Source organism: Aeromonas sp. S18(2024) (assembly GCF_041402525.1).
Lineage (GTDB): Bacteria > Pseudomonadota > Gammaproteobacteria > Enterobacterales > Aeromonadaceae > Aeromonas > Aeromonas enteropelogenes.
In genome coordinates this window covers 55887-112434 of sequence record NZ_JBGLQV010000014.1, presented here as the reverse complement: position 1 = coordinate 112434, position 56548 = coordinate 55887, and the positions used below count along the sequence as shown (strand labels likewise).

The 56548-nt window shown below is 61.4% G+C and carries 53 protein-coding genes and 2 tRNA genes (2 of these 55 only partly in view); 31 read left to right on the top strand and 24 right to left on the bottom strand.

What is annotated here, in order from left to right; genetic code table 11:
* Both topA and ACB034_RS19090 read left to right on the top strand, forming a co-directional pair.
* A protein-coding gene (gene topA, locus ACB034_RS19095; RefSeq protein WP_061475589.1) for a type I DNA topoisomerase crosses the window boundary here: on the top strand, window positions 1–299 show its final stretch. 2323 nt of this gene lie to the left of the window's left edge; only the last 299 of its 2622 coding nucleotides appear in the window; its start codon lies beyond the left edge, outside the window; its stop codon occupies window positions 297–299.
* 97 nt (window positions 300–396) lie between these two features.
* Entirely contained in the window at window positions 397–561 is a 165-nt protein-coding gene (locus ACB034_RS19090; protein WP_167335334.1) for a hypothetical protein, read from the top strand.
* 18 nt (window positions 562–579) lie between these two features.
* Here ACB034_RS19090 and ACB034_RS19085 read toward each other — a convergent pair whose 3' ends face one another.
* From ACB034_RS19085 to ACB034_RS19035, 11 genes are all read right to left on the bottom strand, one after another.
* Window positions 580–933 carry an MGMT family protein gene (locus ACB034_RS19085; RefSeq protein ID WP_342012792.1) on the bottom strand — a complete coding sequence of 118 codons (354 nt, stop codon included), beginning with the start codon at window positions 931–933 and terminating at the stop codon, window positions 580–582.
* Window positions 934–998: 65 nt separating this feature from the next.
* Window positions 999–2552 carry a methyl-accepting chemotaxis protein gene (locus tag ACB034_RS19080; protein WP_371173503.1) on the bottom strand — a complete coding sequence of 518 codons (1554 nt, stop codon included), beginning with the start codon at window positions 2550–2552 and terminating at the stop codon, window positions 999–1001.
* A gap of 209 nt (window positions 2553–2761) precedes the next feature.
* Window positions 2762–4627, bottom strand: a complete 1866-nt coding sequence (locus ACB034_RS19075; protein ID WP_371173502.1) for a beta-N-acetylhexosaminidase — start codon at window positions 4625–4627, stop codon at window positions 2762–2764.
* A complete protein-coding gene (locus ACB034_RS19070) occupies window positions 4612–5484 on the bottom strand; it encodes a BadF/BadG/BcrA/BcrD ATPase family protein (RefSeq protein ID WP_371173501.1) in 873 nt (290 codons plus the stop codon). The genes ACB034_RS19075 and ACB034_RS19070 overlap by 16 nt, the downstream gene beginning before the upstream one ends.
* A complete protein-coding gene (locus ACB034_RS19065; protein ID WP_371173500.1) occupies window positions 5477–7192 on the bottom strand; it encodes a glycoside hydrolase family 9 protein in 1716 nt (571 codons plus the stop codon). Before ACB034_RS19065 ends, ACB034_RS19070 begins: the two co-directional genes overlap by 8 nt.
* Window positions 7193–7298: 106 nt before the next feature.
* Window positions 7299–8291, bottom strand: coding sequence for an ABC transporter ATP-binding protein (locus ACB034_RS19060; protein ID WP_371173499.1), 993 nt, complete (start codon window positions 8289–8291; stop codon window positions 7299–7301).
* 11 nt (window positions 8292–8302) lie between these two features.
* Entirely contained in the window at window positions 8303–9322 is a 1020-nt protein-coding gene (locus tag ACB034_RS19055; RefSeq protein WP_338611919.1) for an ABC transporter ATP-binding protein, read from the bottom strand.
* Window positions 9319–10239, bottom strand: coding sequence for an ABC transporter permease (locus ACB034_RS19050; protein ID WP_042024782.1), 921 nt, complete (start codon window positions 10237–10239; stop codon window positions 9319–9321). Before ACB034_RS19050 ends, ACB034_RS19055 begins: the two co-directional genes overlap by 4 nt.
* A 1-nt stretch (window position 10240) precedes the next feature.
* Window positions 10241–11224 (bottom strand): ABC transporter permease, encoded by a 984-nt coding sequence (locus ACB034_RS19045; protein ID WP_371173498.1) that lies wholly within the window; start codon window positions 11222–11224, stop codon window positions 10241–10243.
* Window positions 11225–11342: 118 nt separating this feature from the next.
* Window positions 11343–13028 (bottom strand): ABC transporter substrate-binding protein, encoded by a 1686-nt coding sequence (locus ACB034_RS19040; protein ID WP_042072207.1) that lies wholly within the window; start codon window positions 13026–13028, stop codon window positions 11343–11345.
* A gap of 415 nt (window positions 13029–13443) precedes the next feature.
* Window positions 13444–16875, bottom strand: a complete 3432-nt coding sequence (locus ACB034_RS19035) for an ATP-binding protein (RefSeq protein ID WP_371173497.1) — start codon at window positions 16873–16875, stop codon at window positions 13444–13446.
* A gap of 249 nt (window positions 16876–17124) precedes the next feature.
* Between ACB034_RS19035 and ACB034_RS19030 the strand changes: the two genes are divergently transcribed.
* Together ACB034_RS19030 and ACB034_RS19025 are read left to right on the top strand one after the other, a co-directional pair.
* Window positions 17125–17200: transfer RNA gene (locus tag ACB034_RS19030), tRNA-Gly, on the top strand.
* 57 nt (window positions 17201–17257) lie between these two features.
* Window positions 17258–17331, top strand: a tRNA-Cys gene (locus ACB034_RS19025).
* 52 nt (window positions 17332–17383) lie between these two features.
* Here ACB034_RS19025 and ACB034_RS19020 read toward each other — a convergent pair.
* Complete coding sequence (locus tag ACB034_RS19020) at window positions 17384–17677, bottom strand: hypothetical protein (protein WP_026457176.1); 294 nt, start codon at window positions 17675–17677, stop codon at window positions 17384–17386.
* Between the two features lie 213 nt (window positions 17678–17890).
* Here ACB034_RS19020 and ACB034_RS19015 point away from each other — a divergent pair, with 213 nt between their 5' ends.
* The 10 genes from ACB034_RS19015 (at window position 17891) to ACB034_RS18970 (ending at window position 24966) form a co-directional block, all read left to right on the top strand.
* On the top strand, window positions 17891–18091 hold the full coding sequence (locus ACB034_RS19015) for a YbfA family protein (protein WP_124238236.1): 201 nt from the start codon (window positions 17891–17893) through the stop codon (window positions 18089–18091).
* Window positions 18092–18313: 222 nt separating this feature from the next.
* Entirely contained in the window at window positions 18314–18646 is a 333-nt protein-coding gene (locus ACB034_RS19010; protein WP_371173496.1) for a DUF6506 family protein, read from the top strand.
* Between the two features lie 18 nt (window positions 18647–18664).
* Window positions 18665–19477 carry a helix-turn-helix domain-containing protein gene (locus tag ACB034_RS19005; RefSeq protein ID WP_371173495.1) on the top strand — a complete coding sequence of 271 codons (813 nt, stop codon included), beginning with the start codon at window positions 18665–18667 and terminating at the stop codon, window positions 19475–19477.
* A gap of 374 nt (window positions 19478–19851) precedes the next feature.
* Window positions 19852–20115, top strand: a complete 264-nt coding sequence (locus ACB034_RS19000; protein ID WP_026457179.1) for a DUF2282 domain-containing protein — start codon at window positions 19852–19854, stop codon at window positions 20113–20115.
* A 64-nt stretch (window positions 20116–20179) separates the two neighbouring features.
* Window positions 20180–21028: a DUF692 domain-containing protein gene (locus ACB034_RS18995; protein ID WP_371173494.1), complete on the top strand. Its 849-nt coding sequence runs from the start codon at window positions 20180–20182 to the stop codon at window positions 21026–21028.
* Window positions 21021–21773, top strand: a complete 753-nt coding sequence (locus ACB034_RS18990) for a putative DNA-binding domain-containing protein (RefSeq protein WP_371173493.1) — start codon at window positions 21021–21023, stop codon at window positions 21771–21773. The genes ACB034_RS18995 and ACB034_RS18990 overlap by 8 nt, the downstream gene beginning before the upstream one ends.
* Window positions 21770–22213, top strand: coding sequence for a DoxX family protein (locus ACB034_RS18985; RefSeq protein WP_061475584.1), 444 nt, complete (start codon window positions 21770–21772; stop codon window positions 22211–22213). Before ACB034_RS18990 ends, ACB034_RS18985 begins: the two co-directional genes overlap by 4 nt.
* Window positions 22214–22319: 106 nt before the next feature.
* Window positions 22320–22787: a GNAT family N-acetyltransferase gene (locus ACB034_RS18980; RefSeq protein ID WP_371173492.1), complete on the top strand. Its 468-nt coding sequence runs from the start codon at window positions 22320–22322 to the stop codon at window positions 22785–22787.
* A 177-nt stretch (window positions 22788–22964) separates the two neighbouring features.
* Window positions 22965–24260, top strand: coding sequence for a methyl-accepting chemotaxis protein (locus tag ACB034_RS18975; protein WP_371173491.1), 1296 nt, complete (start codon window positions 22965–22967; stop codon window positions 24258–24260).
* 151 nt (window positions 24261–24411) lie between these two features.
* Complete coding sequence (locus tag ACB034_RS18970; protein WP_371173490.1) at window positions 24412–24966, top strand: DUF3332 domain-containing protein; 555 nt, start codon at window positions 24412–24414, stop codon at window positions 24964–24966.
* A 76-nt stretch (window positions 24967–25042) separates the two neighbouring features.
* Here ACB034_RS18970 and ACB034_RS18965 read toward each other — a convergent pair whose 3' ends face one another.
* The 6 genes from ACB034_RS18965 to ACB034_RS18940 form a co-directional block, all read right to left on the bottom strand.
* A complete protein-coding gene (locus ACB034_RS18965; protein WP_371173489.1) occupies window positions 25043–26101 on the bottom strand; it encodes an FUSC family protein in 1059 nt (352 codons plus the stop codon).
* A 64-nt stretch (window positions 26102–26165) separates the two neighbouring features.
* Complete coding sequence (locus tag ACB034_RS18960; protein ID WP_371173488.1) at window positions 26166–27911, bottom strand: bifunctional molybdopterin-guanine dinucleotide biosynthesis adaptor protein MobB/molybdopterin molybdotransferase MoeA; 1746 nt, start codon at window positions 27909–27911, stop codon at window positions 26166–26168.
* Window positions 27908–28552, bottom strand: coding sequence for a molybdenum cofactor guanylyltransferase MobA (gene mobA / locus ACB034_RS18955; protein WP_026458233.1), 645 nt, complete (start codon window positions 28550–28552; stop codon window positions 27908–27910). The genes ACB034_RS18960 and mobA overlap by 4 nt, the downstream gene beginning before the upstream one ends.
* Window positions 28524–29219, bottom strand: coding sequence for an energy-coupling factor ABC transporter ATP-binding protein (locus ACB034_RS18950; RefSeq protein ID WP_026458232.1), 696 nt, complete (start codon window positions 29217–29219; stop codon window positions 28524–28526). The genes mobA and ACB034_RS18950 overlap by 29 nt, the downstream gene beginning before the upstream one ends.
* Before the next feature lie 43 nt (window positions 29220–29262).
* Window positions 29263–29964, bottom strand: coding sequence for an ABC transporter permease (locus tag ACB034_RS18945; RefSeq protein ID WP_042024799.1), 702 nt, complete (start codon window positions 29962–29964; stop codon window positions 29263–29265).
* A gap of 55 nt (window positions 29965–30019) precedes the next feature.
* Window positions 30020–30850: a substrate-binding domain-containing protein gene (locus ACB034_RS18940; protein ID WP_026457780.1), complete on the bottom strand. Its 831-nt coding sequence runs from the start codon at window positions 30848–30850 to the stop codon at window positions 30020–30022.
* A gap of 251 nt (window positions 30851–31101) precedes the next feature.
* On the opposite strand from ACB034_RS18940, the gene ACB034_RS18935 reads away from it, so the two are divergent.
* Both ACB034_RS18935 and ACB034_RS18930 read left to right on the top strand, forming a co-directional pair.
* Window positions 31102–32460: a sigma-54 dependent transcriptional regulator gene (locus ACB034_RS18935; protein WP_026457779.1), complete on the top strand. Its 1359-nt coding sequence runs from the start codon at window positions 31102–31104 to the stop codon at window positions 32458–32460.
* A 25-nt stretch (window positions 32461–32485) separates the two neighbouring features.
* The gene (locus ACB034_RS18930) at window positions 32486–34639 is read left to right on the top strand and encodes a cache domain-containing protein (protein ID WP_371173487.1); all 2154 of its coding nucleotides are present in this window, start codon (window positions 32486–32488) and stop codon (window positions 34637–34639) included.
* Between the two features lie 89 nt (window positions 34640–34728).
* On the opposite strand, the gene ACB034_RS18925 is transcribed toward ACB034_RS18930, so the two are convergent.
* Entirely contained in the window at window positions 34729–35595 is an 867-nt protein-coding gene (locus ACB034_RS18925) for a helix-turn-helix transcriptional regulator (RefSeq protein WP_026458090.1), read from the bottom strand.
* A 76-nt stretch (window positions 35596–35671) separates the two neighbouring features.
* The gene (locus ACB034_RS18920) at window positions 35672–36529 is read right to left on the bottom strand and encodes a formate dehydrogenase accessory sulfurtransferase FdhD (protein ID WP_216992807.1); all 858 of its coding nucleotides are present in this window, start codon (window positions 36527–36529) and stop codon (window positions 35672–35674) included.
* Between the two features lie 260 nt (window positions 36530–36789).
* Here ACB034_RS18920 and ACB034_RS18915 point away from each other — a divergent pair, with 260 nt between their 5' ends.
* The 11 genes from ACB034_RS18915 to ACB034_RS18865 all read left to right on the top strand — a co-directional run bounded on the left by ACB034_RS18915 (window position 36790) and on the right by ACB034_RS18865 (window position 48816).
* A complete protein-coding gene (locus ACB034_RS18915; protein ID WP_225633105.1) occupies window positions 36790–37128 on the top strand; it encodes a hypothetical protein in 339 nt (112 codons plus the stop codon).
* A gap of 48 nt (window positions 37129–37176) precedes the next feature.
* A complete protein-coding gene (locus tag ACB034_RS18910) occupies window positions 37177–38028 on the top strand; it encodes a hypothetical protein (RefSeq protein ID WP_042072185.1) in 852 nt (283 codons plus the stop codon).
* 432 nt (window positions 38029–38460) lie between these two features.
* On the top strand, window positions 38461–39015 hold the full coding sequence (locus ACB034_RS18905; protein WP_371173486.1) for a DUF3305 domain-containing protein: 555 nt from the start codon (window positions 38461–38463) through the stop codon (window positions 39013–39015).
* Window positions 39008–39574, top strand: a complete 567-nt coding sequence (locus ACB034_RS18900) for a DUF3306 domain-containing protein (protein ID WP_371173485.1) — start codon at window positions 39008–39010, stop codon at window positions 39572–39574. Before ACB034_RS18905 ends, ACB034_RS18900 begins: the two co-directional genes overlap by 8 nt.
* Before the next feature lie 103 nt (window positions 39575–39677).
* Window positions 39678–41399, top strand: coding sequence for a 4Fe-4S binding protein (locus ACB034_RS18895; protein WP_338611937.1), 1722 nt, complete (start codon window positions 39678–39680; stop codon window positions 41397–41399).
* Between the two features lie 8 nt (window positions 41400–41407).
* Window positions 41408–42040 carry a molecular chaperone gene (locus tag ACB034_RS18890; protein WP_124240481.1) on the top strand — a complete coding sequence of 211 codons (633 nt, stop codon included), beginning with the start codon at window positions 41408–41410 and terminating at the stop codon, window positions 42038–42040.
* Between the two features lie 77 nt (window positions 42041–42117).
* On the top strand, window positions 42118–42321 hold the full coding sequence (locus ACB034_RS18885) for a transcriptional initiation protein Tat (RefSeq protein ID WP_026457913.1): 204 nt from the start codon (window positions 42118–42120) through the stop codon (window positions 42319–42321).
* A gap of 23 nt (window positions 42322–42344) precedes the next feature.
* Window positions 42345–45224, top strand: coding sequence for a formate dehydrogenase subunit alpha (locus ACB034_RS18880; RefSeq protein ID WP_371173484.1), 2880 nt, complete (start codon window positions 42345–42347; stop codon window positions 45222–45224).
* 4 nt (window positions 45225–45228) lie between these two features.
* Complete coding sequence (gene fdh3B, locus ACB034_RS18875; protein ID WP_026457829.1) at window positions 45229–45888, top strand: formate dehydrogenase FDH3 subunit beta; 660 nt, start codon at window positions 45229–45231, stop codon at window positions 45886–45888.
* Window positions 45885–46856 (top strand): formate dehydrogenase subunit gamma, encoded by a 972-nt coding sequence (locus tag ACB034_RS18870; protein WP_371173483.1) that lies wholly within the window; start codon window positions 45885–45887, stop codon window positions 46854–46856. The genes fdh3B and ACB034_RS18870 overlap by 4 nt, the downstream gene beginning before the upstream one ends.
* A gap of 244 nt (window positions 46857–47100) precedes the next feature.
* Window positions 47101–48816, top strand: a complete 1716-nt coding sequence (locus tag ACB034_RS18865) for an NAD-dependent malic enzyme (RefSeq protein ID WP_042024810.1) — start codon at window positions 47101–47103, stop codon at window positions 48814–48816.
* Between the two features lie 77 nt (window positions 48817–48893).
* Here ACB034_RS18865 and ACB034_RS18860 read toward each other — a convergent pair whose 3' ends face one another.
* Together ACB034_RS18860 and ACB034_RS18855 are read right to left on the bottom strand one after the other, a co-directional pair.
* Window positions 48894–49235, bottom strand: a complete 342-nt coding sequence (locus tag ACB034_RS18860) for an RT0821/Lpp0805 family surface protein (RefSeq protein WP_224211293.1) — start codon at window positions 49233–49235, stop codon at window positions 48894–48896.
* A complete protein-coding gene (locus ACB034_RS18855; RefSeq protein WP_371173482.1) occupies window positions 49232–50437 on the bottom strand; it encodes a hypothetical protein in 1206 nt (401 codons plus the stop codon). The genes ACB034_RS18860 and ACB034_RS18855 overlap by 4 nt, the downstream gene beginning before the upstream one ends.
* A gap of 305 nt (window positions 50438–50742) precedes the next feature.
* Between ACB034_RS18855 and ACB034_RS18850 the strand changes: the two genes are divergently transcribed.
* The gene (locus ACB034_RS18850; RefSeq protein WP_061475577.1) at window positions 50743–51981 is read left to right on the top strand and encodes a uracil-xanthine permease family protein; all 1239 of its coding nucleotides are present in this window, start codon (window positions 50743–50745) and stop codon (window positions 51979–51981) included.
* 116 nt (window positions 51982–52097) lie between these two features.
* Here ACB034_RS18850 and ACB034_RS18845 read toward each other — a convergent pair whose 3' ends face one another.
* Window positions 52098–52544 carry a GNAT family N-acetyltransferase gene (locus tag ACB034_RS18845; RefSeq protein WP_371173481.1) on the bottom strand — a complete coding sequence of 149 codons (447 nt, stop codon included), beginning with the start codon at window positions 52542–52544 and terminating at the stop codon, window positions 52098–52100.
* A 150-nt stretch (window positions 52545–52694) separates the two neighbouring features.
* Between ACB034_RS18845 and ACB034_RS18840 the strand changes: the two genes are divergently transcribed.
* A complete protein-coding gene (locus tag ACB034_RS18840; RefSeq protein ID WP_042024815.1) occupies window positions 52695–53195 on the top strand; it encodes an SRPBCC domain-containing protein in 501 nt (166 codons plus the stop codon).
* A gap of 196 nt (window positions 53196–53391) precedes the next feature.
* Here the strand turns inward: ACB034_RS18840 and glk are convergent, their stop codons facing one another.
* The gene (gene glk, locus ACB034_RS18835) at window positions 53392–54432 is read right to left on the bottom strand and encodes a glucokinase (RefSeq protein WP_371173480.1); all 1041 of its coding nucleotides are present in this window, start codon (window positions 54430–54432) and stop codon (window positions 53392–53394) included.
* Window positions 54433–54709: 277 nt separating this feature from the next.
* On the opposite strand from glk, the gene ACB034_RS18830 reads away from it, so the two are divergent.
* Window positions 54710–55567, top strand: a complete 858-nt coding sequence (locus ACB034_RS18830) for a MurR/RpiR family transcriptional regulator (protein WP_040096037.1) — start codon at window positions 54710–54712, stop codon at window positions 55565–55567.
* Between the two features lie 162 nt (window positions 55568–55729).
* Window positions 55730–56548 carry the 5' portion of a pyruvate kinase gene (pyk, locus tag ACB034_RS18825; RefSeq protein WP_026456067.1) on the top strand. 621 nt of this gene lie beyond the right edge of the window, so the window shows 819 of its 1440 coding nt (coding positions 1–819); it begins with the start codon at window positions 55730–55732; the stop codon falls past the right edge of the window.

Here is a 56548-nt window from a genome sequence, read left to right as displayed (position 1 = left end):
TGCGTGACGGGGCGGCTGGTCTGTTCCTGGCGGCCAGCAATTTCCCCAAATCCCGCGAAACCCGCGCGCCCTTGGTGGAAGAGCTCAAGCGCTTCAAGGATCGCATCTCGGCCAAGCACAAGTACCTGGCTGAAGCACCGCAGACCGACCCAGACGGCAACCCCGCCATCGTGCGCTTCAGTCGCAAGACCAAGGAGCAATACGTGATGAGCGAGGTCAACGGCAAGGCAACTGGCTGGACCGCCCACTACGACAACGGCACCTGGCAACAGAGCTTGCCAAAAGCGAAGAAAGCCTGATGAGCAAGAGGCCCCGATACGGGGCCTCTTTGTTTATTGGAGGCGATATACTGAGAGCCGGCTGCAAGGAGTGCAGCGTTGGAACATGGAGGTTGTGATGGAGATTAGCGAGATCCGTCCGGGCATGAATTATCTGACCCGGGAAGGGACGGCCTATGTGCTGGAAGTGGATAGGCAGAGCCTGCTGGTGCTGGTGCAGCGCGAGGATGAAACCATTCCGGTGCAAGTGCGCAGCGATGCCATCCTGGCCCTGCTGGAGTAGCGTCGCCCCGTCGTCTCGTCAAAACGGTAACAGAAAGAGCAGCTCGGCGAGATCGGGCTGCCACTGCCACTCCCGCATCCTGATTCGCCCGCCTATCACCACGACGCCCTCCTCTTGCAGGCGCCCGGTCTGCTCTGCAAATCCGTTCGAACCTTTTGGCAGCGAAATGGTGCCGCCGGCCCCTATCACCCTGTGCCAGGGCAACACCTTGTCGGTTTCCCGCAGCACCTTGCCCACCAACCTGGCGCGCCCTGGCAGGCCGGCCAGATCGGCGACCTGACCGTAGCTCGCCACCTTTCCCGGCGGGATCAGGGCGATGATGGCCTCGATACGGGCGACCTTGTTGATGGGCAGAGGGGCGGTGATGGACATGGTGTCAGGTTCCCAAAAAGCAGAAGCGCCATTGTGGCGCTTCTGCTGCTTGCCTGACAAGCCGCTCAACCAAAGGTCTGGCTGATCCGCTTGAGCTGCTTGGCCCGTTCCAGCAGTTGCTGGCTCGACGCGTCCACGCACTGGATCTGCTCGCTGTTGGCCCGGGAGTACTGGGAGATCTGGTTGATGCTGCGGCTGATATCTTCCGCCACCGCCTGCTGCTGCTCGGCGGCGGCGGCGATCTGGGCCGAAAACTCCGATACCTGCTCAATTTCATCGAGCACATCGTGCAGGCTGCTGGAGCCCTGGCGGGTCATTTCGGCACAGCGCCGGGTCTGTTCCAGATTGCTCTGCATCATGACTTTCCACTGTCCCAGGGTTTGCTGGATCTGGGTGATGCTGCCCTGGATCTGCTCGGTCGCCTTGTGAGTGCGGGTCGAGAGGGTGCGTACCTCGTCGGCAACCACCGCAAACCCGCGCCCCTGCTCGCCGGCGCGTGCCGCCTCGATGGCGGCGTTGAGGGCCAGCAGATTGGTCTGATCGGCGATGCCCTGGATCTCCACCATCACGGTACCGATCCGCTCAGACTCGCTGGCCAGCTCCACGGCGGAGTGGAAGGCCTGCTCGGCCTGGCGGGTGAGCTGCTCTATCTGCTGTTCGGTCTGGCCGAGCTGTCGATCGGTATCCATGCAGTGGTTGCGGGCCTCGCTCACCTGCTGATTGGTATCCTGGATATTGCGGGCGATCTCCTGGGCTGTGCTGGCCATCTCGGTCATGGCGGTGGCCATCTGCTGGGTCTGGGCATCCTGCTCCGTGATGTCGTGATAGGCCTGGTGGGAAGCCTGTTGCAGGTTGGTTGCCAGGGTCTGCAGCGGATGGGTGGCATCATTGACCCGCCCCAGCACGGTCCGGATGCGGGCCTGCCACATCTTGAGGTGGAAGTCGGCTATGGCGCCGGGTTTGTCCCCCGAGTAGATGAGCCGGGTCAGGCTGTCATATTCGTGCTCCAGCTGATGCAGGTAGCGGGGCAGGGCGAACAGCTCGCGCCAGTAGGCGACGGAGAGCAGCAGCAGGGGCAACAACATCCATAAAGCACCCAGCCAGCCATGCCAGTGGACGGCCGCCGCCAGGATGGCCAGCAGCAGGGCGGGCACCAGCAGATGACGCACCCTGGTCAGCGAGACGTTCAATCTGGCATGACCCTGCTCGCTTCTGAGCAGGTTGCGATAGGTGAGGGTGGCAATCTCCTTGTGACGGGGGTCCGGCCGGGTGCGTACCGACTGGTAGCCGCAGATCTGGTCGCCCTCATAGATGGGAGTGACATAGGCATCGACCCAGTAGTAGCGGCCATCCTTGCAGCGATTTTTCACCATGCCGCGCCAGGGTTTGCCCTCCTTGAGACGCAGCCACAGATCGGCAAACGCGACCTTGGGCATATCGGGATGACGCACCATATTGTGGTTCTGGCCCAGCAACTCTTCGCTGCTGTAGCCGGCGATCTCGCAAAAAGCGGGGTTGGCGTAGGTGATCACGCCGCGAAGATCGGTCGTGGAGACGAGCTGCACATCGGCAGGAACGTCCACTTCGCTATCCACAGTGTGGACCTCTCGGTGAGTCATGATCATGCACCCCTTTTGTTATTGATAATGAAGTTTTTTAAGTGTGGCATATCCGACCCGGAGTGCTTCTTTTCCATATGAAGGGTAGGGTGGTTTCGTTGGGCGCCGAATTTTGTCAGGATATGGTGAGAAAAGGTAGAGGAAAGTTGTATTTTTGTTGGTGGTTTATAAAAAAAGGCGGCCAGCAGGCCGCCCAAAAAGAGACAACATTACCTCTGTGGCATCCGGTAGCGCACCTGCTGCTGGTCGAGGATCTGCAACTGTCCCGGCAGACGGGCAGCGAAATGATCCCATGCCTTGTGGGCCGGATTGCTCCAGGCCACTTCGGCAGTCGCCAGCATGCGCGGAAACAGCATGTAGTCGAGACGATCACGGGAGGTGATCAATTCTGACCACAGGGGGCTCAATACCCCGAGGATGTTATCGTTGGCATGGAAATCTGCCGGAGCCGGGTCGCATGCGTAGACCTGCTCCAGATTAAGGGTGCCCGCCCAGTAGAGGCCGGGTTCGTGAATGTCCTGGTTCCAGGCCATGTCCAGATAGAGAGACTGGGCCGGGGCCATCACCACCGGATAGCCCGCCGCCGCGGCATCGAGCCCCGCCTGGAAGCTGGTCCAGGCGCAGATCCCCGCCTCCCGGCTCACCTTGTCGCCATGCAGTATCTCCTCCCAACCCAGCATCTGCTTGCCCTTGCCGGCCAGATAGCGCTGGCAGTGGCGCAGCAGATGGCCCTGCAGCTCGCGGCACTCCTGGTATCCCTGTTGCGCCATCAGTTGCTGGCAGGCCGGGCTGTCGGTCCAGACGCCGGTCGGTACCTCGTCCCCGCCCATGTGTACCTGGGATCCCGGGAACAGTTCGCACACCTCGTCGATCACCGTCTCCAGGAACTGGTAGGTGCCCGGCAGCGCCGGGTTGAGCACGTTGTCGTCGAAATGCTGTACCGACAAGTAGCGGGAGCGATCCTCTTCCTCAGTCAGCAACTCGGGCAGTGCCTTGATGGCCGCATGGCAATGACCCGGAATGTCGATCTCCGGGATGATGGTGATGCCGAGCCCGGCGCCGTAGGCCACCAGTTCGCGCACCTCGCTCTGGGTGTAGTAGCCACCGTAAGGTTCGGGGCCGCCGCTCAGCTGGGGATCCACCGCCAGCCCATGGCCCCGCCAGGCTCCTTGCTCGGTGAGCGCCGGGAAGGCCTTGATTTCGAGGCGCCACCCCTCGTCATCGGTCAGATGCCAGTGGAAGCGGTTGAACTTGTAAAGGCTCATCAGCTTGAGCAGACGCTTGATGGTCGCGGTGCTGTGAAAGTGGCGGGCGCAGTCGAGAAAGATGCCGCGAAAGCCAAAGCGGGGGGCATCCTCCAGCTTGACGCAGGGCAGGCTCTCGCCGTGTTGCAGGTACCACTGGGCCAGGCTGACCAGACCGTGGCGCCAGCCCGCCTCGCCCGCTGCACTGATCACTATCTCCTCTGGCGTGATGGCCAGGTGATAGGCCTCGGGCGCAAGAGGGGCCTCGATGAGGCGGATCCCGGCATCGTGATCCTGATCCAGGGCCAGCCCGGTGAGCTCGTTGAAGTGGGCCAGCAGGGCGCTCAGGTTGCCCGGTCCACTGACGTGGGCACGCTCCGCCAGCCTGAAATTTCCCTCCAGCAGGGCGAGCTGGGCCGGTTGCGGTACTATGCCGCACAGGGGCTCCACCGGTGGCAGGTCGGGTTCACTGACGGCGGGGGCATCCAGCGCAATATCCTGCCCGGCCAGGGTGACGGGTTGCAGGCTGGCACCCGTGGCGGCCTCCGGCAGGCTCAGGAAAAATCCCTGCGGCATGTCGGAGAGCCGCTTGATGGGGGTATTGCGGCAGCAAAAAGTCAGCTCGCTGTTGCTACCTTGGGGCGCCAGCACCTTGTAACTGCCGCTCTGGCGCTCAAGCCGGCCCCCCTGTACCGACGCGGGGTCGATGTGACGTGCCAGGCAGAAGTGGAGCTTCCACTGGGCGTCCGGCAAGTGAGACAGATTGAACCGGAACCAGACATCTTCGCCATCACGTCGGACGACCTGGGTGTGGATCAGGGGTGTAGACATGGATATTCCTCCGATTGGGCAAACAGGATGGCGCCGTCAAGGGCATCGGCCTTGGGGGTCGCAAGGTTGAAACGGGCGAGGCGGGGGGCGAGACGCATGCCGATGCCACCAAGCAGGGCGATCCGGTGCGCGCCAAGCTGCTGCATGCCATCCAGCAGCTGCGCCAGCTGGGTACAGGTTTCGTCAAGCAGCTGGCAGGCGAGCTCGTCGCCATCGCTTGCGGCATCGAATACCCAGGGGGCGAAGTGGCCATATTCGGCCGGGATGGCGCGAGCCGCCCAGCGCACCACCTGGGCCTGATCCCGCTTGAAGTGATCCATCAGTCGCACCGCCAGGGTGCTGGGGGGCAGGATACCGTCGTGGCAGAGCAAGGATTGCTGGAGGGCGCGCAGCCCCAGCCAGGCGCCGCTGCCTAAGTCAGAAATGGGAAAACCCCGCCCCGAACAGGTGCGGATCTGCCTGCCCTGATAAATGAGGCCGGCCGAGCCGGTACCGGCGATGAGGATGGCCCCCTCCTGGCCGCCGAAGGCACCGAGACAGGCACCGAAGGCATCGGAAGTCAGCTTGACGCTGGCAAAGGGAAAGGGCATGGCCAGCATGGCGTGATAGCAATCCGCCAGCTCGGCGGAGGCGAGCGCGAGGCCTACTCCCATCTGCTGTTCACACTCGGGGCCAAGTCCGGCCGTCTGCCGGGCGCTGGCGATGGCTGCCAGCACGTTGGCGTGGGCATGCAGGATGCCGAGCTCCAGATTGGAGCCGGCGGCCCGTCCCTCGCCCAGGAGTTTGCCCGTCCGGTTGCGAATACGGGCGCGGGTGTGGGTGCCACCGCCATCTACCCCGACCCAGAACTCAATCATGGTGACCTCCCAGCGCGCTTTGCCAGCTGATGGCCAGGGCAAACCAGGCGGCGTGGGGGATCCACTGCTCGCCCCAGCGCCAGTTTTGATCGAGCCGCTCCTTGTACTCTTGCGGAATAAAGGCGACATCAGCCTCGTCATCGAAGCCGGCGGTGATGCCGTTGCAGATCCCGCCCTGCGCATTGGGGTAGCCGGCGGTGTAGCTCGGGTTGTTGATGCCGTGGCCCGCCAGCATGCAGGCATTGAAGGGGTTTTGCCCCAGGATCCAGTCGAGCTGGTGCTGACCGAAATTGAGCAGGAGCTTGCGCTGGCGAGGCAACTGGGTGGCGGCGGCAAAGGCCATGGTGGCAAGAGAGGCCAGTCGGGCGTTCTCCCCCTGCCACCAGTAACCGGATTCGTTGTGGTGGGGCATAAAGAAGCTGATACGCGGTGGCTCGCCAACCCCTTTCACATACTGGCGAGCGAGAGAGAAGGGGTTACCCGCCCGGGCGCACAGCGCCAGCTCGGCGGCCAGCGCCTGCTCGATCACGCTCTGCACCGTGGCCTTGCGCTCCCGATCCGGCTCTACCCCCAAATATTCAAGCAGCGCCAGCACCGGCAGGCCCGCTTCGGCGGCGTGGTAGTAGGGGCGCGAGCCATCCTCGTTGGCGGACCAGTAGTGGCCGAGCTCCGGGTGGCTGTGCTGGCGGGCGCACAGCTTGCCGGCCCGATCCCGCGCCTCGCCGAGCCACTCGGGCCCCAGCGTTTTGGTCAGCTCGACCGCCGCCAGCAGGGCGCAGTAGTCGTCGATGATGTTCTCGCAGCCATCGTCCAGATAGGCGTGGTTGTGCTCGCGCAGGTGCAGGTAGCCGCGCCGCGCCGCCTCGGCATAGCCGCTTGCATCGATATCGCCGCTGATGCTCTCGCGCGCGGCCCGGGCCAGTGCGGCGATGGCCATGCCCCCGCCCTGACGAAAGCCCGCCTGCCAGTCGGCGGATTTGATCCCCTGCTGGGTGGCGTAGGCACACAGTTCCCGCTGCTCGGGATCCTTGCTCCACTTGTCGAACAGGGTCATGTAGAAAAAGCCGCTCTCATCCTGCATGCGGCAGAGGAAATCGGCACCGTGCAGCGCTTCGTCATTGAGTCGCTTGCACAGGTTGATGCCGTCGATGTCGCGACGTGTCGCCAGCAGCTCGCGGCACTTGAGCAGGGCCCACACCACCATGGGGGTCTGCTGGGGATTGAGGTAGTTTGCGTAGGAGAGGTGGCTCAGATACTTGCTCATGTCACCGCTGGCGTCGAACCAGCCGCCGTGCACATCCCGGCACTGGTCAGTGCCAAACAGGCGGGCGTTGCGGTCGGCCCGATCGAAGGTGCCGCTGGCGCGCTGTCCCTTGAAATAGTGAATGACATCGGAGAGGCAGCGGCTCGCCAGCAGGTCGGGGCCGATGGCAAAGCGGGCGGAGCGCACTATGCCCTGAGCGGTGATCGCCTCCAGCCGGTAGTGGCCGGGCTCCTTGCAGGGGGAGAAATCGGCTTTCCAGTAGGTCCGCCCCTGCCACCCATCCACCCGACCGGCCGGTTGCAACGGTGTTTCAAACAGCGTCTGGCCATCATCGAGGCGCTGCAGCCGGACATAGCCGCCAAGATCGTGGGGAGAGCTGGTTTGCAGCAGGGCGATCTTCTGGGCGTCGCAGTCGTAACCCACCTGATTGATCAAAAGTTCCATCAAGGTTTACTCCAAAGGTTCTGCGGTCGGGGGGATGCATGGCCCAGGGCCAGAGTCCCCGAATCGAGGCAAGCCGGGCAAAGTTGCCCGGCCAGGGGGTGGCACATCACTCGTACAGGTAGCAGCGGACAAAATGGTTGCTGGCAAGTTGGGTGATGGGGGGCAGGCTCTCCTTGCAACGGGGCATGGCCTGGTTGCAGCGCCCGGCGAACGGGCAGCCGCAGGATTCCGGCGTCCAGAGCGGGATCTCCCCCTTGCGGCCTCCCTCCAGCTCGGCATGGATGCTCTTCTCGGGATCCGGCACCGCCGAGATGAGCAGCTGGGTGTAGGGGTGCTGGGGGTGGTGCAAAATTTCGTCCACCTCACCCCATTCCACCATGTGGCCCACATACATCACCGCCAGATCCTCGGCAACATAGCGCGCCGTGGCGATGTCGTGGGTGATATAGAGCATGGAGACGCCGAGCTCGTTCTTCATCTGCTCCATCAGGTTGAGGATGCCGATGCGAATGGAGACGTCGAGCATGGAGGTAGGCTCGTCCGCCAGCACCACTTCCGCCTCCACCGCCAGGTTGCGGGCGATGTTGACCCGCTGGCGCTGGCCGCCGGAGAGCTGGTGCGGGTACTTGGCCGCCGTCGCCTTGGCCGGGGTCAGCCCCACTTTTTCCAGCAGGGTGTAGATCATCTCCGGCAGATCTTTTTTGTCGATCACCTTGCTGTGCAGCAGCAGGGGACGGGCGATGTGGTGGTAGATGGTGTGGGTCGGGTTCAGTGAACCGAACGGGTCCTGCCATACCATCTGCACGCTCTGGCGATAGTCGAGCAGGGCGGTGCCCTTGTTGAACTCCTCCAGATCCCGGCCGCGATAGAGGATTCGACCGGCGCTCAGCTTGTACATCTTGGCGATGATCTTGGCAATGGTGCTCTTGCCGGAGCCCGACTCACCCACCACCGCTAGGGCGCGGCCCCGGTGCAGGTTGAAGGTGATGTCGGAGAGGGCCCGCATCTTGCCACTCTTGATGGCGTTGGAGTTGATGGGGAAGTCCTTGTAGAGGTGTTGGACTTCGATGATGGGGGCATCGGTGTTGGCGATTTGCATGACAGACATCCTTAACAGCCAGCGGCCTTGTCCAGATAGAACACGGGCTCTTGTTGTTCATCCTGCACCTCATGGAGGTGGCAGGCAGTTTGTTGACCGGGGCGGATCTCGGCCAACCGGGTGTACTCCTGGCGGCAGCGATCGTGCACCTTGCTGCAACGGGCCTGGAAGCGACAGCCGACCGGCACCTCAAGCAGGTTGAGCGGGGTGCCCGGGATCCCCTCCAGCACCTTCTTCGGCCCGTGCAGGGGCGGGAAGGAGTTGCCGAGCCCCTTGGTGTAGGGGTGCAGCGGCGCGGTCAGGATTGCCTTGGACGGGGCCACTTCTACCAGCTCGCCGGCGTACATGATGCCGATGCGATCGCAGAACTCGACCATGAGGGAGAGGTCATGGGTGATGAAGAGGATGGAGAAGTTGAACTTCTCTTTCAGCGCATAGACCTTCTGCAGGATCTCCCGCTGTACCACCACGTCCAGCGCCGTGGTGGGCTCGTCCATGATGAGCAGCTCGGGATTGAGGGCCATGGCGATGGCGATCACCAGCCGCTGGCGCATGCCGCCGGAGAACTGGTGCGGGTAGTCCTTGAGCCGGCTCGGGTGGATGTCGACTATGGTGAGCAGCTCCTGGGCGCGCTTGATCGCCTCGTAGCGGGTCATGCCCCGGTTGTGGGCCAGCAAGACGTCGCAGAACTGCTCCTCCATGCGCAGCACCGGGTTGAGCGCGTTCATGGCGGACTGGAACACCACAGAGACCTGGCGCCAGCGGTAGGAGCGCAGCCGCTCGTCACCGTAGTGGAGGATGTTCTCCCCCTTGAACAGGATCTCGCCGCCACTGATGTAGGCGGGCGGCTTGTGCAGCCGGGCCACCGAGAAGGCGACGGTGGACTTGCCGCAGCCCGACTCGCCGGCGAGACCGAAGATCTCGCCCTGCTTGATATCGAAGCTCACCGAGTTGACGGCGCGCACGTCGCCGTTTTCGGTGATGTAGTCGACGCAGAGATTGCGTACCGACAGCAGGGGTTGCTGGTTCATGCTGTCTTCTCCTGTGCTGTGGCAACCGGTGTGGTGACCGGGGCCGCGAGTTTCTTCCAGCGGCTCAGGCCTTTGTGGGAGCGCAGCTGCGGGTTGGCGATTTCATCGATGGCGAAGTTGAGCATGGCCAGCCCCGCGCCCAGGGTGGCGATGGCAAAGCAGGGGGCCAGGATCTCCCACCAGGCGCCGATCAGAATGGCGCTCGAGGTCTGGGCGTTGTAGAGCATGATGCCCCAGCTCACCACTGTGGGGTCGCCCAGACCCAGGAACTCCAGGGTCGCTTCGGTGACGATGGCGTAGATGATGGAGCCGATGAAGCTCACCCCGATGATGGAGATGAGGTTGGGCAGGATCTCCACCAGGATGATGCGCCAGGCCGGCTCCCCCAGCACTTCGGCGGCGATGACGAACTCTTTTTCCCGCAGGGCCAGGGTCTGGGCCCGGATGACGCGCGCGCCATAGGCCCAGGAGGTTAATCCTATGATGACGGCAATTACCGTCGGCGACGCCTCCCCGATAAAGCTCGCCAACACCAGTAGCAAGGGGAGGTTGGGGATCACCAGCACCACGTTCATCAGGAAGGTGAGGCACTCGTCCACCAGGCCGCCGAAGTAACCGGCGGTGATGCCGATGGCGACCGCCAGGGCGCAGACCAAGAGACCCGCGCTAAAGCCCACCATCAGGGAAACGCGCGCCCCGTTGGTGAACTGGGCCCAGATGTCGTGGCCCATGCGGGTGCTGCCCATCACGAACTCGGCACTGGGGGGCTGGTGGGGGCGGGCCACCCGCTTGGTCGGTTCGTTGCTTGCCAGCAGGGGGGCAAAGATGGCCATCAGCACGAAGGTGACGACGATGGCGAGGCCGAAGGCTGCTTTCTTGTTGCCCAGTAAAATCTTGAGAATGGTCGGCATACGCATCTTATTTGCCTCCTGTACGCAGACGGGGATCCAGGAAGACGTAGAGCACGTCGGCCAGGAAGTTGAAGCTGAGCATGGTGATGGTCATGATGAGCAGCTGCCCCTGAATGAGCGGGTAGTCGCGGGCCAGAATACCCTGATAGAGGGTCAGACCCAGGCCGGGGTAGTTGAAGATCACTTCGGTGATGAGAGAGCCACCGATGACGAAACCGAGCGCCATGGAGAGGGCGGTGACGCTTGGCAGGATGGCGTTGCGGGCGCCGTAGTTGAAGATCACCCGGTTGCTGGAGAGACCCTTGGCCTTGGCCATGGTGATGTAGTCTTCGCCGAGCAGGTTGATCATGTTGTTGCGCATAGTGATGAGAAAGCCCCCCACCTGCACGATGGCCAGGGTGCCGACCGGCATGATGGCGTGGAGCAATATGCTCTTGATGTGCTCCCAACCCCAGTCAGGCTTGATCTCCGGACTGTAGGCGTAGCCGATGGGCAGCCACTCCAGGCTCACGCCGAACAGGAAGAGGGCGAGCAGGGAGACCACTACCGGGGGGATGGCCTGCATCACCAGGGTGAGTGGCGAGAGGATGCTGTCCATCCGGCCACCGCGATACCAGGCGGCGAAGATGCCGACGATGGAGCCGATGGAGAAGCTCAGAATGGTGGAGGTGCCCACCAGAAACAGGGTCCAGCCGATGGCGCGACCCAGCACGTCAGAGACCTGCTGCGGGTAGAAGCGCACCGAGGTGCCGAGATCCCAGGTGAAGACGCTCTTCACATAGGTCAGAAATTGGGTGCCGATGGGGCCATCCACGAAGCCGAAGGTGGCCTTGAGGGCCTCCAGGGCGGCCGGTTCCATCATGGCGCCGGCGCGGGCAAACATCACGGAGACAGGATCGCCTGGCATGGCGCGGGGTAGCAGGAAGTTGATGGTGGCGGCTACCAGGAAGGCAACCAGATAGAAGGAGAAACGTCTCAGTATGAATCCCATGATAGTACCTTTTACTGCAAGCCTGCCCCGCATCGGGTATAGCTACCCCAACCCCGGCAGAACCGGGATAAAGGGGTATGAACGGGGAAGATGGCCCCCCGCAGGGGGCCGGGATTGATTAGCTGTTTGGCTTGAGGGACAACACGTGCAGCAGACGCTCGGGTGTGTCCGGGTGGAGCTGGGGTTTGGCAACCGGGTTGTCGGCACTGAACCAGCCATTGAAGCGCTTGGTGCTGTACTCGTACCAGGTCGGGTTGTTGAATACCGGGATGATGGTCTGGTTGGCACCGACCTTCTCCTGGATGGCGAACATGATCTCCTTCTGCTTGGCCGCATCGGCGGTCTGGGTGAAGTCGTCGATCAGCTTGTCCAGCGCCGGATCCTTGTAGCGGGGGGCCGCGAAGCGGTTGCCACGCTCACCCATGTTGCGGGAGTGGAACGCGGTCTCGAAGTACTTGTGCGGGTTGGCACCGGCAAAGTAACCCTGCAGCGCTACGTCGAAGTCGCCGGTGATCAGGTTCTCGGTCCATACGGTGGCTTCCGGGGTGGCGGTCTTGGCATTCAGGCCCAGAGCCTGCAGCCCTTCCACGCCGATCTGGACGGTATTGACCCAGTCGGTCCAGCCGTTCGGTACCAGCACCTTGAACTCGATCTTCTTGCAGCTCGGGGTGTCGAGGAACTTGTCGCCGTCACAATCCTTGTAGCCTGCTTCCTTCAGCAGTGCCTTGGCCCCTTCCAGGTCGAACTTGTTGAACTTGCCGTACTTCTTGTCCACTTCCGGGTTGTTCCAGGAGTCGAATGCCTTGCCAAGGCCGGACGGGTATTCGTTGACGGTCGGGTAGCCGTAACCCGCGATGTCCACCATGGACTGGCGGTCCATCGCCATGGAGAAGGCGCGGCGGAAGTTGATGTCGTTGAAGGCTTCGTGGTTGCCCGGATTCTTGGTCTGGAAGTTGACGTTGAACGCCACTGTGCCGGAGGCCGGGAACCAGTACTTGTTGTTCTTCGGATCGTTGCCGACGTAGAGACGCTCGATATCCGGCACGAAGGAGCCGAACCAGTCGATGTCGCCCTTCATGACGGCGGCCAGCACCTGGTCGTTGGTGGCCATCTGCGGCATGCGGATACAGTCGATGGCGAGGTTGTCGTTATCCCAGTAGTGCGGGTTGCGGCACTGGGTGTAGAGCTGGGCGGAGAAGTTGTCCACCTCGGTGAACGGGCCGGTACCGACCGGCTTGTCGTTGGTGAAGGCGACCGGGTCTTTCACCGACTTCCACTGGTGCTCGGGCACGATGGGCACCAGCACTATGTCGTTCACCACGTTGGTGTTGACCTCGGTCAAGTCGAAACGGACCTTGTTGGGGGCCAGCTTCTCGACATTCTTGATCTGGGTCCAGATGGAGCGCTCATCCAGTGCCTTGTTGGCCTTGACCAGGTTGAAGGAGAAGAGGATGTCGTCTGCATCAAAGGCTTCGCCGTCAGACCACTTCACCCCGTCACGGAGATCGAAGGTGACGGATTTGAGGTCATCGCTGAACGCATAGTTGGTGGCCAGACGATAGACGGGTTTGCCACCCTGCATATCGTTGAAGATCACCAGCGGCTCATAGATGAAGTGACGGGTGGTGTGCAGCAAGCCCGCTTGCAGGAAGGGGTTGAAGTTCTTGACCCAGGCGGTTTCCTGTTGCGCGACCATGGTCAGCACGGTTTTGTTTTCTGCGGCCATGGCGTTGCCGGCGGCACCGGCGAGCATCATGGTGCCCAGCATTACAGCGGTAGAGATTTTGGATACTTTGGCAAGCATATGTTTTCCTTTCTTATTTTTTGGCATTCCTGAGGGATTCGCCTTGTTTTGTGTGAGCACCGGCTTCGCATGCTGAGGAAGTCGGCCCTCCATGTTGGTCGGGCTGTGCACCCTTGTCGTTCTGTTTTCCAACGCTCTTAGCAAAACAGAGTTAACAGGAAAACAACAACTATTGATTTCGTCGTTTTCGTAAAAATTGACGGGGTTACGTCAATTTCGTCAAAACACGTTTTTATCTGATTAATATCATATGGTTATGTTATTTGGTTTCGCGTAAAAAGTGCCCGTTGCCAGACCAGTTATGACAATTTTGTGAATTGGATCCGCTCGCTGTGGCGGCGTGGACAGAACCTTTAATTTGTGCAAAAAAGAAACGGGATGGGCCGGTGTGAGCCGGCTCACATCCCGTCTTCCATCACTGCTTGCGATTGGCCAGCTGGCGCAGGGTCTGGGCGCTGTGCTGCAGCTGCTGGCGCTGCTGTTCGTTCAGCGGGCAGTGCCCCAGCACGAATTCCGTGGTGGCGACCACCGTCTTCCAGCGCGGGGATTTGGGCAGGGTATCCAGGCTCAGATACTTGTCGAGGGTACGGGTCTGCGGGCTGGATCTGTCCATGTAGACTCGCCACAGCTTGCTCTTCTCCGCCAGCACTATCTTGCCCTTGCCGGTGCCCTGCTGCCAGGCGTCCAGCGTCAGCTGCATGGTCTCGACCAGGGCGCGGCGCAGGGGTTCGTCATCCTGCTGACGAATAAGGTTGTCCGCCAGGGAGCGGAACTCGCCGCCGAGCCGGCTCAGCTCGCCGAGCAGTTGATCGTCCTCGATGATGGCCTGGCGTGACAGGTTCTTGAGGGCGTTTTCCAGCGCCATCACCCGGTTGTCATCCTGGCGCTGGCCTGTGCTGAGGGTGAGGGCGATGGCCGCCTGTCCTCCCAGACTGATGGGCAGGGCGCGGGCGTTGAGCCTGTCCTCGACCCCCGCCACCAGGAAGGTCAGGTCCCGCTCGCCGGCCGGTTCCGGCCACTGCTGCTTGAGCGGGCTGGCGAGCCACTCGTCGAGGGCGTGCCCCTCCATGGCCTCGGGCTCCTGGCCCAGCAAGCCGGCCAGCACCCGGGAGGCAAACAGCACTATGCCTTGCTGGTCGATGAAGATCATGGGGTCGGCCCCTTCCCCGAGCAGGGTCAGCAGCCGTTGCTGATCCTGATGGAGCCGCTCCTGCAGGGTGAGGCGGTGCTCTATCTCCTGCTTGAGCAGGCGGTTCTCCACCAGGGAGGCGCGCCCCGCCTTGGCCTCCAGCAGCGCCTTGACCCGGGCGAACAGCTCCTCCTTGCAGAAGGGTTTGACCAGATAGTCGTTGGCCCCGGCGCCAAACCCCTCTTCGATATCCTTGGGCTGGTTGAGGGCGGTGAGCAGCAGCACCGGCAGCTTGTCCTTCGGGTGCTGCTCTCGCAGCCGGCGGCAGACATCGAAGCCGGAGAGGGTGGGCATCATCACGTCGAGCAGCACCAGATCGACCGGCTCCCGGGCCAGCTTGGCCAGCGCGTCGTGGCCATCGCCGCTCGGCAGGATGCGGTAGCCGCAGGGCTGCAGCAGGTGGCGCAGGATGTGCAGGTTGATGGGCTCGTCGTCCACCACCAGGATGAGGGGGGCATCCTGCGGGGGCGGGGGCAGATCCTCGCTATCCCACTCAGGCAGGATCAGGGGCTGCTGGCGCACCAGCTGGTGCTCAATCTGGCGATTGCCCTGCAGCTGGCCGGCGGTCTGGCCGATGGCCAGCGGCAGAGTAAAGGAGAAGGTGGAGCCGACGCTTGGCTCGCTTTCTACCAACAGTTCTCCGCCCATCAAATGCACCAGCTGGCGGGTGATGGAGAGGCCAAGGCCGGCCCCCTGCTTGCCTGCCTCCGGGCTCATCTGCACCAGCGGCTCGAAGATGTGTTCCAGATGTTCCGGTGCGATGCCGATGCCGGTATCGGTCACCTTGATGCGCAGCATCTGCTCCTCGACGACCGCACTCAGCACCACCTTGCCCTGAGGCGTGTATTTGATGGCGTTGCCCACCAGGTTGTAGAGCACCTGTTCGAGGCGCTGTTCGTCGGCCAGCACAGGTGGCAGCTCGGCGGGGCTGATGTCCACCAGGGTGAGGGGCTTGGCCTGCACCAGGTGCTGGCAGAGATCCAGCACCAGCCGGATGACCCCTTTCGAGGAGACGGGCTGGGGGTGGATCTCCAGCTGGCCATAGCGCATCTGGTGGTAGTCGAGCAGATCGTCCACCAGTCGGGCCAGGCCGTCGGCGCTTTTGATGATGAGGCGAAGCTGTTTCTGCTGGCCTTCGGTCAAATCCTGCTGGCTGGCGAGCATGGATTCCGCCATCCCCTTGATGCCGTGAATGGGGGTGCGCAGCTCGTGGGAGGTGTTGGCCAGCAGCTCATCCTTCAGCTTGTCGGCCTGCTGCAGGCTGAGGTTCTGCTTGTGGGTCAGCTTGACCTGCTGCTGCAACTCCTGGGTTTGCCGCTCGATGAGCTCGATTTTCTCCTTGACCGAACGCTGCATGTGGCGAAACGACTGGGCCAGCCGATCGATGTCATCGTCGGTGCGGGCGATGGTAATGGGGTGATCCAGGGCGCCATCGGCCACCTGCTCTGCCGCCGCAGTGAGAGAGCGTAGCGGCGCCGTGATGGAGTGGGAGAGCCAGCGGGAGAAGAGGATGAGCAGCAGCAGGGAACCCGCTCCCAACAGGACCACCAGTGCTTCGAGCTGGCGGATGGGGGCATAGGCTTCCCGGGTCGAAATCTCGGCGATAAAGGCCCACTCGGTATCGAATACCTTCACCTGGGTGTAGGCGGCCAGCACCTCGTCTTCATGGTAGGAGAGAAACTGGCCAACTCCCTGCTCGCCGGAGAGGGCCTTGGTGACGAGGGGGGTCTGCAGTGGCCGGAAGTGGGGGCTGAAGCTGTTCTCGACGCTGAACTCGGGGGCCAGCCAGGCATCGGCGCGCATCCGTTTGTCGGGGCCGATGAGGATGGTCTCACCGGTCTCCCCCAGCCCTTCCCGCTCCGCCATGATCTGGTTGAGCTTGTCCGGCAGCAGCTCGAAGATCACCACGCCACGCACATAGTCGTACTGCATCACGGGGGCAGCCAGGTAGGCGACCACCTGGCCGGTCAGCTCGTTGCGACCAAAATCGGTGAACTCGAAGATCTGCTGCGGCTTCTGGCCGCCGTCGAGGCGACGCTTGATCTTGGCGAAGGTCTGGCCGAGGCCGCTGCCCTGATAGAGACCGGAGAGCAGATTGGTGGCGAAGTTGACCTGTTTGGTGACCGAATAGACCACATCACCATTGAGGTCCACCAGAAAGATGTCGCTGTAGTCGGACTTGCGCACCATGTCGGCATAGCCGCGGTGAAAGCGCTGGTGGACCCGGCCATACATCTCGTCGGCCAGGATCAGGGCGCTGATGGAGGGCTCGGTATTGACCTTGGGGTCCGGTTTTTGCAGTTGATCCCAGGATCCGGGCACATAACGGGACTGGGCCCGGGTACGCGCCTCCTGGGAGCTGGTGCCCAGCTTTTCGAAGGCGCCGGTAAAGCCGTAGAAGCGGCCGATACTGTTGCCCGCGAAGTCCTGCTGGGAGAAGTTGATGATCTGCTCTTTGAGGTTTTTGAAGTAATCCTCGAGCTGACTCTTCTTGATGTTGCGAACGGAGACCAGATGGTTGGAGGTCTGGGTGGTGAGATCCTTGCCGTGGCTGTAGAGGAAGAAGAGAGTGATGACCAGGAAGGGCACCATGCCCAACATGAAAAAAGCCAGCATTAACCGCGGTCTGAGTCCACGCAGCGTGAAGATCCATTTCATCTTGTGATTTTCAATTGAGAATCCGGTTACTAAGCTGTGCCAGTCTCGAATGAAAGCATAATCATTTCAATGGCTTTATCCCAAATTCGCTTGTCTGGTCACAGCCTGACGGGGAAAATTTCAGCAACCCGTTTAAACCCTGAGCAAACAGTCGCGGGCGGGGTTAAAAGTGCGAAAAAAGGGTTGTGCTGACGCTCGGGGTACGTATAATGCGCCTCGTTGTCAGGCAACTGGCAATAAAGCAGTGACGCGGGAATAGCTCAGTTGGTAGAGCACGACCTTGCCAAGGTCGGGGTCGCGAGTTCGAGTCTCGTTTCCCGCTCCAATCTTCCATCGCACCAACGATGGATATCATTTTCAAGACAATCAGTCTTGTCAGCATGGCGCGTTAGCAAAGCGGTTATGCAGCGGATTGCAAATCCGTTTAGTCCGGTTCGACTCCGGAACGTGCCTCCATCTTCTTCCTGTCTTATCTTTATCGCACCATGCCGCGATAATCGATCCAAGCTCAATACCCTTGTTGCATCAGCAGCTGTTCGCAGCCCATCTGCTTCCACTCGCGCTGCAGGTAGTGAGTCACCTCCGTCATATCCTGTCCCCGATATTGAAACTGTATGTCTGCCCTGTGCGCATCTATATCCGCCATTCGCTGTTTCAGGGTGCCGCATTGCCATACGCTGACGGCGGGAGCGCCCTTGTAGGCGAGCTCGATGGCATCATCCCGGTTCAGTTGCCAGTCCTGCCACTCTGACCAGAGCAAGATGCCCATGATCCCAATCATCACCACTTCTGCGGGTTTCATCGTGCCAACTCCATTTTGACGACCAGCATATTAACTCTGGTCAAGGGTGGCCGTTTTGTCAGCTTTTGTTGCTTTTAGGTTAAACAATGTAACTTAATTTCAATTTGTCATTTATGGTGCATTAATTGAGAAAAAATGAGCAAATTGATGTAGTAATCCTACAAATTGTGGAGTAATCTTTACCCAGTGGTCTTACCAGTGAGGTGTCATATCATGTTTCATCCTTATTCCCTGACTCAGATTATTCTTCGTCGCACCTATGTGCTGCTGGTTGGCATCCTGGCGTTTCCCGTGATGTTGTTTCGTCGCGATCGTGCGCGCTTTTACAGCTATCTGCACCGGATCTGGAGCAAAACCAGCACCAAGCCGGTATGGCTCAAGATGAGTGAGCGGGGCAACCGGATCTTCTACTAAGGCCCCACCTTGATGACAAAAGAGACAGCTTCGGCTGTCTTTTTTGCATTTATGGCCTCTGGAAGCGCAAATAGCCTCCAAAAGGGTGAAATGAGGTCTGTATGGCGCCCTTGAAGCGTTTGGATCTATGTCTGGTAGAGGTGGGCGAGTGGCGCAGCGGTACAATCCGGCCTGCGGGATCTTGGATAGAGTGGCGACTCATTCATCCGAGGAGCTTTTTATATGTCCGATATTTTCAAGGCCGCATTCATCTTTGTCGCCCCGGGGGCGGATCCTGCCGAGCACACCTCCTGGGTCAAGACGGATAAGGTCCATGTGAAGACGATCGCCGTGCCCGACTACCAACGAGGCTGTGAACTGCTCGATGAGCTCTATCGGGAGGGGATCCGGGCGGTGGAGCTGTGCGCCGGGTTCGGCCACCTGGGGGTTGCTGGTATGGTCAAGGCGGCGGCAGGGCGCATGGAGATCGGCGTGGTGCGCTTCGATCGCCATCCCTGTCTCAATCATGTCAGCGGTGATACCCTCTTCCTGTCCGCGTCTGAACCGAGCCAGTGAGAAACATCGCCTTCCATTATGCAGTGCCGTAAATTTCAGCCCGCTCCCGATCTGGCTCCCTGGCTGGCGCAAGGTTGGGAGTGGCGCCTTGACCAACACCAGCCGATGCCGGAGATCTTCCCCGGCACCGGGGCCGAGATCCTGTTCAATCTGGGGGATCCCCTCACCATCACGAGCCTCTCGCCGTCAAGCTTGCTCCGCACAGTTGTCGTGGCCACGGGGGCGGCCGTGTTGCTCTGCCCGCGGCATGTGCGACTACGCTTTGCCGCCCATGGTCAAATTCATCTGCTGGGGCTGCGGCTGCGCTCTTCGGCCTGCTTCGACCTGTTTGGCGTGCCTATGGAGCATCTTTGCGATCAGGTGCTGTCGCTCGATGAGCTGGGGATTGTTGCCCCTGAGGTTGAACCCTTGGTGGAGCAGGGGCATGGGGCTCTGGGCCACTGGCTACGCCAGCGAGTCGCAAGGCGCTTGGAGCGGGATCTTGCGCTGGTGCGAGCCATAGAGCGGCTCTATTACGGCACGCCGGCGACCGAGTTGCAGCAGCAACTGGGGATGAGCCCGCGCACCTTTCAGCGGCGGTTGCGCAACCATGTCGGGGTGGATGCCCGCTATTTTCTGCGCACCGCCCGCTTTCAAAGAGCGCTGCGCCAGCTGCTATCGGGCGCTCCGTCGCTCGATACCCTGCTGGAGCAGGGGTATTGCGATCAGCCCCATTTCATCAAGAGCTGTCACTTCTTTACCGGGCGCTCGCCCGGGCAACTGCTCACCCCGGAACACAAGCGTCTCAACCACTACAACCCGCAGGTAAACCGGCTGGCCGGTTATCTTTGAAAGCGCTGATCGTTCGGCGCTTTCCCGTATGTTTCATCTTGCCCGTTCGTTTTACCTTGTGACCTTGTCGCCTCTATTTTTATTGTGCTTGCCAGGATGTGCTGGCAGACCCGTTTTGGGATGGCCGGGGATGCAGCCCTATTTACCTTCCCGGTGGTAATGCCAGCACCTTGGGTGCCGCTTTCTTGTGAACGGCCCAGAGTAATGAAAAGTCAGCATATTCCTTTTAAAACAGCGTGTTGCTTATTGTGTTTTTTGTAGATGTCTTTGTTTTGCATTTTTTTTGAAATCTTTTGCCCGCCACGCCGGTTCTATTGCAGGTAACCGGTCACGACAGGCTGGAGACATCACACTCAACAACAAGGAATAGCAACATGAACGTTAAAAAAAGCACTGCCATTGCCTCTGCCATGACTGGCTTGCTGGTACTCGGAACCCAGTTCATCGCGGCCCCGGCGATGGCGGCCGAGGCAAAGGAGAAATGCTACGGCGTGGTCAAGGCCAGCAAGAATGATTGCGCCACCAAGACCAGTTCTTGCGCCGGTACGGCCAAGGAAGACGCCATGGGTGATGCCTTCGTGGTGATGCCAAAAGGGCTGTGCGAGAAGCTGGTCGGCGGTTCGCTGCAACCCAAGTAAGCGCCATGCGGCAGGGGGCTTCGGCCCCCTGCGTTTTCTCTGGCAGGTGAAAGCGAGTGTTGCCATGAATCCTTTGATTGGAATCGGATTGAGAACCCCCCATTACGACGGGATCCGGCAGACACTGCCGGCAGTCGGCTGGCTGGAGGTTCACAGTGAAAACTACTTCGAGCGCCACAGCCACGGCTTTCAGGTACTAAGCGAGCTAGCTGGGCACTATCCTGTCAGTCTGCACGGGGTTGGCATGTCCCTGGGCTCGGCCGACCCGCTCGACCGGCGCCACCTTGAGCAGCTTGCAGAGCTGGCTGCGATCATCAAGCCGGTCAGGGTGTCCGAGCATCTGAGCTGGGGCAGCATAGACGGGCGTTATTTCAATGACTTGCTGCCAGTGCCCTATACCCGAGAGGCGCTGGCCAGGATGAGCGACAAGATCCAGCAGGTGCAGCAGACCCTGGGCTGCCAGCTGCTCATCGAGAACCCTTCTTCCTACCTGCAACTGGCGGGCGAGATGAGCGAATGGACGTTTCTGGCCGAGCTGCAGCGGCGCAGCGGCTGCGGCATCCTGCTCGATCTCAACAATCTCTACGTCAGTGCCTTCAACCACGGCTTTTCCTGTGACGACTACCTGGCGGCCATCGACCTCGACACAGTGGGCGAGATCCACCTGGCCGGGTTTACCGAGAAAAAGCTGCCCGAGGGCTCTCTTTACATAGATACCCACAGCGCCCCCGTGGTTGCCCCGGTCTGGGAACTTTACCGCGATATCTGCCGCCAGCGGGCCATTCCCACCCTGATCGAATGGGATCTGGCAATCCCGCCGCTGCCGCAATTGTTGGCAGAGGCCCAACGGGCCAGCGACATACTGGCGCAGGCGCAAACCGTGACGGCCGCCCGGGAGGTGTGTCATGGCTGAGCTGGCGCAGGTGCAACAGCTGTTCGCCGAGGGCCTGCTGGGGGAGGCGGAGGGGATTGCGCCCCATATCTCGTCGCGGCTCTTTTCGGCCGAGTCGGTACTGCAGGTTTATCGCAACCACTTCATCCTGAGCCTTGGCGAGGTGCTCGCCAGCAGCTACCCCGCGGTCAAGGCCATGGTGGGGGAGGAGTTCTTTGCCGCCGCTGCCCGCGGTTTCGTGCTGGCCGAGCCGCTGGAGGAGGGAAGCGTGATGCACTATGGCGCCGGTTTTGCCGACTGGCTGGCCGCCCTGCCGACCACAGCGGCCCTGCCCTGGCTCGGGGAACTGGCCCGTTTCGAGTGGTTGCTGGAGCGGGGGAGTCTGCTCCCGCTCGACTTCCGCAGCTGGCCCGCCGACCGTATCGCCAGCCTGAGTGAGCACGACTGGGAGAGGCTGGTGTGCCTGCCCGCCAGTGATCTGCTGCTGATGGCGAGCGATTATCCGGTGCTGGAGCTCTGGCAGATGGCCATTCATGAGGGGGCCGAGGTGACTGCGCTCGATGCGCCGGCCTGGCTGGCGCTCAAGAAGCAGCCTGACTGCCGGGTGATGCCGCTGTTGCTGGCCGCCGGTGAGTGGTCCCTGCTGCAGGGCTGCCTCACGGGCCGGCGGCTGATTGAGCTGCTCGAAGAGGATCCCGGGGCGAGCGAACATCTGGCTCGCCTGATCACCCTTGGTTTGCTGGTCGATGTGGAGGTGTTGCCATGATGGCAAACAAATGGATGCCGATCGCGCTGGGCGATCGGGAGTTACCCGGCTGGCTGATCGGTGTCGTGTTGTTGCTGGCCAGATGCTGGGTGGCCCTGGTGTTTTTCAATGCCGGCTGGCTCAAGCTGACGAGCTGGGACTCCACCCTCTATCTGTTCGAATTCGAGTACCAGGTGCCTCTGCTGCCCTGGTTGTGGGCGGCCTGGCTGGGCACGGCGGCGGAGCTGGTGCTGCCGCTGTTTCTGCTGGCCGGCCTGCTGACTCGTCCGGTTGCCCTGCTGCTGTCTGGCTTCAACATCATGGCGGTGATCTCCTATCCGGCCTTGTGGGCCGGGGGCTTTCACGATCACCAGTTGTGGGGCTGGATGTTGCTGACGCTGGTGATCTGGGGGGGCGGCAGCCTGAGCCTGGATAGCTGGCTGAGCAGACGCAGGGGGTGACCCTTCTCACAATTCTGCCATGACAAAGGGCGCCATCAGGCGCTCTTTGTCATGATGGCGCGGGCGCAAGAGGCGGCAGGCAAGATCGGGTGGCAAGGAGAAAGAGATGAACATTCGTCAGGCAAGAGCGGCGGACATTCCCGCTTTGGTGAGGCTGCGCATGGCGCTGTTTTGCGAGGTGGGGGAGCTCATCTCACCCGACGCGGATCCTTCTCTCTTTCACGCCACCCTGGATTATTTCACCCGTGTCAGTGAGGAGGGGAGCGCCCTCTCCTGGGTAGCGGAGTTCGATCATCAGATAGTGGCCGCCGGCACCCTGGCGCTGTTTGTGCGCCCGCCCTATCCCGGCAATCTGGCGGGCAGGGAGGCTTATCTGCTCAACATGTACACCCTGCCAGCGTGGCGAGCGCGGGGGATCGCCACCGCTCTGCTCGACGCCATGACGGCCCATGCCCGGGCAATGGGGCTTGGCAAGGTGTGGCTGCATGCCAGCGATGCCGGGCGTCCTCTCTACGAGCGGATCGGTTTTGTTGCCAATCCGGCCTATATGGAGTGGCAATCGCCCGCAATATGAGGTATCAAGCTCCCCCTTGTTTCCCGTGGCGCTGACGGTTGGCATGACCTCGCAGGCAAGGTAGCGGGGTGAGGGGGCGACTATGCTGATGGAACAAACTGCCACCCTCTTCTCTATCCATTGCGATATCCACTGAGTGGTTTGGCCGGGTGGGGCCAGTCTGGAGGATAATTTTCGATGTTCAATAGCAAACTGAAAGCCGAGCTGCAGCAGTGCCGGGAGCAGCTGCTGGAGCAGCAGGGATTTTTCGAGGCGGTGCATGGCAGCGTGGCCACCATCACCTTCACGCCGGACGGCACTGTGCTGGCGGCCAACGATCTCTTTCTCGACGTGATGGGTTTTGCCGAGTCAGAAGTGGTCGGTCAGCATCACAAGATGTTTTGCGATAGTCACTATGCCCAAAGTACCGAATACCAGCAGTTCTGGGCTGATCTCAAGCAGGGGCGCACCCGCTCCGGGGTATTTATGCGCCTCAACCGGCGGGGCGAGCCGGTGTGGCTGGAGGCGACCTATTTTCCGGTCAAACTGCGGGGTGTCGTGACCCGGGTGATCAAGATCGCCAGTGACGTGACCGAGCAGCAACTGAAGTTGCAGAGCCAACAGGCGGTGGCGTCGGCCCTCGAGCGCTCCATGGCTGTCATCGAGTTCTCCCCGCAAGGGGAGGTGCTGACTGCCAACAGCAACTTCCTGCACACCATGGGCTATACCCTGGCGCAGCTCAAGGGCAAGCATCACAGCCTCTTCTGCGACGATGCGTTCTTGCGCGAGCAGCCCCATTTCTGGGATGAGCTGGGCCGTGGCCAGTTCAAGTCCGGCCTCTTCTGCCGCCTCAACAGCCAGGGTGACAAGGTGTGGCTGGAGGCAACCTACAACCCGATCCTGGACGAGCGGCGCAAGGTGGTGAAAGTGATCAAGTTTGCCAGCGATATCACGGAGCGGATCAACAAGAGTCACGCCGTGCGCGAGGCCACCATGCTGGCCCATGATGCGGCGCACGAGACCCTGAGCTGTGCCGAGCGGGGAGCGAGCCTGCTCTCTGGGGTAGTCGATACCTCCAACCTGATCGCCAGCCAGCTGGCTCACAGCATAGAGCTCATCAATCGGCTCAACGAGCAGTCGCGCAGCATAGAGGCCATCGTCGCCACCATCAGCAGCATTGCCGATCAGACCAATCTGCTGGCCCTCAACGCGGCCATCGAGGCGGCCCGGGCCGGGGATCAGGGGCGAGGCTTTGCCGTGGTAGCCGACGAGGTTCGCCAGTTGGCGGCGCGCACCTCTCTCTCGACCGACGAGATTGCCAAGGTGGTGCAGAACAACCGCGATCTGACCAGCCGGGTCACCGCCGAGATGAGCGGGGTGGCCGACAGCGCTGAACTTGGCAAGCAGCAAGTCAGCGAGGTCAACCAGGTGATGAGCGAGATCCGCCGGGAGGCGAACAACGTCTCCCGCACCGTCTCGGATCTCGCCATCTGATCCCGTTTCCGGATTGAGGGCTGGCCAAAAAAACATCGGTCAGCCCCTCAATCTGAACGCCTCCTGTATCGCCTCCTGATTGAGAATTGTCCTCCTGTCATGGCTTGATTAGGCTTGCGCCCTCATTAATCCGGAGCAGGAGAAGCACAAGATGGCGTTACAACGCAAAGGGCGGGCAATGGCCCTGTTGGCAGTGATTGCAACCATGGGGCTGAGTGGCTGCATGGGGCAGATGGGTCTATCCAGCATGGTGACCAAGGGCAACCTGAGTGTGGTGGATAACCGCTACGGCCGTGCCGGCGTCTTCATCCTGCTCTCCCCTGTCTATGGTCTGGCGGCCACCGCCGATCTGTTCGTGTTCAACACCATCGAATTCTGGACCGGCAAGAACCCCATCACCGGCAAGTCGCCGGCCCTGGTGGATCAGAAGCTGGATGCGGTGATCAAGGTGAACCAGCATCTGGACTCCTCCCTCAAGACGGTGCCGCTGGCCATGCTGCCGCAAGGGGTGAGCGAGGTGGAGATAAGCTATCTGGACGAGACCACCGCCCAGATGGAGGTGCACTATCTGGATGGTCGCAGCAGCATGATGCGCGGTGAAAAGCGCGGCGAGCAGTTGGATATCTACTTCGATGGCCGCCTGGTGTCGACCCTGAACCAGGCCGAGCTGGAGAAGATGAGCGCCGCCCAGAAAGCCGCCGCCTGATCCCGGCGCGAGCCGACAAGCGGGCACCTGGCCCGACAAAAAACGCCCCGCTGTTGCGGGGCGTTTTGCATGGTGACTAGCGGGTTTGCTTGCGGTGGGGCGGGGTGAGGATCAGCCCCAACAGGCGGCGCAGATGGGTGAGCTGTTCGGTCAGCTGGACATTGAGCCAGAGGTAGCCATTGATGGCTGCTTCGTCGTTGGCGGGCAGGGCTATCTCGCGAGCCACCTGGTGCAACCGGGCGATGGCGGCCTCGGCGCCGCGGCCATCGCCGCTTTTCACCATCAGGGAGAGCTGGTGGAGCACCTCCTCGGTGGCCTGGTGACAGGTCTGCAGCTGGGCCGTGCTCTGCATCAGAAAGTGGCTCTGGCGATCGTTCCAGTAGGTGTTGGCCAGCATCTCCAGGGTGCAGAGCAGGTTGCGCATGCTGGTCTGCACCGCCTCGAACAGCGGGGCACCGAGGCGGGTCTCCTTGGCCGCCGGAGCCAGCAGGGGGCGCAGCCCGACCATGGTGGCCAGCAGCTTGGAGTGACTCTGCTTGAGCCTGGGTCGCTCCAGCACGTTGGGGGAGAGGTGGGTGTGATAGAGGCGACCGGATTGCTGCAGGATCTGGTGCATCTGCAGCCGCCAGTGGCTGTAGGCGCGCTGGGGGTAGATGCTGCAAAACAGCAGCGCCAGCAGGGAGCCGAGCACCACATCGCCACTGCGCCACAGGGCGGTCTGGATCTCCCCCGGCTGGGCCCCGATGGTAACCGCCAGGGTGATGCCGATGAGCAGTCCCACATAGGGGCGCTTGCCCAGCGCCAGAAAGCCACACAGGAACATGATGGCGCCGCACCAGGCCAGGGTCAGCGGCAGGGAGTAGATCTCCAGATAGAGCGCCACCACCCCGCAGCTGGCGCCGAAGATGGTGCCGATAACCCGCTGCAGGGCGCGGGCCAGTACATTGCCCCAAAAGGAGATGGGTCCCATCACCACCACCAGGGTGATGAGGGGCCAGGTGCTTTCGGGCAGTTCCAGCTCGCGGGTCAGCAGGAAGGTGAGCATGAAGGCGAGCGCGATGCGCAGGCCGTGGACGATGCGATAGTGGCCATAGACCAGGATGTCGAGGCGGGAGAGGGGAGTATCAAGACGCACTGTCAGTCTCGTATCAGGTTGGTGGCGGGGCCCGGCTCCTCCCTGCTGCGGGCCCCGCAATTGTTCAGGCCAGTCGGCCCTGGAGCGGGTGGATCCAGACCCGTTCCCCGATGGCAATCCCGGGTTGGGAAGGCACGATTTCGATGAGGCAGTTGGCATCGCTCATGGAGCTCAGGATGCCTGAGCCCTGGGGCCCTGTGGTGCGCACCCGAAGCTCTCCGTTGCCATCCTGATGGAAGACGCCGCGCAGGAACTCGGTACGCCCCGGGCGGCTTTTCATCCGCTCGCTCGCCAGGGCCGACAGGCGCAGCGGTTGCCAGCTGCGCCCCTGCAGGCGGGCGATGGCGGGCTCGACAAACTGCAGGAAGCAGATCATGGCGGCTACCGGGTTGCCCGGCAGGCCGAAGAAGGGGGTATCCCCCAGCTTGCCAAAGGCCAGCGGGCGGCCGGGGCGCATCTGGATGCGCCAAAAATCAATGTGGCCGAGCTCTGCCAGCACCCCCTTGATGTAGTCGGCGTTGCCCACCGAGACGCCCCCCGAGCTCAGCACCAGATCGGCGCTGGCGGCCGCCTCGGCGAGGCGCTGGCGCAGCACGGCCTGATCATCGGGGATGATGCCAAGATCCATCACCTCACAGCCGGCGCCGCGAATGAGCGCCATCAGGGTGAAGCGGTTGCTGTCAAAGATGTGGCCGGGAGCGAGCGTTTCGCCCGGGGCCTGCACCTCGTCCCCGGTACTGAACAGGGCGACCTTGAGGGGCGTGCGTACCGGCAGGGCTGCCTGACCCAGGGAGGCCGCGAGCCCGAGCTGGGGGGCGCCGAGGCGGGTACCGGCCGGGATGGCGACGGCCCCTTTGGCCAGATCCTCTCCGGCCTGGCGTACGTTCTGCCCCGCCTTGATGGGGGCCTGAATGGTGACCCAGCCATCGGCCATCACCGTCTCTTCGCGCATCACCACGGTGTCGACTCCGGGAGGCACGGGGGCGCCCGTCATGATCTGCACCGCCTGACCCGCCAGCACCGGCTCGTGGCGCTGCTGGCCTGCCAGCACTTCCCCCACCAGTTGCCAGCGGCCGGCGGCGAGATCGTCACTGCGCAGCCCCACCCCGTCCATCGCCGAGTTGGCGTGGGGCGGCACATTGATGGGGCTCACCAGATCGGTGGCCAGCACGGCACCGTGGCACTGCGCCAGCGGCGTGAGGGTGCAGCCACTGCTCGGCGTCAGGGCCGCCAGTATGGTGTCGCGGGCGGCCTCGACTGACAGGAAGCCGTTGCCGGCACTCTGCTCCCTGGTCTGGCAGCCTGCCAGGTAGTCGCAGACGAAGTCGGCGATGGCATCGAGATCATTGATGTCGAGCCTGGGCAGGGGGGTGTCTGTCGGCTGATCGCTTGCCACGGCGATGATGTCCCTGTCGTCGGGGAACAGCAGGGGCTTGCCGATCGCAGCCCGGTGCAGCTCTATCTTGGGGAAATGCTCGTGTTTGAACCCTTCCACCAGCAACAGATCGAGGCTGGTCTGGTCGAAACTGGCCAGTAGCTCGCGAAAATCGGCCTCTGCCAGCTCGGTCTCAATAATGCGTGCATGGCGGCGGCGGGAGGCGACCATCATCTGGTTGGCCCCTGCCTTGCGCAGGCGATAGCTGTCCTTGCCCGGCTGATCGATATCGAAGTCGTGGTGGGCGTGCTTGAGCACCCCGAGGCGCAGGCCCCGTGCCACCAGCAGGGGGATCAGCTGTTCCAGCAAGGTGGTCTTGCCGGTCCCGCTCCAGGCGGCGAAGCCAAGCAGGGGGAGGGTTGGGGCTGGGGTCATTGGGCGGCTCCTTGTTGGGATTCGGTGGCCGGGGTTAGCAGGCGCGTCTCGTAGGCGGCCAGTTCGGCCGGGCTGTTGAGGTTGATGAAGGCATCCGGCTGATCGGCAAAGCTCACCACCGCCATCTGGTGGCGAGCGAACCAGATATCTATCTTGCGCTCCCCCTCGGCCAGGGCCTGGCTGAGGGAGGGGAGCAGGGATTTGTGCAGCAGCGCCACCACAGGTTGCAGCCAGTCGCCGTCATGGGCCACCACCAGTTCGGTGGTCGGGGTGAGGGCGGCGCGAAAGCGGCTCATCAGATCAAGGGGCAGGGCGGGGCCATCGCAGGGGACGAACAGCACCCAGTCGTGACGGGCGGCGGCGAGGCCCACCTGCATGCCCGCCAGCGGGCCCAGATAGTCGTCGTTGTCATCGCTGATGACGGGGGCCAGCGCCTGATAGCGGGGCTGGTTGCGGTTGGCGTTGATCAGGATCTCGTCGACCTGGGGGCGCAGCCGGCACAACACGTGGTCGATGAGGGGACGGCCCGCCAGCTGGACCCATCCCTTGTCTTCGCCCCCCATGCGGGTGGCGCGGCCACCGGCCAGGATCACGGCCGAAACGGGGAAGGGGTCAGAGTGGGGTTCGCTTCTTGAAGTCATGTCGCTCGATGATTTTTAAAGGGGTGGTCTCTTGCAGTTGACCGCGAGCGAGAGTCCACTCTCGCTCGCACAGATCGGTCAGGGCGTTGCTCTGGTGGCTGATGACCACCAGGCCGCAGCCATGTTCCCGCAGATCTTGCGCCAATGCGGCCATCAGGGCAACCGAATGTGTGTCCAGGTTGGCGGTGGGTTCATCCATCAGCAAAAAGGCAGGCTGCAGCGCCCAGGCCCGGGCCATGGCCAGACGCTGGCGCTCGCCGCCGGAGAGGATGCTGATGTGCTCACGGGCCAGCCCTTCCAGCTCGACCCGGCGCAGCGCCTCGAACACCCGGATCTCGCTCTCCGCCTGCTTGCCAAGCGCCCATGCGATGTTGTCGTGCACGCTGCGATCGAACATGTAGGGGGTCTGGTGCAGATAGGTGACCCGGCCGGGGCCCACGTCCCGCTTGAGCAGCTGGTTGAGCCGGCGCTGCCAGCGGCCGGGCAGGTTGGTGTGGCCCCGGGTGGGGCGCAGCAGGCCGGCCAGGATCTTGAGCAAGGTGGTCTTGCCCACGCCGTTGGCGCCGTGCAGCCAGATGGTGTCCCCGCGGGCGATGGTGAGCCGCTCGATCTCGAACAGCTGGCGTTCGCCAAAGCACATGGAAAGGTGATGGGCGGTCAGGGCCATGGGCGGGCTCCGTCAGCGGTCAGCAACAAGGGGATCCTCTTTCTCAATTCTTCAGATAGCTGTGGCCGCGGCAGGCGGTCAGCAGCAGGTTGAGCAACAGCGCCAGACTGAGCAGTACTATGCCGAGCGCCACCCCCTGGGTAAAGGCGCCCTTCTGGGTCTCCAGCGCGATGGCGGTGGGGATGTTGCGGGTAAAGTGGAGAATATTGCCCCCCACCATCATGGAGCAGCCCACTTCGGTGACGATGCGGCTGAAGGCGCCGATCACCGCCGCCAGCAGGCCAAAGCGGCACTCGTGCATCAGGCCGAGCAGTGCCTTGGGCCAGGAGACCCCCAGGGTGAGGGCGGTTTCCCAGGCGCGGCGATCGCTCTGGATAAAGGCGGCGTGGGCCATGGTGGCGATGACGGGGAAGGCGATCAGCATCTGGCCCACTACCATCGCCTGCTGGGTGAACAGCATCTTCCAGTCGCCGAAGGGGCCGGCCCGCGACAGCAGCATGTAAAGCAACAGGCCAATCACCACGGTCGGTACCGATTGCAGGGTATTGATGCAGGAGAGCCAGAGCCAGCGGCCGGGCAGCGGCAGGTAGGCCAGGGCGAAGCCCAGCAGCAGGGCCGGCAGCAGCACCAGCAGCAGGGCGAGCCCGGAGACGGAAAACGAGACCCCCACCACCTGCCACAGTTCGCTATCACCGCTGAACAACAGGGCGAGGGCCGCCAGAGTCGTGTCGAGGAGCGTCGGCATCAGCGCGCTCCCCGACAGGGGGGCAGAGCCCCCCTCATATCACACAGGGAGGTCATCACTTCCCGTTGGCATCGGCCACGAACAGGGCCTGACCGGCCACCTTGAAGTCACCGATCAGCTTCTGGCCATGGTCGGAGACCAGCCAGTTTTGCAGGGCGCGGGCGCCGTCGGTGTTGAGGTCGGGATAACGGGTCGGGTTGACCAGGATCACCTGGTAGGGGTTGAACAGACGCTTGTCCCCTTCCAGCAGCACGGCGAGATCCAGCTTGCTCTGGTAGGCGAGCCAGGTACCGCGGTCGGTCAGGGTGTAGGCGCCAAGCTCGGAGGCCATGGTGAGGGTCGGGCCCATGCCCTGGCCGATGGATTTGTAACCGGCAAACTCGGGTTTGACGTCAGCGGCCTGCCACAGGGTCTTCTCCTTGATGTGGGTGCCGGACTCGTCACCGCGGGAGATGAAGGTCTGGCCCTTCTCCTTGATGGCCTGCAGTCCCTTGGCGGCATCCTTGATCTGACCCAGACCCGCCGGATCCTTGACCGGACCCACGATGACGAAGTCGTTGTACATCAAAGGGGTTGGATTGATGCCAAAACCGGCATCGACGAAGGCCTTCTCGGCGGAAGGGGCGTGGGTCATCACCAGGTCGGCGTCGCCGTTTTCCCCCATCTTCAGGCTCTGGCCGGTACCGGCGGCCATCACTTGCACCGGGTAGCCGGTCTCGGCAGTGAATTTGGGCAGCAGCCAGCCCAGCAGGCCGGACTGTTCGGTGCTGGTGGTGGTGGCGAGGCGAACCGGCGGTTTCGGGCTCTCGGCCTGGGCGGCCGTAGTCAGCAGCAGGGCGGCGCACAGGGAGAGTGCGGCGCGTTTCAAATTGGCATTCAGGGTCATGGTGATGCAACTCGTTCGGGTGAATGGGTGGCCTCTGACTAGCAAACAGGGTGCCAAACATGTTCCATGCCCCCCTTTTTTCATCTTTTGCTGAGTGAAAACAGCAGTTTATTGTATCTTTTCAGATTATCTGACGGGCGTTATTTACTAATTGGTATTGGTGCTTCGTTCCGGGTAGGACAAAATGTCTCACTCGCGTTCCGACTATCGGGACATTCTCCGACCTTGAGTGCATCTGAGGAATTTTTTTCATGACAGCCCCGCTCAACCGCTGGTCCGCCCTCTCCCTGCTCATCGTGGACGATGAACCCGGCATGCGCAGCTTTCTGGCCAAGGCACTGGCCAAGCGCTTCGCCCAAATCGAGACGGCCGCCAGCGTGGAAGAGGCCGAAGCCCTGCGCAGCCGCCTCCATTTCGATCTCATCATCGCCGATATCCGATTGCCGGGCCGCTCCGGCATCGAGTGGCACGAGGCGGTCGATCCCGGTACCCGCCGCAGCGACATCATCTTCATGACCGGCTTTGGCGACATGGAGACCGCCCTCAAGGCGCTGCGTCTCGGTGCCAGCGATTTCATCCTCAAGCCGTTCAATCTGGAACAGATGATCCAGGCGGTGGACCGGGTGATCGAGCGCCGCCAGATGGAGCGGGAAAATCTGCTGCTGCGCCGGGAGGTGAGCAAGCTCTTTCCCCCCACCCTGATCGGTGACAGCGCCAAAACCTGCGAGCTCAAGACGCTCATTGCCAGAGTGGCCCCCTCCAACGCCGCCGTGCTGGTGGAGGGGGAGTCCGGCACTGGCAAGGAGCTGGTGGCCCGGGCCCTGCACCAGCTATCCGGCCGCATGGGGGCCTTCGTGCCTCTCAACTGTGCCGCCATCGCCCCCGAGTTGCTCGAAAGCGAGCTGTTTGGCCATGTGCAGGGGGCCTTCACCGGTGCCCGCAAGGGGCGCGACGGCCTGTTTAGGGTTGCCCATCAGGGCACCCTCTTTCTCGATGAAATCGGCGAGATGCCGCTCGCCATGCAGGCTTCCCTGCTGCGGGCGCTGGAGCAGAAGGCCATCCGTCCGGTCGGCGCCGAGCGGGAACTCGCGGTGGATGTGCGCATCGTGGCCGCCACCAACCGCAACCTCAAGACAGAGGTGGATGCCGGGCGGTTTCGCGAGGATCTCTTCTACCGCCTCAACGTGGTCGCCCTGCAGGTGGCGCCCCTGCGCGAGCGGATCGACGACATCCCGGCCCTGGTACACCACTTCACTCGCCAGCTCACCGCCGAGATGGGGATGGGGTCGCTGAACTGGACCCACGAGGATGTGGTGGCCATGCAGGCTTATCCCTGGCCCGGCAACGTGCGCGAGCTGCGCAACCTCATCGAACGCTGCCTGTTGCTGGGCAAGCCTCCCGCCGAGTATTGGCGCAGCAGCCAGCCTGACAGTGCCGCCGGCAAGGGGGAAGAGGGGTATCCGCTGGAGTGGCCGCTGGCTGAGGTGGAAAAAGCCCACATCCTGCAGGTGGTGGCAAGCTTTGATGGCAACAAGTCGGCCGCTTCCCGGGTACTGGGGGTGGCGCGCAAGACCCTGGAGCGCAAGTTCAAGGAGTGGGCCATCGAATGATCCCCAAGAGCCGCTGGTGGCTGCCATGAGGTGGTCCCGACTCCCGCGCTGGCTGCGTACCAAGGTGCGCTGGCGCCTGCTGCTGCTTACCTCGGTGCCCATCATGCTTACCCTGGTGGGCCTGATGGGGCTCACCCTCTACTGGACTCTCACCTACAGCTGGCAGAACCTGCTCACCAATGTGCGCGGCGATCTCGGGGTGGCCCATCATGCGGTGCGCGTGCAGCAACAGCGCCAGGCCGAGCACCTGGAGCACCTGCGCGATGCCTGGACTTTCCAGACCAAGCTGCGCCAGAACCCGGCAGAGCTGCAATCCTGGGTGATGCCGCTGGCGGCCAACTACGACCTCGATTTTCTGCACCTGCGCACGGGAACCGAGCTGGATCAGCTGGCCCCGAAACAGCGGGCCACCCTGAGCACAGGGCGCAGCATCAGCCACTTCGTGGTCTGGTCGCGGGAGCAGTTGCTGGCCCACTCGCCGGCCCTGGCCAGCCGCGCCGTGCTGGACAGGGAGTACAGCGCCGCCAACGGCCAGGAGACCCGGGGGCTGGTCAGCCTGACCCTGACGCCCGTGATGGCGCGGGACGGCTCGCTCTGGGCCGTGCTGGAGGGGGGCGAGCTTATCAACGGCAGCACCCGGCTGGTGGACGAGCTCAAGAGCCAGGTGTTTGCCAAAAATACTCTGCCGGAGGGGAGCATAGGCACGGTTACCCTGTTTCTCGGCGATCTGCGGGTCAGCACCAATGTGCCCGCCAGCAGCAGTCGCCAGATAGGGCGGGCGCTCGGCACCCGGGTCTCGGCCCCGGTGCGCGAACAGGTATTGGAGCGGGGGGAGGTGTGGATCGATCGCGCCTTCGTGCACGACGCCTGGTATGTCTCTGGCTATGAGCCGCTGCTGGGGGCCAATGGCGAGCGGATCGGCATGCTCTATGTCGGCTTTCTCGAGTGGCCCTTCATCCGCACCTACTTGACCAACCTGCTGGAGCTTGGCTCCGGCGTGGTGTTGCTGCTGCTAATCTCGGGCCTGTTGGTCTATCGCGGCGCGCGGGATCTGTTCACCCCCATCGAGCGGATGCACCGGGTGGTGCGTCAGGTGCAATATGGCAAGTCGGCCCGGGTGGGGCCGCTGGCGCTCGATCCCGATCACGAGCTGGCCCAGCTGGGACGCCAGTTTGACGCCATGCTGGACCGCCAGGAGGCCCATCAGCAGCAGATGGCCCGCAGTGCCGACGAGCTGGAGCAGAAGGTGGCCGAGCGCACCCGAAGCCTCGAGCAGAAGACTGCTGAGCTGGAGGAGCACATCCATATGCTGACCCAGGCGCGCCAGCAGCTGCTTATCAGCGAGAAACTGGCGGCTCTCGGCGAGTTGTGCGCCGGGGTGGCCCACGAGATCAACAACCCGCTCGCGGTGATCCTCGGCAACGTGGAGTTGATGAAGCTGGAGTTGGGGGAGGCGGCCGAGCCCGTCAGCGAGGAGCTGGCCCTGGTGCTGACCCAGATCGAGCGCATTCGCGCCATCACCCGCAGCCTGTTGCAATACTCCCGCCCCGGCGATTACGAGACGGCGCCGGTGTGGCAGCACCTCAATCCCATCATCGAGGAGAGCCTGACCCTGGTGCGCTCCGCCCTGCGCCAGCAACAGGTGGAGCTGGTGGCCGATCTTCAGGCCCAGCAACCCATAGAGGCGGATCGCCAGCAGCTGCTGCAGGTGTTGATAAACCTGCTGGTCAACGCCAGCCACGCCCTGGGTGAGCGGGGCCAGATCCGGGTAGAGAGCCGCGACTGGCACAGTGAAACGGGCCAGCTGCTGGGGGCCGAGGTGCGGGTCATCGACAACGGCAGCGGTATCGAGGCGGCCATCATGGACAAGATCTTCGACCCCTTCTTCACCACCCGCGCCACCGGTACGGGCCTCGGGCTCGCCCTGAGCCACCGCATCATCAGCCGCTGGGGCGGGGAGCTGTTGGTGGACTCCACCCCGGGTGAGGGGAGCTGCTTTACCATCCGCCTGCATAGCCATGCCCTGCTGCCCGCCGGCCGCGAACCGGCCCAGCTGGAGGGGTGGCGCATCGCGCTGGGAGCGGAAGGGCGTGAGCCCGATATCGCAGGGGACGAGCCGGCGGCAGGGCAGGCAGGTTCACCAGAAGGCGGGCCAAGGGAAGGGCCAAAGGAATGGTAAACACCTTTCACTCCATCAAACAGACGGGCCTGCCAGATTGGCAGGCCCGTTTTCATGGTGGTGGCAAGGGATGACGAAAGCGGATGGCCCTATTGCGGGCTCCACACCAGCTTGCCAGTCTGGGTCAGATCGTAGCCGCCAAGGCGGGAGGCCAGCTCGCGCCCCTCGGGGGATTGCAGCCAGCCGATGAGTTGTTGCAACAGGTTGCGAAAGAAGACCCCCTGCGGCATCACCAGATCGAAACACTCCTGGGAGAGCGGCATAAACTCGAGGCCAAACTCGGTCGCCGTGCTCTGGGCCCCCGGCCCCACGTCGGCATCGCCGCGACTGATGGCGGCTGCCAGCTCCCGCTCGCTGTTGACCTGCACCGTGCTTTCGATCCGGGTCAGGGACTCCCCCTGGGTTTGCAGCCACTCAAACAGGGCCCGCTGGCTGCCGGCCCCCTCCTGACGCAGTGCCCAGCGCCACTCCAGGGTTTCTCTGGCCTCCCTCGGTCTGGCTCCGCGTCGCAGTACCAGCCCCTGGGCGCGGCGAAATCCATGAACGATCACCCATTGGCGATGGCCCTGATACTGCTGCACCAGCGCCGGGTGGCGCAGGTGGGCTTCTTCGGCCTGACCCCAGTGGATGGCGCACAGATCCACATGGCCGCGGGCCAGCATCGCCAGCCCCTGGCGAGTGCCGCAGGGGGTGTACCCCACCAGCGCCTGGGTGCCAAGCTGCTGGGCCAGCCGGCTGCTGGCGTAGTGCAGCAGCACGTCGTCCGAGCCTGCCAGCAGCAGCCGGTCGTTCATCACCCCCTCATGGCAGCTGCCGAGCAGCCAGCGATCCAGCAGGGATCGCGGAAACAGCCACTTGCCGGTGGCCTTGGTGGCGGGGATGCGCGCCTCGTTGGCCAGCTGATAGACCTTCTTCTCGTTGAGATCGAGGTATTCGGCCACCTGCTTGACGTTCATAAACTCATTCATGGTTCAGTCCATCAGCCTGTTCATGGCGGGTAGAAAAGAGGATGTCGCTCATGGTCAGCCGGGCTCAATCTCGCTGGCCACGGCCGGACGGCCCCTGGGGCAGCACCGGCGGTTTGTCATCCAGCACCAGATGCTGCTGGCCGGTAAAGACCTGGAAGTGGCGCCCCTTGGCGCGGGCAATCATGGTGATGCCGAGCTGGCGGGCGAGATCCAGCCCCATCTGGGTGACGCCGGAGCGTGACAGCAGCACAGGAATGCCCATCTGCGCCACCTTGATCACCATCTCGGAGGTGAGCCGCCCCGTGGTGTAGAAGATCTTGTCGGCGCCGCTATCGCCTGACATCCAGAGCTCCCCGGCCAGGGTATCCACTGCATTGTGGCGGCCCACGTCCTCGACAAAGGAGAGGATCTCGGCTCCGCGGCAGAGGGCGCAGCCGTGCACGGCGCCAGCCATCTTGTAGGTTTCGTTATGGGCGGAGAGCGCCTTGAGCAGCGCGTAGAGGGTGCTCTGTTTGAGCTCGGGGGCGGGCAGCACTACCCCTTCGAGTTTTTTCATCACGCTGCCATACATGGTGCCCTGGCCGCAGCCCGAGGTGACCGTCTTCTTCTCGAGAGACTTGTCCAGATCCTCGGCCTGCTGGCTGCTGACCACAGCGGCGGCCTCGCTATCCCAGTCGACAATGACCGATTCGATGGCCGAAATATCCTCGATAAAGCCCTGGTTCTTGAGATAGCCCAGCACCAGCGCTTCGGGGCGGGCCCCCAGCGTCATCAGGGTCACTATCTCCTTCCAGTTGAGATAGACGGTGAGTGGGCGCTCACAGGCGATCTGCTGGGTCTGCAACTCCCCCTGCTCATTCATCACCTCGACGGCCATGGTGAGCTGGGCGGCAGCATTGCTTTTGATAAAGGTCGGTGTCATGGGGCCCTCGTGACCGGTTGCCGGGATCTAAGGAGAGGGATATAGCAAGTTTTGTTCCAAGTTAATGCAGGTGAATTGAGATGATATAAACATGTGCATATTTCGGAGATGAGAGTTTATGTGTGCAAATCGTCATTTCTCTGAAAAAGTAAGTAGACATTCTTTTCATATAAAATCGATAGGGTTAGACTCGACTTAAAAAATTAATTTTAAATTCTAATAGCGTTATGATCTTCAATTAAAACTGTTAGGCATAAAATATGAGCTTTGATCTTGTTTTAATAAAACCGTGTAATAATTCAATAGCAAATCTTTCAGAGGTTGAAGACGTCATGCCCCTTGGAAGTAAAGAGTTGATTTCTACAAAAGTAACTCAATACTTCCCCAATGCAATAGAGGGTGTTTGGATATCTGATGAATTCTCTGTAGAGGCTTTTATTAGTGGTGAGCCTGTAACATCAGTTCATATCACTATACACTTTGGTAATGGATGGTCAAAAAACAGTGAGGCTAAACTATTAAGTATGATTGCAGCAATCTGTCGAAGTATAGATGCTTCAACCTTTTCATTATCTGATAATACAAAGTTAGCTCCATAATGTAGAATTTGGATATTGAATCAACCTGTAGCAGTGGGAAGGATTGGTATGGAAGTTTTTAACGAAATACTTGATGATTACAGCGAATATTGTCACCAGAGACTCCAAGCAGAGTTTGGATTGTATTCGCCAGAGACGTACGACCCTATCTATTTGTATCAGCGTTACAAATGTAGAATTATTGAAAAAAGAGCTCGCTTAGTATTTGAATCAAAGGAACTGTCTATCCCTAAGGAGCACAAAATTGCATACGAAGGTATTATTGAATCGATAAAAGTTGGTGAGTGTCTCAAGAAATATCAAAGTAGAAAGCTAAAAAATCTGCACTACGATGATGACATGTTATCTCATTGGGGAATTCAGCACTTTCATCTGAGCCTAGGTGTGGAGAGAGATGGTTTTGTAACCAGAACTGGAGAACTTCTATTTATTCATTTCTCTGCTCATGAAGCTCATATATTAGGTGTTTTTGACCATAGTTCATGGTGTGACTTGAGCCTTATACAGATTATGCATGACAATTGGCCTAATCAATTAGCTATTTTTAAAATAAATAGTAATGTCACACCTCTAACAATATCAGACTACAAAACTTTACGTAAAAAGCACTACAATGTAAACGTGACTGTTAGTGATGGTACTGAATACCTTTGTCCTGGTATGGGGGTGACAGCTAATGGAGCTCCACTTCATGCTGTGTTTAATTCAGATAAAGTTATATTTATGTTCAATCAATATTTTGAATTTATAAAAGCAAATATAGAGCATATTTTGGAGTCCGACCCAAGTAAAAGGAATAGTGAAACTGTAACTATTGGTATGGAGTTTTTGCATGATAAAAATATCATCGCATACAAGGTCAAAGAAACAGGGTTTATATTTACACTATGTGAACAATAAGTTTCTGTTAGTTTGGTTTCAATATGTTATCTCGTCTATTTTATTTGATCGTATTTCGTATGTTGGGCGAAATCGTAGGTTGGTGCTGAACGAAGTGAAGCCCAACGTTTACCGCGAGCAATTTCCAAAGGCAATAATCGGATAATTCGGCCTTATTTGATTATTGCCATTCCCTCGAACAAGCACTGGCGGATTGGTTTTACGCCGCATGTTGGGCTTCGCTGCGCTTAGCACCAACCTACGCCCGCGCCAACCTACGTCCTGCACGACGTCTAACCAGCATCAAAGCCCCAATCAACCACCAAACTCGCCTTGGCCCCACTCTTGCTATGTTTTCTCCCATTAAGGCCGTGGCCGCCCTGATCTGCCCGCTGTGATTGCCCCAAGCAAGGGGGAAACAAGGGGGGAGGGCGGCCCGGTAGAGATCTTCTGATGGGAGTCGTTACCGTGCAAGACACAACCAATACCTTGTCCCACCAGCGCTGGCTGCGGGTCGAATTGCAGGCCATCGACAGCCAGGTTGGCCGCTGGCAGAGCCGCCGTTTCGAGATTGCGGCGCTCCACCCCGCCGAGCCCGAGGCCGCTGGTGCCTTGCCCCTCACCCTGTTTCGCGACGAGCGGGGGGATTATCGCTTCAACCTGAGCTCCGGCGCGCCGCGCCTCTTTGTCACTGGAACCCGCGTCGATAATGACTTTGTCGCCGATGGGCTCACGCTGAGTCAGACTGTGGCCGCCGCCTATATGGACGGCGAGCGCCAGGTGCTCTCTTGCCCGCTGCCGGAGGCGCTGCAGGCCTGGACCGAGGCCTTTATCGGCCGCCACGGCGAGCTGCTGGAGGCCCGTCGCAAAGGCAAGAAGGGCAAGGGACGAGCTCAGGATCAGCTGGGGGTCGATGGCGCGCCTCAGGGCAACTGCGGCGCCGTCAAGGCCACCGGCCCCGATGGCCGCGAGCATGGCAGCGACGTCGGAAGCCGCTCCCATGAGTGAGTTTTTCAAGCGCTGGTCGGCCCGCAAACGGGAGACGCAACAGGCTGCAAATGAACAGCCGCAGCCGCTCGATATGGAAGGTGTATCTGCGTCCCAATCCGACCTTGTCGAACCGAGCGCATTAGAAAATACGCCACCTCCAGCTGAAGTAAGCACTGACAAGGGGAGTGCCCCTTGCGCCGGTTCCGATCCCGCCGCCGCGCCTTCCACCGCCGTATCGGACAAACCCGCCTTGCCGGACAGGGAGGCGCTGCGCGCCATGTTTCGCAGCCATCAGCCCGATGGCCTCGATGACTACACCCAGGATTTCAGCCAGCCCGAGCTGCTGCCTGCCGCCCTGACTGCGGGGCTGCGCAACTGGCTAGTGGCCCCTGCCTCTGAGCAAGATGCCGACCAGACTGAACCCTCGCCAACCACGCCGGGTGAGGAGGCGGATGACACCGCTTCACTCGTAGCGGCGTTGCCACAAGACCATGACAAGGGTCGGGACATTTTGACTAACGAGGTGGGACAAAATGTCCCTACCAATAAGGCGGGAATGGAACCTCTGGGATCCTGACTCCCTGTCAGTCACTTTTTTTCCGGGGGAGTTGGCTCGTCTCTTGCTCTCCCATGAGACCAACAGCACACCATCCCATGAGGTGGTGCGCACAGGAGTGCATGTGAGCATCGAACAATACAACTCAAGCCTGAGCCCCGCCAGCGCTGCGGGGAGCAATGAGCGAGCGCGCGCCTATGCCTTGCGCCACACGGTCAAGACCGACAACCTGATCCCGGCCACTGTCTCCTATCAGAGTCAGGGCCGCCTGCTGCTGGTCGGGCCGGAGGATCGCATCCGCCGCGCCGCCAGCCTCTTGCCGCAAGGGGCTGTGCCGACTTTGCTGGTGAGCGAACAGGTCCATGACGCCGGGGCGGCGGATCTGGAGGCCATCTTCGCCGCCACCGCCTCCCTTGAGGCGCTGACCCTGCGCGAGCCGGCGCTCAAGGGGTATCTCGGCCAGTTTCAGTTGACCGGTCTTAACGGTCAGGGGGAGCGTATCTCTTTGGCCGAGCTCTGCTTTCAGGCCCAGGCCGCCGATGGCCACGCCAGCTTCGATCTGGTGGCCGATCTGGGGGCGACACCGCTGTTTGCCCTGGAGCGCCCGCCCGTGGGTTATCAGTATCTGGCGGATGATGCGGGTCTGGCGGAGCAGCTTGGCGAGCTGTGCGCCCTCACCGGGGTGTTCGACAAGCCGCGCTATTTTCGCCTCGATCCGGAGGCGTGTGCCTTCACCGCCCGTGGCGTGCCCGGTTGCAGTCGCTGCCTCGATGTCTGCCCGACCGATGCCCTCAAACCCATCAATGGGCGCATCCAGATCGATCCACATCTTTGTCAGGGCTTTGGCAGCTGCGCCTCCGCCTGCCCGACCGGGGCGATCGCCTATCACCAGCCCGATGCCAATACCAGCGGCGACTATCTGTTTCGCCTGCTCAAGCACTATCGGGAGGCGGGCGGCGAGCATCCCGTGCTCTTGATTGCAGGGGAGAGCGAGCGCAGCGACGTTGAGGCAAGCCTTGCCGCCCTGCCCAGCCACTGGCTGCCGGTCTGGGTGGAGGAAGTCGCGAGCCTCGGGCTCGAGAGCTGGCTGGCGGCCCTGGCCTATGGCGCCAGCGCGGTGCGCATTGCGCTCGGTGACGATACCCCGGCCAGCGTGCGTGCCCTGGTGGAGCGGGAGTTGGCCAGTGCCGCCGTGCTGCTGGCCGGCGCCGGATTGAGCGGGGAGCGCATCGCCATCCACTCCCTGCAGGCGGTGGTGCAGGCGAGCGACCAGGGGGCGGCCAATGTGGCCGGCTCCTTGCTGGACAAGCCGCTCAAGGGGGAGAAGCGGGAGACCCTGTTTGCCGCCTTCGACGCCCTCTGGCAGGCCAACGAAGGGGGCCGCGAGTCCCTGGCGGTGCCCCACGGCGCCCCTTATGGCGCAGTGGCACTGCAAGAGGCGGATTGCACCCTCTGCATGGGCTGCGTGGCGGTCTGTCCGACCCGCGCCCTGCATGCGGTGGGTCACGAGCCCGGCCTCAACTTTATCGAGCAGGACTGCATCCAGTGCGGCATGTGCGAGAAGGCGTGCCCCGAGCAAGCCATCGCGCTTGTGCCGCGTCTGCAGCCTGTGCCCGAGGCGCGCCGCGCCGTGCAACACCTCAAGGCGGAAGAGCCGGCCTGCTGCATTCGTTGCGGCAAGGCGTTTGCTCCTGCCTCCCTCATTCGCCGCATCCAGCAAAAACTGGCCGGTCACTCCCACTTCCAGAACGAGGCCGCCAAGCGGCTGCTGATGTGCGAGGACTGCCGGGTCAAGGATGTGTTTGAAGCCATGGCGGCGGATCCCGCTGCCCAGCTCAAACTGTGAGGGCCAATATGTATCAGCAACAAGATGACAACCAGAGCACCCTGCCCATGACAGATGCCATGACCCCTCTCGAGAGCAACAGCGCCGAGCTCTATGCCCTGCTGGCAAGCCTGTGGCGCGCCGCCCCCAAGGGCGAGCAGTTGCAGTGGCTGCGTGACCTTGAGCCGGTTCCCGGCCCCTTTGCCCGGGGCCTCGGGCTGGTGCAGCTCGCCGCCAGCAGCCACGACGAGGGCACCCTGGCCGAGGAGTATCAGGATCTCTTTATCGGTATCGGCCGGGGGGAAATCGTCCCCTTTGCCTCCTGGTATCTCACCGGCTCCCTGATGGAGCTGCCGCTCGCGGTGCTGCGCGCCGATCTGCAGTCCCTGGGCTTCGAGCGCCAGAGCGGGGTGTGTGAGCCCGAAGATCACCTGGCGGCCCTGTGCGAGGTGATGGCGGTGCTGGTCAGCGAACAGCACCCCGAGCGCAACCGCTTCTATGAGCGCCACCTCGCTCCCTGGGTGATTAAGTGCTGCCACGATCAGCAAAAGGCCAAGGGAGGCTGTTTCTACCGTGCGGTGGGGCTACTTGCCGAAGATTTCTTCAAGCTGGAAAACGAATTGCGCCTGCCGTTTGGCGCCCGGGTGGTAACTCGCCCATAACCATATGACAGATACCGTTCGTAGCAATGTCGGCCCCCGGGCCGGCCATAACAAAAACAAGAGTCGGAGAGAACAAGATGAGCGATGACAAGCTGCAAGATCCGTCACGACGCAACCTGATCAAGGGTGTCGGCGTGGTCGCCACCATAGGGGTATTGGCCGGTGCCACCGGCCGGGTGGTGGGTAAAGAGGTGCTCACCCACGACACCGAGCCGGACAAGGGTTATCGGGAGACCCCCCATGTTCACGACTTTTATCGCACCCTGCGCGGCACCGACTGAGCCGGCTCAGTGAAGGAGATCTTATGAAACTGACGAAACGTGCCGAGCCGGCAACTTCCGCCGACCAATCCAGTGCCGCCACCTCCCGTGGTCAGGGGCTGACCCGCCGCGCCTTTATGGTCAACTCCGGCCTGGTGGCGGGTGGTGCCGTGGCCGCCGGCTGGCTGGCACCGGCCATGATGCAGCGAGCCGAGGCCAAAACCGTGGCGGCCGATGTGCCGGTCGAGGTGAAACGCACCATCTGCTCCCACTGCTCGGTGGGCTGCGGCGTTTACGCCGAGGTGCAAAACGGGGTCTGGACCGGTCAGGAGCCAGCCTTCGATCACCCCTTCAACCTGGGTGGCCACTGCGCCAAGGGGGCGGCCCTGCGCGAGCATGGCCACGGTGAGCGTCGCCTCAAGTACCCGATGAAGCTGGTGGGCGGCAAGTGGCAGCGCATCAGCTGGGATCAGGCTATCGAAGAGGTGGGCAACGAGGTGCTGCGTCTTCGCAAGGAGTCCGGCCCGGACAGCATCTTCTGGCTCGGCTCCGCCAAGCACTCCAACGAGCAGGCCTACCTGTTTCGCAAGATGGCCTCTCTGTGGGGCACCAACAACGTGGATCACCAGGCGCGTATCTGCCACTCCACCACGGTCGCCGGTGTGGCCAACACCTGGGGCTATGGCGCCATGACCAACAGCCTGAACGACATGCACAACAGCAAGTCGATCATGTTTATCGGTTCCAACCCGGCGGAGGCCCACCCGGTCGCCATGCAGCACATCCTGCTGGCGAAAGAGCGTAACGGCTGCAAGATCCTGGTGGTGGATCCGCGCCGCACCCGCACCGCCGCCAAGGCGGACATGTACCTCTCTCTGCGCCCGGGTACCGACGTGGCCTTTATCTGGGGCATGTTGTGGCACATCTTCAAGAACGGCTGGGAAGACAAAGAGTTCATCCGCACCCGTGTCTTTGGCATGGACGAGGTGCAAAAAGAGGTGTCGCGCTGGACCCCGGCGGAAGTGGAGCGGGTGACTGGCCTCAGTGAAAAAGAGGTCTATGGCGCCGCCAAGCTGCTCTCCGACAACCGTCCGGGCTGCGTGGTCTGGTGCATGGGGGGTACCCAGCACACCACAGGCAACAACAACACCCGCGCCTACTGCATCCTCGAGCTGGCCCTTGGCAACGTGGGCAAGAGCGGTGCCGGTACCAACATTTTCCGCGGCCACGACAACGTGCAGGGCGCCACCGACTTTGGCGTCACCTCCGACTCCCTGCCGGGCTACTACGGCCTGGAAGAGGGGGCCTGGAAGCACTGGGCCCGGGTGTGGGATGTGGACTTCGAGTGGCTCAAATCCCGTTTTGACAACAAGGCCTACAACGGCAAGCTGCCGATGAACAACAACGGCATTCCGGTCTCCCGCTGGGTGGATGGGGTGCTGGAGAACGCCGACCTTATCGAGCAGGGCACCAACATTCGCGCCATGTTCTACTGGGGCCATGCGGTCAACTCCCAGACCCGCGGTCCCGAGATGAAGAAGGCGATGCAAAAGCTCGACATGATGGTGATCGTCGACCCGTACCCGACCGTGGCGGCGGTGATGAATGATCGTACCGACGGCGTCTACCTGCTGCCGGCCACCACCCAGTTCGAGACCTATGGTTCCGTCACCGCCACCAACCGTTCCATGCAGTGGCGCGACAAGGTGATCGAGCCCCTGTTCGAGTCCAAGGTCGACCACGAGATCATGTATCTCTTGAGCAAGAAGCTGGGCTTTGCCGATGAGTTGTTCAAGCACATCAAGGTGGAGAACAACCAGCCGCTCTTGGAAGACATCACCCGCGAGTACAACCGCGGCATGTGGACCGTCGGTTACACCGGCCAGAGCCCGGAGCGCCTCAAGGAGCACCAGCAAAACTGGCACACCTTCCACAAGACCAGCCTCAAGGCCGAAGGTGGCCCGGTCAGCGGCGAGATCTACGGTCTGCCCTGGCCCTGCTGGGGTACCCCGGAGATGAAGCACCCGGGCAGCCATATCCTCTATGACACCAGCATTCCGGTGTCAGAGGGGGGCGGCGGTTTCCGTGCCCGTTTCGGTCTCGAATATCAGGGCGTCTCCTTGCTGGCCGAAGACTCCTGGCCCAAGGGCAGCGAGGTGGAGGACGGTTACCCCGAGATCACCGCCGATCTGATGAAGCAACTGGGCTGGTGGGATGAGCTGACCGAGGCCGAGAAGAAGGAAGCCGAGGGCAAGAACTGGAAGACCGACCTTTCTGGCGGTATCCAGCGTGTCGCCATCAAGCACGGCTTTGTGCCCTACGGCAACGCCAAGGCGCGCTGCGTGGTGTGGACCTTCCCGGATCAGGTGCCCAAGCACCGCGAACCGCTCTACACCCCGCGCCGGGATCTGTTGGCCGACTACGCCACCTGGCCCGATGCCAAGAGCCTGTGGCGCCTGCCGACCCAGTACGCCTCGGTGCAGGAAAAAGATGTCAGCAAGGAGTTCCCCATCATCCTCACCTCCGGCCGTCTGGTCGAATACGAGGGGGGCGGTGACGAGACCCGTTCCAACCCCTGGCTGGCGGAGCTGCAGCAGGAGATGTTCGTCGAGATGAACCCGGCGGATGCCAACGACGTCGGCGTACGCGACGGTCAGGATGTCTGGGTCGAGGGGCCGGAAGGTGGCCGCGTCAAGGTGAAAGCCCTGATCACGCCGCGGGTGAAGCCGGGCCTTGCCTTTATGCCGTTCCACTTCGGCGGTCATTTCGAGGGCAAGGATCTGAGATCCAAGTATCCGGAAGGGTCAGACCCTTACGTACTGGGCGAGTCGGTCAACATAGTCACCACCTATGGTTATGACCCGGTTACCCAGATGCAGGAGACCAAGGTCACCCTGTGCCGTTTTCGTAAAGTAGGAGCCTGATCCCATGGCCAGAATGAAATTCATGTGTGACACCAAGCGCTGCATCGAGTGCAACGGCTGTGTGACGGCGTGCAAGAACGAGAACGACGATGCCCTCGAGTGGGGCATCCAGCGTCGCCGGGTAGTGACCCTCAACGATGGCCTGCCGGGGGAAACCTCCATCTCGGTGGCCTGCATGCACTGCACCGACGCCCCCTGCATGGCGGTCTGTCCGGCGGACTGCTTCTACCACACCGACGACGGCATAGTGCTGCACAACAAGGATCTCTGTATCGGCTGCGGCTATTGCCTGTTCGCCTGTCCGTTCGGGGCGCCCCAGTTCCCGAAGACCGCCGCCTTTGGCGATCGCGGCAAGATGGACAAGTGCACCTTCTGCGCCGGTGGCCCGGAGGAGGATCACAGCGAGGCGGAGCGCCAGAAGTACGGTGCCAACCGCATCGCAGAGGGCAAGCTGCCCATGTGTGCCGAGCTCTGCTCCACCAAGGCGCTGCTGGCCGGTGACGCCCAGGTCATCTCCGACATCTTCCGCGAGCGGGTGGCCTATCGCGGCGCACCTCACGCGGCCTGGGGCGGGGATGAGCAGGATCTGTTCCACGACGCCAGCAAACCCCGCGATGGCAGAGGCAAGGGGCTCAAGCTTGGCAAGCAGGAGGGCGGCCAATGAGACACTGGCTGACAGCGCTGCTGACAGCCTTGCTGCTGTTCAGCGCGCCTGGCTTCGCCGATGCCCAGAAGGAGACGATCGGCTTTGCCGGCGCCGACTACTGGCGCGCGGTGAAGGACGGGCAGGAGGGAACCACCACCTCCCGCTCGCCGGAGCACGGGGTACTCATCTCGGTGCCGGGTCAGCTCTGGTTCGAGGTGAAGACCAAGTGGGTATCGCCGCTGGGTGCCATCGCCATTTTCGGGTCGCTCGCCATGTGCGCCCTGATGTACTGGGTGGTGGGGCCGACCAAGCTCTCCAAACCCAGAACCGGGCGCAAGCTCAAGCGCTGGAGCAGGATGGACAGGGCCCTGCACTGGACCACGGCAGCCATGTTCCTGACCCTCTCGGGGTCCGGGCTGGCCATCATCTACGGCAAGTACTTCATCAAACCGGTGGTGAGCATGGGAGTGTGGGAGAACTGGATCTGGTTCGCCAAGGTGTTCCACAACTACGTGGGCCCGCTCTTCTTCCTCTGCCTGCTCGGGGTGCTCATCAAGTGGTTCCGCCACAACATCGTCAACATGGTGGATGTGCAGTGGTTCCTGAAATTTGGCGGCATGCTGGGCAAGCACAAGGGGAGTCACCCCTCGGCGGGCTTCTCCAACGGCGGCGAGAAGGCGATCTTCTGGCTGTTGATCTGGTTTGGCGGCATCGTGGTGGCGACCGGGCTGTTTCTGGACTTCCCCATCTTCGGCCAGCTGCGCCGCCAGATGGAGTGGGCCAGCTTCATCCACATCGTCGGAGCCCTGATCCTCATCTGCGGCTTCATCTTCCATATCTATATGGGCCTGTTCCAGCTGGAAGGGGCGCTGGAGGGGATGGTGACTGGCGAGGTGGACGAGACCTGGGCCAGGGAGCACCACGATCTCTGGTATGAAGAGGTCAAACACAAGCTGGATGAGCCCAAAGAGGGCAAATCCGGTTAAACAGAGGTTGTTTAAACAGGGGCGCTGCGGCGCCCCTTCTTTTGCTCTCCATCCGGGGAAACAAGGCCATGTTGGTCTGCTGGTTGGATAGTTCGGCACAACTTTCTCGCCTTGGCCCCTGGCAGGAGGGCAGGGGTATGCCCAAGCTCACAAAATCGAATTGATAAACGTCATATGATTGATTTCATTATGTGTCTCGCTCTCCTGCCGAACGGCAACTTCATGTAAATCAACGAGAATGACTATGGCTACCGGACAATATCTGCTGTGGAAAGATGCGCAGGGACAAGATTTTCGCCCCGTTGCACTGACAGGCACCGATCTGCTCAACGATCGCAATCTCAACAAGGGCACCGCCTTTACCGAACAGGAGCGGGCCGACTTCGAGCTCGACGGCCTGCTGCCACCCCAGGTGCAAACGTTTGAAGCCCAGCTGGAGCGGGTCTATCAGGGCTTTCTGAGCGCCTGCAACGATATCGAGAAATACCAGAACCTGCGGGCATTGCAGGATCGCAACGAGACCCTTTTCTATGCCCTGTTGTCGCGCCATGTTGAGGAGATGACTCCCTACATCTATACCCCGACCGTGGGCAAGGCGTGCCAGGAGTTCAGCCACCGCTTCCAGAAGCCGCGTGGCCTCTACATCACCCCGAAAAACGTCGAGGACATGGGCTCTCTGGCCCGCCATCTCGATGCCAAATCCGTGCGCATTATCGTAGTGACCGACAGCCAGGGGATCCTGGGGATCGGCGATCAGGGGGTGGGCGGCATGGGCATTCCCATCGGCAAGCTCTCCCTCTACACCCTGGGCGCCGGGATCCATCCCGCCTGCTGCTTGCCCATCGCGCTGGATGTGGGTACCGACAACCAGGCGCTGCTCGATGACCCCATGTATCTGGGCCAGCCCCACAAGCGCATTCGCGGCAAGGAGTATGACGACTTCATCGACAAGTTCGTAGCCGGGGTCAAGCGCCACTTCCCCAATGCCGTGCTGCAGTGGGAAGACTTCAGCAAGTCCAACGCCTTCAACAATCTCTCCCGCTACCAGCAGTCGCTGCCGTCGTTCAATGACGACATCCAGGGCACGGGCGCCGTGGTGCTGGCGGGCATCATAGGGGCGGTCAAGGCCAAGGGCGAAAGCCTGGGTCAGCAGAACTATCTGGTCTATGGTGCCGGTGCCGGCGGGGTCGGGGTGGCGGATCAGATCTGCGCCGGCCTCATCCGCGAGGGCATGGATCCCCAGGCGGCGCGGGATCGCATCTATATCCTGGATACCCAGGGGCTGGTGTGTGACAACCGCGAGGGGCTTGACGAGTACAAGCGCCGCTATGCCAAGCCGGGTCTGTTGCTGTCGGGCTGGGATACCGAAGTCCCCGGCAAGGCCAACCTGACCGATGTGCTGCGCCATGTGCCCATCACTGTGTTGCTGGGCACCAGCGGTGCGGGTGGTGCCTTCAAGGAGCAGCATATCCAGCTGATGCTGACCCATTGCGAACGCCCAATGGTGTTCCCGCTCTCCAATCCGACCGCCAACTGCGAGGCGCTGCCGGAGGACATCTATCGCTGGAGCAAGGGCAAGGCCATCGTCGCTACCGGCAGCCCGTTCAAGGATGTGCACTACGAGGGGCAGGATTACCGGGTGGGGCAGGGCAACAACGTCTTCATCTTCCCGGGAGTGGGGCTGGCGGCCATCGTCAGCCAGATCCGCGAGATAAGCCCCGACATCTTCACCACCGCCGCCTTTGCGCTGGCCGAGTGCGTGAGCGAGGTGGATCTGGCGCAGGGGGCGGTTTATCCGCGCATTCGCGAGCTGCGCAGCATCTCGGTGCACGTGGCGACCGCCGTGCTGAAAGACATAGTACGCAAGGATCCCGGCCATCCGCTGATCGGCCAGGATCTGCAGCAGCACATCCTGAGCCACATGTGGGAGCCGGTCTACCTGCCCTATCGCCGGGTGTGATCCGGGCAAGCTTGAAATGAAAGGGGGTGGCCATGGCCACCCCCTTTGTTTTGTTACCCAGGCTGTTACCGGCGCGGTCAGCTGCGCAGTGGCAGCCAGTGCCCTGCCTTGCTGCGGCAAGCGGTGTCCTGCCACTGCTGGCTGGCTTGGCCTATGTAGAGCTGCTCGCGGTAGTCGCGGCACCAGAGGCCATTGGGGTGGCGAAAAGTGCGCAGCGGCGTGACGCTGCCCGAGTGGCGGTTGGCGGGGTTGAACCAGGTGAGGCTCTGGCCCTTGGGGCGGGTTTGCAACGCCTCGGCCAGCGCCCGGTTGGCCAGCGCCACGTCCTGCTTGTCCATCTGGTGGTAGAGCGGGGCCGACTGCTGGGCGGCACAGCCGAACAGCCACAAGGAGAGGCAGATCAACAGATAACGGTTCATGGCTGCTCCTTGATGCTAAAGCCCTGTTGGATCAGGGTTTGTTCCTGAGCATCGGTCAGGGTCTGGTCGCGATCGTCTACCGTACCATCCCCCCGCAGCTTGTTGCCGTCAGCATCGACGGCGTCCACGCCGTTGTCGTCGACCGTGCCATCGCCCCGGATCTCGTTGCCGTTGGCATCGATGGCATCCACGCCGTTATCGTCGAGACCGCTGTCATCCAGGCCGTTGCCGAGGCCACGACTACCGCCATGACGCTCACCGCCGGCGTGACGATCCCCTCCGGCATGTTGCTCGCCACCGGCATGGCGATCTCCTCCTGCATGTTGTTCTCCACCGGCGTGTTCACCCTGACCATGGTCATCGCCGCCATGGCTACTGCCGCCGCTGTTGCTGCCTCCACCGCTGTTGCTGCCACCGCCGCTGTTGCTGCCACCGCCGCTGTTGCTGCCACCGCCGCTGTCGCTGCCACCGCCGCTGTCGCTGCCTCCGCCGCTATCGCTGCCTCCGCCGCTGTCGCTGTCACTGCCGCCACTACCACTGCTGCTGTTTCCACCACCACCTCCGCTTCCACCACCACCGCTATTGCCATCGCCATCCTTGTTGTGAACGATCAACTCATTGGCGATATAGCTGTGGCTGCCATCGAGGATCAGGTTGAACAGTGCCGTGGTGGGCGGGGCGTCAATCCAGCAGAGGGACTCCACCAGCAGCAGGGCGGGCTGCGGGGCCAGCGCCAGGTTGCCTGCGCTGCCGTGCTCCGACCAGCCCAGCAGGTGCATGCCGGTAAAGAGCGGCAGCACGGCGAGGGTCGGGTTTTCGGTGCGGGTCATGGCCGGCGTGATGGCCGCCCAGCCGCGGGTGGTCAAGAAGGGATGTTCGGCGGTGAAGAAGGGAGCCAGCCGGTTGAGCCCGTAGAGCCTGCGCTCCCCCAGCAGTACCCGCTCGATCGCCAGGATGCGGTTGCTGCGGCCATATTGATCCCGCACCCGTTCACCGGCCTGCAGGGTTTCGATGGGACGCTCCTCCCCATCGGCCATCAGGATGCGGGTGCCGGCCACGAAACAGGACTTGGCATAGGCCTGATTCACCTGCCACTGATGGTGGCTGAAGTCATAGCTGTACGGGGTGGCAAACAGGGCCAGGGCGATGGCCGAACCCACCAGCAGTCTGCGCTGGCTGGGTTTGAAAGCGGGCAGTGACATGGGGGACTCCTTGTCCGGCTGGGTTCACGTCATCAAGTATAGGGCGGGCTGATGGAGGGATAGGGGAGCCATTGACAAACAAAACAGCATGGAAAAACGATTGGCGCCGGCCATAAAAGTGCGTAAAATCGCTTCCTCGATGCTTGTAGCAACGAATCCCGCCTAAAAAGCCAGTTTCATGCCCTCCCCAAGCAGTAAAAGGTAACAAATGACGCTAATCGGCTCATTCAGTGCCTTGAAAAAGTCTTGTGATAACTGAAAAGTGTCAAATATCCCTGTCAGTTATCAAAAAATTAAGGACATCCATGTTTTCCTTAGTCAAGCAAAGCGTCGCCGGGCTGCAAATCCTGTTTGTCGCCTTCGGTGCCATGGTTCTGGTGCCCCTGCTCACCGGACTTAACCCCGCCATGGCCCTGCTTGGCGCCGGTGTGGGAACCCTGCTGTTCCAGCTCTGCACCCGCCGTCAGGTTCCGATCTTCCTCGGTTCCAGTTTCGCCTTTATCGCTCCCATCATCTATGCCACCCAGACCTGGGGTCTGCCATCCACCATGTTCGGCCTGTTTGCCGCCGGTTTCATGTATTTCATCCTGGCTGCCATCATCCGGGCTCGCGGCATGGGGTTTGTGCACAAATTGTTGCCGCCAGTGGTGATTGGCCCGGTGATCATGGTGATTGGCCTCTCCGTCGCCCAGGTTGCCTGCAACATGGCGATGGGCCGTGCCGGTGGTGAACAGGTAGTGCCTGCTACCACGGCGCTGACGCTGGCGGGCATCTCGCTGGCGGTGACCCTGATTGCCGCCGTGTTCTGCAAGGGCTGGATCAAGCTGATCCCCATCCTGTGCGGTGTGATTGCCGGCTATGTCTCTGCCGTGCTGATGGGCCAGGTGAGCTTCGATGGCATGGCCAATGCCCCCTGGCTGGCGTTGCCCCACTTCGAAACTCCCGAGATCAACTGGGCTGCTGCGCTGTTCATGCTGCCTGTGGCCATCGCCCCCTGCATCGAACATATCGGTGGCGTGCTGGCCATCGGCGGGGTGACTGGCAAGGATTACACCAAGAATCCCGGTCTGCACCGCACCCTGGCCGGTGACGGTATCGGGGTCTGCTTCGCTGGTCTTATCGGTGGTCCTCCCGTCACCACCTACGCGGAAGTGACCGGCGCCGTGATGATCACCCGCAATTTCAACCCGGTCACCATGACTTGGGCCGCCGTGTTCGCCATCATTCTGGCCTTCTTCGGCAAGTTCAACGCCCTGCTCACCTCCATCCCCATGCCGGTGATGGGCGGTATCATGCTGCTGCTGTTCGGATCCATCGCCGCCATCGGTCTCAAGACTCTGGTGGAGTCCAAGGTGGACCTGGGTATGTCGCGCAACATCGCCATCGTGGCGGTGACCCTGACCGTGGGTGTCGGCGCGCTGGAGATGAAGATCGGTGACTTCGCACTGGCTGGCGTGGGTCTGGCGTCCGTTGCCGCCATCCTGCTCAACCTCATCCTGCCCCAGCACTCCGAAGAGGGTGCCATGGAGTCCGCCAAGGATTGAGTGGCAACTTGATTGTTCGCATTGAAGGCCACCTTTGGGTGGCCTTCTTTATTGATGTGCTCCGGGGAATAATCAGGAGCGCCATAAAAGATGAGAGGCAAGAAGACGTCGGTCAGTCAGGCTTGCCGAGAGTCGCCTGACCAGGGGGCGACCAGTTTGCACCAGGGGCCGGTTATCTCGCAGTGTCCGGTCTCTTCAGTCGTCTGCCACCCCAGGCGATGGTAAAACGCCACGGCTGCAGTATTGTGGGTCGCTACCTTGAGACTGGGTTGGCGCCTCGCACTGGCCAGGCCCTGTTCGAGCAGGGCTCGCCCTATCCCCTGGCCGTGCCAGTCTGCGCTGACATAGAGGTGATGCACAAAGTCATCTGGTTGCCAGATGGCAATGAAGCCACACAGATATCCCCCTCGCTCTGCCACCCATATGGTTTCTCCCTGGGTCTGGGTTGCAAAATCGTCGGCTCTGAAGCAGGCTGGATCGACCCAGTGAAAGGTGTCCCGACGGCTCTTGAGAAACAGGTTGGCAAGATGATGCCTGTCTTCTGGTGCCATGAGTCGGATCATGATGATCTCCCTGTTGAGGTGGTTGAGCGCTGGCAATACTTTGCAGCACAAGGCAGATAAGAAGGGTGTGATTAAGCGCTGTCCATTGTCTTTGCCCTGAGGCTATACTGCCGGAGTCCCCTGTATGGATGGCTTGAGGATCGCTGATTTATGGAAAATAAACAGATAGAAGGCAACATTTTTGTTCCTGCTCACATCGACGATGTCTGGCATGCCTGGACAACCGAGAGCGGTCTGCGCAGTTTTCTTGCTCCCGAGTGCCTGATGGTGGCGGAACCGAACGGTCCTTTCGAGATCTATTTCAGGCCAGATGCCCCACTGGGAGAAAGAGGCAGCGAAGGGTGCAGGGTGATGGCGGTCATGCCCTATGACCTGCTCAGCTTCAGCTGGAATTTCCCACCTTTTCTGTCTCATATCCGTCAGCAAAAAACCCAGGTCAGCCTGCGTTTCGTGCCCGAAGGGCAGGGGACCCGGCTCTATTTCCTGCAAACCGGCTGGGCCAATGATCCTGATTGGGAGCAGGGCTATGCCTATTTCAGGGAGGAGTGGCTGGAACTCAGCCTGCCAAGGTTGCAGTACCGGTTTACCCACGGGCCCATCGACTGGAACAATCCCCCCGACAAATCCCAACTCAAATCGCTGGCTCAGTAAGCCGGACATAAAAAAAACCGGCCAAAAGGCCGGTTGAAACAGTTCAGGCTTGTCAGGTGACAAACGTAACCAGTGGATGAGAGAGGTTTCCACTCCATGTGAAGTCCTGCCCTCTTGATTACGTGACGTCACTTTATGTCATGGTCACTGAATCGAGGCTGAACCATGGCATGATCCTTGTCATGACAGGCTTTGCTCAGATCTTGAGTCCCATCGACTGGCGCAAATAGGCACCCGCGCCGAGCAGTCCCGGACCCTCATGGGTGATCAGAAATACCGGGATATCCTTGAGGTAGGATTTGAAACGCCCCTTGTCTTCAAACGCCACCCGAAAACCCGAGCCGGTAAAGAACTCCTGGAAGCGCGGCACTATGCCGCCCGCAATATAGACGCCGCCAAAGGTGCCCATGTTGAGCGCCAGGTTGCCTGCAAAACGGCCCATCAGCACGCAAAACAGGCTCAAGGTGCGGCGACAGTCCAGACATGAGTTGGCCAGGGCGCGCTCGGTAATGTCTTTCGGTGCCAGTGCTTCGGGTTCGCGACCATCGGATTTCACCAGGCCGCGATAGAGATTGACCAGCCCCGGGCCAGAGAGGAAACGCTCGGCCGAGACATGGCCCAGTTCGCCACGCATCACCTGCAAAACGGCGTCTTCCTCTTCGCTGTTGGCGGCAAAATCCACATGTCCCCCTTCGCCCGGCAGGCTCAGCCACTGCTCATCGGCCTTGATCAGATGGGCTACGCCAAGGCCGGTGCCAGCCCCATAGATGGCGATGGGCTTGCCTGCCACGGGGGCCTCTCCGCCCAGCTGGATGCGATCTGCTTCCGGCAGCACGGGAACGGCCATGGAGACGGCGGTAAAGTCGTTGATCACCAGCAGGCGCTCAAGACCGAGATTGGCTTGCATCTCCTTGATGGAGAATTCCCAGCTGTGGTTGGTCATAGCGACCCAGTCACCATTGATGGGGCAGGCGATGGCGATGCAAGCCTCGCTTACTTTTGCTGCGTGTTCATCCAGATAGAGGCGTACGACGGCTTCGAGAGAGGGGTGGGCAAGACCTGAATAGGTTTTTGCCTGGGAGATAGTGCCGGTGGCCAGCTCACACAGGGCCAGACGCGCATTGGTACCGCCGACATCGCCGACCAGCGCATGGGTATGCTGCATAACAACTCCTTCGTTACAGGCTTCGGACGACCGTTGGCGTCCCGAGATTATTGTTGGATTGTGACGGACCATTCTATCCGAGCTCGGCCCCGCTCACCCACCGGAACGGCACAAACGTGCGCCTGCTCACAGTGTTGTTGCTTTGCAACATTTGTAAGCGCTTTCAGGGCAAGGTGACGTTTTGTAACGAAAAGTACGAAATAATTAGAGATGAGTCATACTTTGTATGGCAGGTGTTAGTTGCGATAACCACTTGTCTTGTATAGTCATCAGGTTGATTGGAAACCTGCTTAGCCGTAAGTTGAGTGCAAAGACACTGAAGCTAAATTACAAAAAATGCCTGGTGGTGATGATGAATACCCTTGATAAAATTACAAACAACTTGGAAAGTTTCAGTAAATCAGAACGCAAGGTCGCCGAGGTGATCCTGGCGTCTCCTCAAACTGCCATTCACTCCAGCATCGCCGCCCTGGCCAAAATGGCCGACGTCAGTGAACCGACCGTCAACCGTTTTTGTCGTCGTCTCGATACCAAGGGTTTTCCCGATTTCAAACTGCACCTGGCCCAGAGCCTGGCCAATGGTACACCCTATGTGAACCGTCACGTAGAGGCGGAAGATGGCCCCGATACCTATACCGCCAAGATCTTCGAATCCACCATGGCCTGCCTGGATGCGGCCAAAAACAGCCTGGATATTTCCGCCATCAATCGCTGCGTCGATATCCTGACCCAGTCCAAGAAGATCAGCTTCTTCGGCCTTGGCGCCTCTTCGGCCGTCGCCCGCGATGCCCAGAACAAATTCTTCCGCTTCAACATCCCGGTAGTGAGCTTCGATGACATCGTCATGATGCGCATGAGCTGCATCAACAGCTCAGAGGGGGATGTGGTGGTGCTCATCTCTCACACCGGCCGCACCAAGGCGCTGGTCGAGATTGCCGCGCTGGCTCGCGAAAACGATGCCACCGTCATCGGCATGACCGCCAAGGATTCGCCGCTGGCCCGCGAGTGCAACCTGGTGCTCTCCATGGATGTGCCGGAAGACACCGATGTCTATATGCCGATGGCTTCCCGTATCGCCCAGCTGGCGCTGGTTGATGTGCTGGCGACCGGTTTCACCCTGCGCCGGGGGATGAAGTTTCGCGAAAACCTGAAAAAAGTGAAAGAGGGACTGCGCGAATCCCGCTTCGATACACCGCACTCTTCCTGAATCGTCGGGGGGTGACCCCTGGCTGTCTATGCCACCCTGCTTTGGTGTAGTATTGTAATTTAATAACAAAAGCCACCCAGATGGCTGGCAAACGGATGCCTGTCGGCATCCGCTTGATGGGGCAGAATTTCAAGTCATATCAACTTCATATTGGAGTCTTTCATGCCTAGACGTACAAAGATTGTAACCACACTCGGTCCGGCTACCGACCGCGAAGGGATCCTGGAAGGGATCATCCGCGCCGGCGCCGACATGGTGCGGATGAATTTCTCTCACGGCACTCCTGAAGATCATATCCAGCGCGCCAACCAGGTGCGTGACATTGCTGCCAAACTCGGCCGCCACGTGGCCATCATGGGTGACCTGCAGGGCCCGAAAATCCGAGTTTCCACTTTCAAGGATGGCAAGATCTACCTGGCCATCGGTGACAAGTTCGTATTGGACGCCGCCCTCGGCAAGGGTGAAGGCTGCCAGGAGCAGGTGGGGATCGACTACAAGAGCCTGCCCAATGACGTGGTGCCGGGCGACATCCTGCTGCTGGACGATGGTCGTGTGCAACTGAAGGTAGAGCGTGTCGAAGGTACTCGCATTCACACCACAGTGACTGTTGCCGGTCCGCTCTCCAACAACAAGGGGATCAACAAGAAGGGGGGGGGCCTCTCCGCGCCGGCCCTGACCGAGAAAGACAAGGAAGACATCAAGACCGCCGCCCGCATGAACGTGGACTACCTGGCCGTCTCCTTCCCCCGCTGCGGCGATGATCTACGCTACGCCCGTGAGCTGGCTCGCGAAGCCGGCTCCAATGCCAAAATCGTGGCCAAGGTCGAGCGCGCCGAAACCGTCGCCACCGACGAGGCGATGGAAGATATCATTCTTGGCTCCGATGCCGTCATGGTGGCTCGTGGCGATCTGGGCGTCGAGATTGGCGATCCCGAGCTGGTGGGGGTGCAGAAGAAGCTGATCCGCTACTCCCGTCGTCTG

Coding starts and splice junctions, on each gene's coding strand:
- ACB034_RS19090 (WP_167335334.1), top strand. CDS start 397: ATGGAGATTAGCGAGATCCGTCCGGGCATGAATTATCTGACCCGGGAA.
- ACB034_RS19085 (WP_342012792.1), bottom strand. CDS start 933: ATGTCCATCACCGCCCCTCTGCCCATCAACAAGGTCGCCCGTATCGAG.
- ACB034_RS19080 (WP_371173503.1), bottom strand. CDS start 2,552: ATGACTCACCGAGAGGTCCACACTGTGGATAGCGAAGTGGACGTTCCT.
- ACB034_RS19075 (WP_371173502.1), bottom strand. CDS start 4,627: ATGTCTACACCCCTGATCCACACCCAGGTCGTCCGACGTGATGGCGAA.
- ACB034_RS19070 (WP_371173501.1), bottom strand. CDS start 5,484: ATGATTGAGTTCTGGGTCGGGGTAGATGGCGGTGGCACCCACACCCGC.
- ACB034_RS19065 (WP_371173500.1), bottom strand. CDS start 7,192: ATGGAACTTTTGATCAATCAGGTGGGTTACGACTGCGACGCCCAGAAG.
- ACB034_RS19060 (WP_371173499.1), bottom strand. CDS start 8,291: ATGCAAATCGCCAACACCGATGCCCCCATCATCGAAGTCCAACACCTC.
- ACB034_RS19055 (WP_338611919.1), bottom strand. CDS start 9,322: ATGAACCAGCAACCCCTGCTGTCGGTACGCAATCTCTGCGTCGACTAC.
- ACB034_RS19050 (WP_042024782.1), bottom strand. CDS start 10,239: ATGCGTATGCCGACCATTCTCAAGATTTTACTGGGCAACAAGAAAGCA.
- ACB034_RS19045 (WP_371173498.1), bottom strand. CDS start 11,224: ATGGGATTCATACTGAGACGTTTCTCCTTCTATCTGGTTGCCTTCCTG.
- ACB034_RS19040 (WP_042072207.1), bottom strand. CDS start 13,028: ATGCTTGCCAAAGTATCCAAAATCTCTACCGCTGTAATGCTGGGCACC.
- ACB034_RS19035 (WP_371173497.1), bottom strand. CDS start 16,875: ATGAAATGGATCTTCACGCTGCGTGGACTCAGACCGCGGTTAATGCTG.
- ACB034_RS19020 (WP_026457176.1), bottom strand. CDS start 17,677: ATGAAACCCGCAGAAGTGGTGATGATTGGGATCATGGGCATCTTGCTC.
- ACB034_RS19015 (WP_124238236.1), top strand. CDS start 17,891: ATGTTTCATCCTTATTCCCTGACTCAGATTATTCTTCGTCGCACCTAT.
- ACB034_RS19010 (WP_371173496.1), top strand. CDS start 18,314: ATGTCCGATATTTTCAAGGCCGCATTCATCTTTGTCGCCCCGGGGGCG.
- ACB034_RS19005 (WP_371173495.1), top strand. CDS start 18,665: ATGCAGTGCCGTAAATTTCAGCCCGCTCCCGATCTGGCTCCCTGGCTG.
- ACB034_RS19000 (WP_026457179.1), top strand. CDS start 19,852: ATGAACGTTAAAAAAAGCACTGCCATTGCCTCTGCCATGACTGGCTTG.
- ACB034_RS18995 (WP_371173494.1), top strand. CDS start 20,180: ATGAATCCTTTGATTGGAATCGGATTGAGAACCCCCCATTACGACGGG.
- ACB034_RS18990 (WP_371173493.1), top strand. CDS start 21,021: ATGGCTGAGCTGGCGCAGGTGCAACAGCTGTTCGCCGAGGGCCTGCTG.
- ACB034_RS18985 (WP_061475584.1), top strand. CDS start 21,770: ATGATGGCAAACAAATGGATGCCGATCGCGCTGGGCGATCGGGAGTTA.
- ACB034_RS18980 (WP_371173492.1), top strand. CDS start 22,320: ATGAACATTCGTCAGGCAAGAGCGGCGGACATTCCCGCTTTGGTGAGG.
- ACB034_RS18975 (WP_371173491.1), top strand. CDS start 22,965: ATGTTCAATAGCAAACTGAAAGCCGAGCTGCAGCAGTGCCGGGAGCAG.
- ACB034_RS18970 (WP_371173490.1), top strand. CDS start 24,412: ATGGCGTTACAACGCAAAGGGCGGGCAATGGCCCTGTTGGCAGTGATT.
- ACB034_RS18960 (WP_371173488.1), bottom strand. CDS start 27,911: ATGACCCCAGCCCCAACCCTCCCCCTGCTTGGCTTCGCCGCCTGGAGC.
- mobA (WP_026458233.1), bottom strand. CDS start 28,552: ATGACTTCAAGAAGCGAACCCCACTCTGACCCCTTCCCCGTTTCGGCC.
- ACB034_RS18950 (WP_026458232.1), bottom strand. CDS start 29,219: ATGGCCCTGACCGCCCATCACCTTTCCATGTGCTTTGGCGAACGCCAG.
- ACB034_RS18945 (WP_042024799.1), bottom strand. CDS start 29,964: ATGCCGACGCTCCTCGACACGACTCTGGCGGCCCTCGCCCTGTTGTTC.
- ACB034_RS18940 (WP_026457780.1), bottom strand. CDS start 30,850: ATGACCCTGAATGCCAATTTGAAACGCGCCGCACTCTCCCTGTGCGCC.
- ACB034_RS18935 (WP_026457779.1), top strand. CDS start 31,102: ATGACAGCCCCGCTCAACCGCTGGTCCGCCCTCTCCCTGCTCATCGTG.
- ACB034_RS18930 (WP_371173487.1), top strand. CDS start 32,486: ATGAGGTGGTCCCGACTCCCGCGCTGGCTGCGTACCAAGGTGCGCTGG.
- ACB034_RS18925 (WP_026458090.1), bottom strand. CDS start 35,595: ATGAACGTCAAGCAGGTGGCCGAATACCTCGATCTCAACGAGAAGAAG.
- ACB034_RS18920 (WP_216992807.1), bottom strand. CDS start 36,529: ATGACACCGACCTTTATCAAAAGCAATGCTGCCGCCCAGCTCACCATG.
- ACB034_RS18915 (WP_225633105.1), top strand. CDS start 36,790: ATGAGCTTTGATCTTGTTTTAATAAAACCGTGTAATAATTCAATAGCA.
- ACB034_RS18910 (WP_042072185.1), top strand. CDS start 37,177: ATGGAAGTTTTTAACGAAATACTTGATGATTACAGCGAATATTGTCAC.
- ACB034_RS18905 (WP_371173486.1), top strand. CDS start 38,461: ATGGGAGTCGTTACCGTGCAAGACACAACCAATACCTTGTCCCACCAG.
- ACB034_RS18900 (WP_371173485.1), top strand. CDS start 39,008: ATGAGTGAGTTTTTCAAGCGCTGGTCGGCCCGCAAACGGGAGACGCAA.
- ACB034_RS18890 (WP_124240481.1), top strand. CDS start 41,408: ATGTATCAGCAACAAGATGACAACCAGAGCACCCTGCCCATGACAGAT.
- ACB034_RS18885 (WP_026457913.1), top strand. CDS start 42,118: ATGAGCGATGACAAGCTGCAAGATCCGTCACGACGCAACCTGATCAAG.
- ACB034_RS18880 (WP_371173484.1), top strand. CDS start 42,345: ATGAAACTGACGAAACGTGCCGAGCCGGCAACTTCCGCCGACCAATCC.
- fdh3B (WP_026457829.1), top strand. CDS start 45,229: ATGGCCAGAATGAAATTCATGTGTGACACCAAGCGCTGCATCGAGTGC.
- ACB034_RS18870 (WP_371173483.1), top strand. CDS start 45,885: ATGAGACACTGGCTGACAGCGCTGCTGACAGCCTTGCTGCTGTTCAGC.
- ACB034_RS18865 (WP_042024810.1), top strand. CDS start 47,101: ATGGCTACCGGACAATATCTGCTGTGGAAAGATGCGCAGGGACAAGAT.
- ACB034_RS18860 (WP_224211293.1), bottom strand. CDS start 49,235: ATGAACCGTTATCTGTTGATCTGCCTCTCCTTGTGGCTGTTCGGCTGT.
- ACB034_RS18855 (WP_371173482.1), bottom strand. CDS start 50,437: ATGTCACTGCCCGCTTTCAAACCCAGCCAGCGCAGACTGCTGGTGGGT.
- ACB034_RS18850 (WP_061475577.1), top strand. CDS start 50,743: ATGTTTTCCTTAGTCAAGCAAAGCGTCGCCGGGCTGCAAATCCTGTTT.
- ACB034_RS18845 (WP_371173481.1), bottom strand. CDS start 52,544: ATGATCCGACTCATGGCACCAGAAGACAGGCATCATCTTGCCAACCTG.
- ACB034_RS18840 (WP_042024815.1), top strand. CDS start 52,695: ATGGAAAATAAACAGATAGAAGGCAACATTTTTGTTCCTGCTCACATC.
- glk (WP_371173480.1), bottom strand. CDS start 54,432: ATGGTCCGTCACAATCCAACAATAATCTCGGGACGCCAACGGTCGTCC.
- ACB034_RS18830 (WP_040096037.1), top strand. CDS start 54,710: ATGATGAATACCCTTGATAAAATTACAAACAACTTGGAAAGTTTCAGT.